This is a genomic window from Konateibacter massiliensis, from assembly GCF_900184995.1.
Lineage (GTDB): Bacteria > Bacillota > Clostridia > Lachnospirales > Lachnospiraceae > Lachnotalea > Lachnotalea massiliensis.
Genome location: NZ_LT860098.1, coordinates 466,371 through 524,041, shown reverse-complemented (window position 1 = coordinate 524,041; position 57,671 = coordinate 466,371). Strand labels below are relative to the sequence as shown.

Here is a 57,671-nt window from a genome sequence, read left to right as displayed (position 1 = left end):
AAATCGAATGATATGTATGTGCTGGAGAAATTAAAAGCACTGGATGAAGGCAATTCGCTGGTAAAAAAATATATAGCAGACTATGAGCTTTCCTTGTCCATATGGAGCGGACATGAGGAGAAGGATGACTTAAAGCGAGAGGAAGGCTTGGTAAACGAAGAAAACGTGACGCTAAATGTAGAAGACATTGTAACACTGGGATTTCAAATTGAGCGTAACAATATCCAGACAATGTATGAAAACGGACGTATCTCTTGGGAGACAGCGCAGAGGATGCGTGAAAATATATCACTGATGGAAATACAGTTGGCACGCAATAATTAAAAATAGCGGAACAACACTCTGAAAGGAATGAATATAACATGATAAAACACATTGTAATGTTTAAATTACAGGAAAATGAAAAGACAGAGAATCTGGAAACGGCAAAATCAATGCTTGCAAGCTTTGAGAAAGAGATACCGACACTCAAAAAGCTTGAGGTAGTATGCAATCATAAGGAAACACCGGAAACTAACTGCGATTTAGCGCTTATCTGTGATTTTGAAGATATAGCCGGCTTAAACGAATACCAGAAACACCCGACACACGTGGCATTCGGAAAGTTTATCACGCAGGTGAGAGAAAGCCGTGCCTGCATTGACTATGAGTACTAAGAGAAGTCGGTAAAAATCTAATCATTATAAAAAGGAGAAATATATGTCATACGAAGCAATTTGGTCAAACAGCGATAAGCTGAATGAGGTAGAACACATTAAGTTAAATAAGGACGGTTTGGATGTTATCCAGACCATTATTGATAAATATTCGAAGACAGGTTATTCCTCCATTACTCCGGAGGACATGAACTTGTTCAAATGGGCAGGCGTGTACGAGCAAAAGCCTAAGAACGGATATTTTATGATGAGAGTCCGCATTAATTCAGGAATGATGAATTCTGCGCAGGCAAAGATTTTGGCAGGAATTGCCAGAGATTTTGGACGCGGAGTTGCCAATGTTACGACAAGAGGGGCAATTCAGTTTCACTGGATACAGGTGGAAAATCTGCCCGATATTTTTGAAAGACTTTCTTCCTGTGGGTTAAGCAGCTTTGAAGCTTGCGGAGACTGCCCGCGTACGATTGTGGGCAATTCATTAGCGGGAGTTGATAAGGATGAACTTATGGATACGAGAGAGTTGGTTGAGGAAGTAAATAACTTCTTTGTCCTGAACAAGGATTTTTCTAATTTACCGAGAAAATTCAAAATCTCCATATCTTCCAGTATACACAACGCAGGACATGCGCAGATTAATGATATCTCCTTTACTCCCGCGGTAAAAGAGTTTGATGGAAAAGAAAAAATCGGCTTCCATGTATGGGTTGGCGGCGGACTGTCAGCAGTCCCTGTTCTGGCACAAAAGCTTGATATTTTTGTAAAGCCTGATGAGGTGCTTAAAGTGGCGGAAGCAGTATGTACGATTTTCAGAGATTACGGCTATCGTGAGAAAAGAGGCCGTGCCCGCCTTAAATTTTTAATACGTGACTGGGGAATAGAGAGGTTTCAGGAAAAATTGCTGGAATATGTTTCTGTCAGCACAGGTTGCGGCGAAGATAAGCTGGTTGACTGGAATGCGTCCTATTATTACGGTGCACACCCACAAAAGCAGGCAAATAAAAACTATATCGGAATTAATGTTCCGTTTGGTGAGGTAAATGCAGAGGAGCTTTTGGAGCTTGCCGATATTTCTGAAAAATATGGTGATAAGTCCATCAGGACGACGCTGACGCAGAACCTGCTTCTTACAGGAATTGATGATAAGGATGTAGAAGACGTACTATCCTTAGAGCTGCTGAAACGCTTATCTCCGAAACCAAGCACATTTCTTGGCTACACAGTTTCCTGTACCGGAAAAGAGTACTGTAATCTGGCAATTGTGGAGACAAAGGACAGAGCTAAGAAAATAGCAGAGTATTTAAATGAAAAAATTGAACTGGATACGCCGGTTCGAATTCATGTCACGGGTTGCCCGAACTCCTGCGGTCAGAAACAGATAGCAGACTTAAGCCTTCAGGGTGCCATTATAAAAACCGAAGATGGTCCGGTTGATGCATTTACACTGTGGATCGGTGGTGCATTGGAGGGTGAAGGGAAATTTTCCGAGAGTATGGACTGTCGCATAAAGTCGACAGAGGCACATTTGGTTTTGGAAAAGTTAATTCTCTTTTTCAAGGAGAACCAGATAGACGGTGAGACATTTTTTGCATTTACGAAGAGAGTGGGAATGGAAGAGCTGAAAAAAAGTATGAATTGATGTACAATTTTGACTTTTCAATCTTCTGTCTTATGTTATAGTAATCGCACTTGGTGAGGTCTTTCACGAGCTTAGTATTTATGGTACAATATAGTTAGAAGAAAGGAGGACGTTATTATGAGAATTTTAGAATCGAAATTTGTAAAAGGATTTATAAAGATGGCAGACGACGGCTACCAACTGGGCTGGCATGAGCGTAACGGCGGAAACTTAAGTTATCGCTTAAAGTCAGATGAGGTACAGTCGATTCAGCCACGTTTGAATGCACCAGGTGAATGGATGGAGATTGGAGCTGATGTTCCCGGACTTGCAGGAGAATATTTTCTTGTGACAGGAAGCGGAAAGTATTTTAGAAATATTATTGTTGACCCGGAGGCATGTATTGCGATTATTGAGCTTGATGAAACCGGGACAAAGTATCGAATTAGATGGGGCCTAGTGGAGGGAGGCACGCCGACAAGCGAGCTGCCGACCCACTTGATGAATCATGAGGTGAAAAAGCGAGTGACAAACGGCGAACACCGTGTTATCTATCATGCCCACACAACGAATATTATTGCGCTGACTTTTGTGTTGCCTCTAAATGATGAGGTATTTACAAGAGAGCTGTGGGAGATGGCAACGGAATGTCCGGTTGTATTCCCAGGCGGAGTCGGCGTAATCGGTTGGATGGTTCCGGGCGGAAGGGCAATCGCAATCAAAACGGCAGAATTGATGGAGAAATATGATGTCGCAATCTGGGCACATCACGGAATGTTCTGCTCGGGAATCGATTTTGACCTGACCTTCGGTCTGATGCATACGGTTGAGAAATCTGCTGAGATACTGGTAAAACAGCTATCCATGTCCCCTCACAAGCTGCAGACAATCCAGCCTCAAAACTTTAGAGACTTGGCGAAGGATTTTAAGGTGACATTGCCGGATCAGTTCTTGTATGACAAGGAATAGGCAGTAGCGTTTACCTTATAAAATGAATATAGAAATAACGAAAAAGTGCATGGGAACTTAACTGCCCATGTACTTTTTTAGAAGTATAAAGGAGCAAACGACTATGAATCTAAAAAAGATACACCATGTTGCAATTATTGTTTCCGATTATCAAAAATCAAGACATTTCTATGTAGACTTACTAGGTTTTAATGTAATCAGAGAAAATTATCGTAAAGAGAGAAACGACTATAAACTTGACTTGGAGCTTGATGGCTGTGAGCTCGAAATTTTCTCCGGAAATAACAATCCAAAGCGTCCAAGCTATCCCGAGGCATGCGGGCTTAGACATTTGGCTTTTTGTGTTGAGAATATGGAAGAGACGGTTAGGGAGTTAAATGCGCTTGGAATAGAGATAGAACCGATTAGGACAGATGAGATTACCAATAAGAAGATGACCTTTTTCTTTGACCCGGACGGATTACCGTTGGAATTGCATGAATAGTCAGTATATCGGTTGAAAATTAAGTTTTGTAGAATATATACCGATATATAAAATATGCAAAGTAATTTATGAAAATCAATCCATAATGGAGAAGAAGCATACACGTGGTGAGAATTGCTCAACTATAACTATTCACTTAGGGGAGGACAGTTATGAAAATTCAACAAATGAATCATCATCAAAACACATATTTAATTGGTTTGGCAGAAGATTTTGCATTAGGAAAAACCAACACAGTAAAATCACAATTGCTTTCTTATAAAAATCAGGCAGTTGATGTATCAATATCAGAGGAAGGACGAGCAGCATTAAGAGAAAACTTGAATAAGCTCGGATTGACGACTGAATATACAGATGTTAGAGATATAACAAGTGCAGTAACAAATGAAGTTACTTGGGAGCATTATACAGCCATGAGAGATATAAGTAGTTTGACTTTGAAAGATGGGAACTACGATGTTGAGGATTTAGCGAAATCTATTATGGAAGCATACGAAACCATCTATAATAAAATTACAAAGGAACATGAAGAAGGCACTCGTCAGGTCTCATACGACCTTACTGGTACGAGGTCTTTAACACTGGAAGAAGATCTGGCAGGACTTGATAAGGCTTTTCAAATGCGTTTGGCAAATCTGGAAGGATTTATTACATGCCATCAAACAAATAAAGCATTTGCTCATCCGAATGGTTTTGTAAATTTTCTTGAAGATCGTCCGCAAAATGAAAATGATATCTCCGATGACTATAATGTTTATGATGACGAATATCGAAAAACCACTATCTCAATGATGCAGCAAGCACGTGAGGAGTTTCTGGCTTTATTTAAAACTATGAATTATAAACAAGGTGCTGCGATAGGAATAATCTCTGGCATCATGAATAACAATGCAGATTTTGTATTTAAAACACAAAAATTATTTTCTAAGGAATAAAAAGACTTCCTTTTATGGACGTAGGTGGTATAATGAGGAAAATATAAATTTAACCAGATACCCATAAAGGAGAAAAACAATGATACAATCCATAGTACATATAGCGTTAGTGGTAAGAGATTACGATGAAGCGATCGAATTTTATACAAAAAAGCTTCATTTTACTTTAGTAGAAGACACTTATCAGGCAGAGCAGGATAAAAGATGGGTAGTGGTATCCCCACCCGGCTCCAACGGAACGACTATCTTGCTTGCAAAGGCATCAAAGCCCATACAGGAGGAATTTATCGGGAATCAGGCGGGAGGAAGGGTATTTCTGTTTTTAGGGACAGACGATTTCGAGAGAGATTTCAAGGAAATGAAGGAAATTGGTATCGAGTTTGTAAGAGAACCCAAGGTGCAGGATTACGGAAAGGTTGCCGTGTTTAAAGATTTGTATGGAAACCTGTGGGATTTAGTGCAGTTTAATGAAGACCATCCGATGTATCAGAGGGTAAAATAAATCTAAGATGAGGGGATGAAATGATGCGAATTGGTGAAGTTGGATTGCTGACCAATGATGTGATCAGATTGGCTGATTTTTATAAGAAGCTGTTGGAGCTTGACAACCAAAGCAATGACGAAGTACACCAGACTCTCATTGCAGAGGAAACGATGCTGACGATTTACAATGACGGAAGCAGAAAAAATAATGATAATCGGAATATGTGCCTTGCCTTTACGGTGGAAGATGTAGACAGGGAATATGAAAAGGTGTTAAAGCTTGGTGCTGAGGTAATAGAGAAACCTGAAACAAGACCTTGGGGAGCCAGAAATATGAGCTTTTACGACCCTGACGGTAATGTGATATATTTTCGCAGCATTCCGAAATGAAAAAAGATATACTGACAGTTGGAGGATACCATGGCAATTGAGAGAGTAAGAGAATATTTTAAGAAATACAACATGGAGGAGCGTATTCGGGAATTTGACGTATCGAGTGCGACAGTGGAGTTAGCGGCAGCGGCACTGCAATGTAAGCCGGAAAGAATAGCAAAAACGCTATCCTTTGTGGTGGATGAGCAGCCGATATTGCTTGTGACGGCAGGAGATGCCAAGATTGACAATGCGAAATATAAAGCCCAGTTTAGTGCTAAAGCAAAGATGCTTACTCCGGATGAAGTAGAGGAAAAAATCGGACATACGGTAGGTGGTGTATGCCCGTTTGGAGTCAACGAAGGAGTGACAATCTATTTGGACAAATCCCTGAAACGATTTGAAACAATCTTTCCGGCGTGTGGAAGCAGCAACAGTGCGATTGAGCTTACGATAGAGGAACTTGAAACCTACTCTGGCTATAAAGAATGGGTTGATGTGTGCAAAAACTGGACATGATACAGACGTATAAAACAAAATAATAAATATTAAGCTACACAAAAAGCTTGATGCCTGATAAGTGAAATATAGGGCGTCGGGTTTTTTTATTTCGGGAAACTTAGCACTAAAATCCGGCAACAAAGGAAAAGTTTGTTGTGAGCCGCATTAGACTTTGCTATAGTTAGAATATAGAAGAGGAAAGGGTGAGAATGTGAAAGTAATCATAAAGACTGAGGCTGATACAGCGGAGACAGAAGTAGCAATTACGTGTAATCATTTGACACCGGAAATAGAAAAAATTGTGGCAATGCTTCGCATGCTCGACATGCAGTTGACGGGAGTAAGGGACGGGGCCACACACATTTTAGATGTAGCAAATGTGCTTTATATTGATACGGTGGATAAAAAAGTATTTTTATATACAAGAGACAGTGTCTATGAGACAAATCTTCACCTGTATGAGCTTGAAGAACAGCTCACCAAGGCGGATTTTTTTCGCGCAAACAAGTCATGTATCATCAATTTTAAGCAGATTGTATCCCTGAAAGCAGATATGGACCGAAAGCTTCGTGCCACCATGAGCAACGGCGAGCAGTTAATGATATCAAGGCAGTATGCTGACTATGTGAAAGAACGATTGGGGGTTAAGTAAATGGAAAGAAAAAAAACAATTTTGGACTATATCGGTCATATTTTTATCATTTTTGGATTCACGATGGTTTGTATGATGTGCTTTACCTTCCTTTTTGGAGAGACTGCACAGGAATATTCAACCTTCTTCAGATTGGGAAAAGAAGGTGTTTCCAGTGAGGTAATGGCACAGTTTTTCCTTCTGTCCATACTTGTGACCTTATGGAATTGCCTATATGAAAGTGGAACGCTGCTAAAATTTTTGCCCGGAAGAATAAGAAGCGTCAGCATGATTCTTTCTGTTTTCTTAACTGTGGTTGTATTTGTTGTGGTATTTCAATGGTTTCCGGTTAATATGTGGCAGCCTTGGGCAATGTTTTTCTTGTGCTTTGCCTTATGTGTGGTCGGCAGCACAACCATTTTTATAGCGAAGACCAAAACGGAAAACCGTAAGCTGGAAGAGGGCTTGAACAAATTGAAGGAAAAGTGGGAGAAGGAGGAGAAAGATGAGTAGAATATGGGCGCAAGAGATTGAGATGAGCTTTCACGGCAACACAGTTTTAAATAAGATTAGTTTGGATATCCAGCCGGGTGAGATATTTGGATTGCTCGGACCTTCCGGAGCAGGAAAAACAACGTTGATTAAAATACTCACGGGACAGTTAAAGCAGACAGGCGGCAGTGCAAAAATATTTGAGAGCGACAATGAAAAAATAACAGGTGACGATTTTCGGAAGATTGGTATGGTACTTGATAATACAGGGCTTTATGAGCGCTTAAGCTGTTATGATAATCTGGCTTTGTTTGCCAGAATTTACGAAATGCCGCTTGCCGATATTCATACCGTGCTTTGCCGCGTAGGCTTAGAGGAGGCAGAAAAGAAGAGTGTCAGCAATCTTTCCAAAGGCATGAAGCAGCGACTGGTTTTGGCAAGGGCGATTATGCATAAGCCACAAATCCTTTTTCTGGATGAGCCAACAAGCGGTCTTGATCCTGTCAATGCGGTATCGATTCGCAAGCTGATACAGGAGGAAAAAGAAAGAGGCGCTACCATTTTTTTGACGACACATAATATGGAGGAAGCCACGAAGCTTTGTGACAACGTGGCACTGTTAAATCAGGGCAGGATCGTAGAGTATGGGGAGCCTCTTGATATATGCAGAAGATATAACCACCAGAACAAGCTGCTTGTTTTGACAAAAAGCGGCGAGCAAATAGAGCTTTTTAATAATGAGACCGCGATTGCTGTCCTGACGGGCTACCTAAAAGACAATGCAATTGAGAGTATCCACTCCACGGAGCCGAATTTGGAGACGGTTTTCATGGAGCTTACAGGAAGGGGGCTGGAAACAGATGAGTAGAAAGAGTATAGCTATTTTTCAAAAACAGGTAAAGGACACTTTTAAAAATAAGGGTGTATTGGTGCAATTTGTTATGTTTCCGGCACTTTCTGCTATTATGCAGAATGCGATTCAGATTGAGGGGATGCCCCCAAATTATTTTGTCTTTTTGTTTGCGACCATGTACATTGGTATGGCACCCCTAACTGCGATGTCCTCCATCCTCTCCGAGGAGAAGGAGTATAATACACTGCGCGTTCTTCTTATGTCAAACGTGAAGGCGGGAGAGTATCTCTTTGGAGTCGGGTCATACATTTTTCTAGTTTGCATGCTTGGAAGTGGCGTGTTTGCGGCAGTAGGAGAATTTACAGCACGAGAGCGGCTTTCCTTTCTTGGAATTATGGCGGTTGGTATTCTGATTTCCACTCTGATTGGAGCTGCAATCGGAACATGGAGCAAAAATCAGATGTCTGCCACCTCGGTTACGGTAGTTGTTATGATGATTTTTTCCTTTTTGCCGATGATATCTATGTTTAACGACACGATTTCCAAGGTGTCGAGGTTCACCTATTCTCAGCAGCTAAATGATTTGATGAATCAGATAGACAACATTTCACTTCCAATCGGAGATGGAAGTATTCTGGTTTTTAATGTGTTTGTGGCAGCGGGGCTTTTTGTGATTGCTTACCGGAGGTGCGGGCTGGCATAGCAAAATTGTTTTAATAGTAATGGTATATCCATTTTCATGCGAGGAGAGACAAAATGAACTCAAATTATAGGCTGATAAAAGGCTATAAAGATAACACCGATTTAAGAAAAAGCTTCAACGACTTAGCCAAGTCCGTATACGGCTTTGACTTCGAGGACTGGTATCAAAACGGATATTGGAACGATAACTATATCCCATACTCCATCTTGGATAAAGGAAAAGTCGTGGCAAATGTCTCGGTCAATCCGATGCAATTTTTCCACGGCAATAAATTGCACACCTATATTCAGCTTGGAACAGTTATGACAGACAAAGCTTATCGTAATAAGGGTTTAATCCGCAGACTGATAGAAGAAATCGAACAGGATTACAAGGAAAAAACAGAAGGCTATTTCCTATTTGCGAATGATAGTGTGTTGGAGTTTTATCCCAAATTTGGCTATAAAAAAGCCACGGAATATGAGTATTTAAAGTCGGTAAGCAACAACACGGAAATGACTGCAAAGAGGATATCCATGGAAGAAAAAGAAAATCGAAGCAGGTTGGAGCGGGCTATAAACACCAGCGCTGTACAGAGTGGCATGGCAATGAAGGAAAATGCAGCGTTAATCCTGTTTTATGCAACGAAATTCATGAAAGAGAATGTTTATGAGATAGAAAGCCAAAGCGCGCTTGTCATTGCCGAGCTTAATAAGGGTGTGCTGCATTTGCATAATATTTTTGCACCGAAAGAAGTGGAAATTGATACCATAACAGCCGCTTTTGGAAAAGAGGTAACGAGCGTAGTGCTCGGCTTTGCGCCCTTATCTGGTGAGGGATATGAGGTTAGGGAAAATCAGGAGGAAGATACCACCTTATTTATAAAAGGAACTCCGTTAGAGGAGATAGAAAGAGAGCGTTTAAGAATTCCTGCTTTATCACATACTTAATCATAAAAAATATTTTTTAAAAACCTATTGACATTCACGCAACGGAAAGGTTTACACTGTCAATGTAAGGAGGTGCAGCATGGAATATACAGTGCAAAAATTAGGAAAACTGGCTGGGGTCAGCACAAGAACACTCCGGTACTACGATGAAATTGATATCTTAAAGCCGGCGAGAATTAATTCATCGGGATATCGGATTTACGGCCAGAAGGAGGTTGATCGTTTGCAGCAGATTATGTTTTATCGGGAAATGGGGCTGGAGCTTTCTGCCATAAAGGAAATACTGCAATCAAAAGACTTCGATGAAATAAAGGCACTGGACAGCCATCTTGTCAAGCTTCTTGCACAACGCCAGCAGTTGGAGCTGCTGATTAAAAATGTACACAAAACAATTGACTATAAGAAAGGAATGATACAGATGCGTGACAGTGAAAAGTTTGAAGGCTTTAAGCAGAAATTAGTGGATGACAATGAGGAGAAATACGGAAAAGAAATCAGAGAAAAGTACAGTGACGAGGTTGTAGATGAAAGCAATCAGAAAATGCTCAACATGACCAAGGAGCAGTACGAGGAATTTGAAAAGCTTGGTCAGGAAATACTGGAGACTCTGGAGGAGGCGTTTGCAACAAAAGACCCTGCCGGAGAACTAGGACAAAAGGTGGCAGAGCTGCATCGGAAGTGGCTTAGTTACACTTGGAAGGAGTACACGAAGGAAGCCCATGCGGGATTAGCCCAGATGTATGTGGCAGATGAAAGATTTACTGCTTATTATGATAAGAATCAGCCCGGGCTTGCGGCATTTTTGCGGGATGCTATCCTTCATTATACCGGTATGGAGGCTTAGAGCGGTAATAGGGTAAAAGAAGATAGATATTTTGCTATGTTAAGAGTGTAATATAAAGTGCGTAAGTTTGTTACTGGTAACTTACGCACTTTATTACATTCTTAACTAGGAAACAGCTTTCTACTCTCCTGCTATTTGATTTCCAAAATGATTAGTTAATAAAGTTAATAGCTCTTCATTATTTCCTAAGTATAAAATAATTAAATTATTATATTTATAAAAATGTGGAGACTTACTCCAATCAATTGAACTAGACATCTCATCCTTTGTATATGAAAATCCATCAGAACTAATGCGCTGCGAATCTAAATCAGCATTTCTTATAGAATCATAAATAAATACTTGAAGGTCTTCGGCATCATTTAAAGTTATGTTTATTCTGTCTCCTTCTAAAATATTTTTATTTGCATTTTCAGAAGAAAAGGTATATCCGTTTGTTTCAAAAATATTTTTCAAATCATCTGATACCTTTTCGGTATTAGAAGTGTCTTCTGTTTTGCTGTTATTATTTGCTGAACTACAACCTATCAATGTTAATACTATCAAAAAAGTTGCAAGTAAATATTTTTTCATTAAAAAAATCTCCTTTCTATGTAAAACTAAATATTCTCCAAGTTGCTGAAACGCTATTAGTTATTTGAATTTTATTATTCAAAAAAATATGTTTAGTAAAATTACATCTGCTATTTTTCCCTATAAATATACTATATAATTAACATATTTTAAAAAAATTTAATAGTCAAAAAACATAAATAGACAATCTGAGAGCGTAAATGAATGAAAAGCTGCATTTTGTTCGAGCAGAGCTTTTGCAACCTTCAAAAATTTTCATCATATATATAAATAAGAAACCCTTAAAAATATTGACAAGCAATCAAGAATCAGTTACCATTATAACTAGTTAAACGCAATTTAATTAAATGCAATTTAAAATAAAAGGCCACCAAAAAGGAAAGAGGTTTTTATGGAAAAAGAGTTTAATCTGGAAGGATATATGACAAAGGGAGTTGAAAACATTGTGAAGGGTGCATTAAAAGCTTCTTTTTCAAACCCCAGAGAAAGTATTTTTATGGCTAAATATGCCGCTGCCAGTAAAAAGTCGGCGGAGTTGAGAAGAAAGGCAGAAAAACAGGGAGAGCATGTACCCGCGTTTTTGATTGCCAGTATTACCAGCCAATGTAATCTTCATTGTGCCGGCTGCTATGCAAGGGCAAATAACGCCTGTCATGATGAAAAAGCAGTGTCCCAGCTATCCGATAAAGAATGGCATACCATTTTTAAAGAAGCAAGCGATATAGGAGTCGGTTTTGTTCTTCTGGCAGGAGGAGAGCCGTTGATACGAAGAGATGTGTTGGAGGCGGCATCTGAAATTCCCAATATTTTGTTTCCTGTCTTCACTAACGGAACTTTAATCAAGGATTCTTACATAGAGCTGTTTGATAAGCATAGAAATTTACTCCCTGTGTTAAGTATTGAGGGAAAGGAAGAGATAACGGACCAAAGGCGTGGAGAGGGTGTATTCAACAGTCTTGAAAAGACCATGAAACTGTTAAAGAAAAACGGTATTTTATTCGGCGCTTCGGTAACGGTAACGACTGAGAATTTAACAGAGGTGACCTCTAAAGAATTTTTGAATTATCTATATGAGGCAGGCTGTAAGGCGGTTATTTATGTTGAATTTGTGCCTGTGACAAGCGAAGCAAAAGAATTGGCACCGGGAGATTTTGAAAGGGAATACTTAAAGGATAAGTTGGCTGGTATCAGGGAGGAATACGAGGATATGGTATTTGTTTCCTTCCCGGGAGACGAGAAGACGTCGGGAGGATGTCTTGCAGCCGGAAGAGGATTTTTCCATATCAATTCCAATGGCGGTGCGGAACCCTGTCCTTTTTCACCTTATTCCGATATTAATGTAAAGGAAACCTCTATAAGGGAAGCCTTGAATTCAAGATTGTTTAGACGCTTGCAGGAGGAAGATGTATTGCTTGAGGACCATGCAGGCGGCTGTGTGCTGTTTGAACGACGGGAAATGGTAGAAGAACTTTTGAGATAATAAGGATAATAGAACGCAACTCAGCATTGACAATCCCTCTTCATTTGTGGTAGTTTATATGGGTACTTTATTGTGGCAGAGTAATAACATATTACCATGTAAAACAGGAGGAGAAATTTATGAAAAAGCTTTTGGCAATTGTACTTTCATTGGGAATGGTGCTTTCTTTAGGAGCATGTACAGGTGGCAGCACAGAGACGAGCAAAAACAGCGATACCTTTACCGTGGGATTTGACCAGGACTTCCCGCCATATGGCTATGTGGGGGATGACGGTGAATTCACAGGTTTTGATATAGATTTAGCGACAGAATGCGCGAAGCGCATGGGTAAGGAAATTGTGCTTCAGCCGATTGCGTGGGACGCAAAGGACATGGAGCTGGAGGCAGGAACGATTGACTGTATCTGGAATGGTTTTACGATCAATGGGCGTGAAGATCTCTACACATGGTCCTCACCATATGTAAATAATTCACAGGTTGTCATTGTAAAGGCAGACTCAGGCATCAGCACACTTGCAGATTTGTCAGGAAAAGTAGTGGAGGTTCAAAAGGAATCCTCTGCACAGGCTGCGCTTGAGGACGCTTCTAAGAAGGACTTGCTTGAATCCTTTGGTGACTTTCTGACCGTAGACCAGTATAACACAGCATTTATGGACTTGGAGTCCGGAGCGGTTGATGCGATTGCGATTGATGTCGGTGTGGCAAGATTCCAGTTGTTAGGAAAAGAAGACAAATTCACGATATTAGACGAAGAGCTTGCAAGTGAGCAATACGGCATCGGTTTCTTAAAGGGAAACGAGGAATTAAGAGACAAAGTGGAAGCAACCTTGCTTGAAATGGTGGAAGACGGTACCTTTGCAGAGATTTCCACAAAATATTTTGGAGAAGATGTAGGTATTCTAGGAAAATAATCGGAAAAAATTTTTAAATTTAAATAGATGAGAAAGAGGGACATAATGATATGTCCTCTTAACTCGTTAGGAGGCAAAAATGAGCGTATCCGCTATGCTTGGACAACTGAGCGCCGGAATGGTCACAACGATAGTTATTTTTGTGATGACTTTGGTGTTTTCCCTTCCGCTGGGATTGCTGATATCATTTGGAAGGATGTCAAAGAATTTATTTATCCGCAATCTGGCAAAAATATATATATCGATTATGAGAGGAACACCGTTGATGCTGCAGCTTTTGGTTGTGTACTTCGGACCTTATTACATATTTGGAATTGCGATTTCCTCCTCTTATCGTGCTTATGCGGTAATCATTGCCTTTGCAATCAATTATGCTGCTTATTTTGCAGAGATTTACCGCGGCGGTATTGAATCCATGCCGCAGGGGCAGTATGAGGCGGCAAAGGTACTCGGCTATACAAAGGCACAGACCTTTGTAAAAATCATTATGCCGCAGGTTGTGAAGCGGATTTTACCTTCTGTTACGAATGAGGTAATCACGCTCGTAAAGGATACCTCACTTGCCTTTTCCATTGCATATGCAGAAATGTTCACCATCGCAAAAGCCATTGCAAACTCACAAAGAAGTATGCTTCCTTTTGTTGCGGCAGCGGTATTTTACTATGTATTCAACTTCATTGTTGCAGCGCTGATGGAGCTTTGGGAAAAGAAAATGAGCTACTATAAATAGGAGGAGCACAGATGAAAACGTTATTGGAAATGAATCATGTAAAAAAGAGCTTTGACGGAACTTTAGTGCTCAAGGATATCAGCCTGTCCGTGGAAGAGGGAGAGGTTGTGTCCATCATCGGTCCCTCCGGCTCAGGAAAATCAACGCTTCTTCGCTGCGCAACACTATTAGAGAGCATGGATTCGGGAAATCTAAGCTATCTTGGTGAAAGTGCGGCTTCCGATATAGACGGAAAAACCGTATATAAAAAGGGAAGTGAGCTAAAGCAGATACAGCAGTCCTTTGGGCTTGTGTTCCAGAACTTTAACCTCTTTCCGCATTACACGGTGTTGAAAAATATCATCGATGCGCCTCTTCATGTACAAAAGCGTGACAAGGCGAAGGTAATCAAGGAGGCAGAGATTCTCCTCGAAAAGATGGGGCTTTCTGACCGTGCCGATTACTATCCGTGTCAGTTATCCGGCGGACAGCAGCAGCGAGTTTCCATCGCAAGAGCGCTGGCGATGAACCCGAAAATCCTTTTCTTTGACGAGCCGACCTCCGCCCTCGACCCGGAATTGACCGGGGAAATATTGAAGGTAATCAAAGAGCTTGCGAAGGAAAAAATGACGATGGTTATTGTGACCCATGAGATGAATTTTGCGAAGGATGTTTCCAACCGTATGATTTTCATGGATCAGGGTGTCATTGTGGAGGAGACCACGCCTGAGGAGATGTTCCAGTCCACCAATCAAAGAACGAGAGAGTTCTTGGGACAATACCATAATCTGGGTTAATGCCTACACGAGCTTTAAATACTGCATAATTTTATATGACAGACCAAAGGACATAAACTCATCGCCAGTCTCAATTTTACAGTCCATGATGCTGCGGATTTTATCCATGCGGTACAGGAGTGTATTTTTGTGAATATGGAGGCGTTTTGCAATCTGTGTCGGCTGTCCGGGCGATTCCAGATACTCGTACAGAGTCGTCAAAAAATCAGTTCCGTGCGTCTCATCGTATTGGAGAAGCCTCATCATACCCGGGTGGATGAAAAAGCGGATTTCTTCCTCCTGCTCACACATTTCAAAAATATGATATAAATAATAATCAGAATAATAGTGAATCGGCCCTTGCCGGTTCATTTTTTTGCTCATATCAATAGACTTTACTGCCTGCTTGTAAAAGCGTCTGGCATCTCTCAAATCCCCGAAAAAATTACTCATTCCCGCTGTCAGTTCATTTGTTGTCAGAAACTGCGTCAGTTGGCTTTGCTCGTGTTCCGTGATGCCTTCCTTACGGTTTCGGCTGATTAAAAAGACGATGGAATTCTCATAAATGACATAAATACTGTGAGGCAGAATGTAGCGAAGCTGTTCCACAATGATGTCTAACTTTGTTGAGGTATCCCGATAACTCTGTGCAGGGATCACCAAAATGTATTGGTCCTCCTTTAAATCATAGCCGATTGTCTCAAGCCTTTCGGCAACTGTGGAATAGTTGCTGAGCGGATTGTCGAGAAGCTCTGCCAAAAAGTAGGAATACATAAAACCTTTATTTGCCCGGATAAAGCTGTCTTTTTGAAGCTCCATCGAGATGATTCGGCTGGTACGGTGAAGCAAAATACTGTCAAACTCTCCAAAAGGACGGTCCTGCTCATAGAGCATAACATGTCCCACTTCGATATTGTTAATCGTGATAGCGTCCACCATCATGCCCTTGTTGTGAAGTGGGTTTACAAAATAAATGGGCGCATTCTGTTCCCGGATTCTCTCGTCAATCCGGTTCTTTTTCAAATACGCAAGCCCCTCTGCGTTAATATATCCAATTCTATTTTCCTCTGAGGCAAAGGTCGTGTCGGCTATCGTTCCTGCGGACATGGCAAGATATTTATGCCTTGTATCCACAACAAAAAGCGGATTTCCGAATACCTCATGGGCAACGTCGGTCAGATATTGAAGACCCTGCTCCGTGAAAAAAGCATTGATTAAAAGGTGAAGTGCGGTATTGATCTTCTGAATATCCTGTAAACGATCAGAGATGTCGTTGAACATTTTGGCACAGTCAAACTCATTTTCCATATATAAAATACGAAGCTTCGAGCCTTGGTATACCGAAGGGTCAGGAGACTTTCCATAGCAAAGGATTGTGGAGTCAAGAGATAGATTGGCATCAGGCAGCAGCTCGGTAGGTCCCAGATACAGGATGTTTTTGTGAAATCTTGTCTGATCCTTGGTCAGAAGCTTAATCGTGCGGATATCTATCGTGGCATCCGAATTCCCGAAGGTTTGTATCTCGTCTGAGTTTAAATATTCTTTGATTGAAAATAACTCCATTTGTCTCCTCCTCTTTGTGCGTTTGCACAAATCAATCTGTTGATTTCTCGGCTACTTTGTGAACAAGCCCAATGAATTCAATAATTATATTATATATACTAATGGTACAAAGAACAAGAAGTATTTCAAAGCCGTAAGGCAGATAGGAGCGATTATGGAGTTAAGAGAAGAAGTAGTGGAACAAATCAAAGAGAGACTAACTGTTATTTTAGGAGAGGGTGACTACACAGAGAATACCTCTTTTGAAGCATTGAATATGAAATCTGTAAATTACTCTCAGCTTACAACAGCATTGGAGGACGAGTTTGACGTGGAAATTCCGTTTATGGACTTTAAGCGAAAGGCGACCGTTAAAGAGGCAGCAGACTATATCGTACAGCTTGTGGAAGGCTAAATTTCAGTACAAAACAGTTACCAAAATGGAGAAGGAGGAGCAGCATGGAACAACCGCAGTTATTTTCTAAAAAAGAAGTATTCAACGGTGAAGAGGTGGAAACACTTTATCGCCAGGCAAGAGTTCCGGTAGACCCGGAGGATGGCTTAGATTTATCCAAAATGGAGGGAATTGCAGCAACCGCACATGGTTTTTGTGCAAAATTCAATCAGCGCGCTTATGTAAACGAAGATGGTATTCTTTGCGAGCAGGACGTTCCTGTTGTTTTGAGGGACGGAACCAAGATATATGTGGACATTTATCGTCCTGAGGGTGAGACAAATATTCCCTGCATCGTATCATGGAGCTACTACGGAAAACGTCCGGGAGACGGAATGAGCGAGTGGCAGGTTATGGGAGTACCGCCTGGAACGATTTCCACCATGTCCAAATTTGAATCGCCTGACCCTGGCTATTGGTGCCGCCACGGATATGCCATCGCAAATGTGGACCCAAGAGGAACGGGACATTCCGAGGGTGATATCAATATGTTCGGAACACAGGATGCCAAGGATGGCTATGACTTCATTGAATGGGTAGCGAGCCAGCATTGGTGCAACGGAAGAGTCGGCATGGGAGGGAACTCCTGCGTGGCAATGACGCAGTTTCGTATCGCGGCACAGCAGCCTCCGCATCTGGCTTGTATCGCTCCTTGGGAGGCTACAACGGACATTTACCGAGAATCTATTTATGAGGGCGGAATTCCGGCATTAACCTTTAACGAATTTATCGTGGCTTCCTTGACCGGACCGAACAAAATCGACGATCAGGTAGCAATGGGACGAAAATATCCGCTGATGAATGCATATTGGGAAGATAAGATACCCGACTTTAAGAAAATTAAGGTACCGACCTATACTTGTGCTTCTTACAGCCATTTCCATTTAAGAGGCTCTTTCAATGCCTTCCGTAAAATCCGTTCCACAAGAAAGTGGATGAGAGCGCACAGAGAGCAGGAGTGGCCGGATATGTACAATCCAAACAACATAGAGGACTTAAAGAGATTTTTTGACCGCTATTTGAGAAACATCAACAATGGCTGGGAAATGACTCCTAGATATCGTATTGAGGTTATGGACGCATTTGACTGTGATTATCAGACAAACCGCCCGGAAAAAGAATTTCCACTGGCAAGAACCCAGTACAAGAAGCTTTATCTTGATGCAAAGAATATGACAATGCAGGATATGCCTGTTGAGACAGAAACAAAGGTAAGCTACGATGCGAATGAAGGCGTAGTAAACTTTGATATGGCATTTGAGGAAGATACGGAAATCACAGGCTATATGAAGCTCAGACTCTTTGTTGAGGCAGAGGGACATGACGATATGGATATCTTCATCAATATCCAGAAGGCAGACAAGGACGGCAACTGGCTTCCAACCTACATATTAGGCGAGCCGCATCCGGGTACATGGGGAAAAATGAGAGTTTCCCACCGTGCGCTCGATGAGAAGCTTTCCACTGATTATGAGCCGGTACAGTCACATTTAAAAGAAGAAAAGTTAAGTCCGGGTGAAATTGTTCCGGTTGATATCGCAATTGTTCCTTCCAGTAAAATCTGGCACAAGGGACAGAAAATTAGAATACAGGTTGCCGGCAGATATATCCGTGAAGGTTGGTTTGAGCCGCTTTCATGGGAAACGGACAACAAGGGGAATCATGTGGTGCACACAGGAGGAAAATATGAATCCTTCTTGCAGATACCGGTTATTCCTCCAAAATATCAGGCAGGAGACTATGTATACCGATAGGTAGGTGACAGTATGAATATAATGGACAGTATTTTTGAGAAGGCAAGAGCAAAACAGGTTGTAGTCGCCTTTTCTGAAATAGAAGAAGAAAAAATATTATTGGCAGCAAAGGAAGCCAAGGAAAAAGGAATCTGCAAACCTCTTTTCGTCGGAAAGAAAAGTGTATTGGAAGAGAGTGCAAAGCAGTATGGCATCAACGTATCCGAAATTGATTTGTGGGACTGCGAGGATGAGGAAAGATTAGAGAAGGTTATTATAAAATACGTTGAAGAAAATCCAATGTACAGCGAAAAATCAATGAAGCGAAAGGCAAAGGATTCCCTCTATGTGGCACTTATGCTGGAGGCACTTGGTGAGGTCGATGCGACCTTCGCCGGGCTGTCCCACACGACAGGAGATGTGATTATGGCAGGGCAGATGATAGTCGGGCTCTGCGATGGAGTAACGACGGTGTCCAGTGTTGGAATTGCCAATATACCGGGCTATGATGGACCGGAGGGAGAGCTTCTTGTCATCGGCGACAGCGCTGTTTGTGCAAATCCTTCTGCAGAAGATTTGGCAAGCATTGCGATTTCTGCCTGCGATACAACGAGTGCCTTGCTTGGCTGGGAGCCTCGCTGTGCGCTTGTATCCTTTTCAACGACCGGAAGCGCCGAGCATGAGCTTGTAGACAAGGTTAGAAGTGCCAAGGAAATAGCAAATAAACAAAGACCGGACTTAAAAATTGACGGTGAATTTCAGCTTGATGCAGCTATCTGCCCGCCGATTGCCGCCAAGAAGGTGACAAGAGAGAGTGAAGTGGCAGGAAAAGCAAACATCATTATATGGCCTGATTTAAACGTAGGAAACATCGGTGTCAAGCTGTTACAGCAGTTTGCTCATGCAGATGCTTATGGACCTGTTTTACAGGGCTTTAAAAAGGTTGTATGTGATTGTTCAAGAAGTGCACCTGTTTCCGAATTGGTGGGCAATATCGCGATATCCGCCGTGCGCGCACAGGGAGGAAAGTAGATGAAAGATTATAAAATTTTTGCCATTAACCCAGGCTCAACTTCAACAAAAATTGCATTGTTTGAAAATGATAAGGTAATTTATTCTGCCAATGTAAGCCATGATGCAGCAAAGCTTGGAGAGTTTGTGACTATCTCAGATCAAATGCCTTACCGCAAAGAGACAATACTTGCACTGCTGAAAGAAAATAACATAAGCCTTGATAAAGTAGATGCTTTCGTCGGACGCGGAGGAGGACTTCTTCCGCTGGAGGGAGGCACCTATGAGGCGGATGAGCTCTTGATTGAACACGCAAGGGTTGGGGCAAACGGAGTGCAGCACCCGGCACAGCTTGGAAGTCAGCTTGCCGAGGAATTTAAGCGAGAATACGGCGGACGCTGCTTTATTGTGAATCCGCCTGATGTGGATGAATACGAGGATATTGCTCGCATCACAGGAATAAAAGAAATTACAAGAACAAGCCACATCCACTCTTTGAACCAGAAGGAGACGGCTATCCGCCATGCTGAAACGATAGGGAAAAAGTATGAGGACTGTAATTTTGTCGTGTGCCATATCGGAGGCGGAATTTCCGTAACAGCACATAAAAAAGGAAAAATGGTAGACGGAACGGATATTGTGGAGGGAGAAGGACCGATGGCGCCGACTCGTGCGGGAGCAATTCCGGCAGCACCATTGATTCGTCTCTGCTATTCCGGAAAATATTCGGAAAAGGAAATGCTTGCAAAATGCACGAAAAGCGGAGGTCTTGTGGATCATCTTCAAACATCGGATGCGTTGGAAATCAGTCAGAGAGCAGAAGCGGGCGAGCCTTATGCAAAGCTTGTATGGGAGGCGATGATTTATCAAATTATCAAATCAATCGGCGCGATGGCATGTGCTTTGCAGGGAAAGGTTGACGGTATCTTGCTCGGCGGCGGCATGGTGTACAACAAGGGACTTGTAAGCATGATAACGGAAAGCTGTGATTTTATCGCCAAGGTGACGGCATATCCGGGAGAGTTTGAGATGGAGGCGATGGCAAGCGGGGCAATCCGCGTGCTGGAAGGAAAGGAAAAAGCTAAGAAATATACAGGTATCCCTGTTTTTAAAGGCTTTTGATAAAGAAAATATGTCCGAAAATAAAAAATTTACAAAAAGAAGATGGCTGATTTTGACAGCGAGCTGTCTGATTAACCTGTGTATTGGCTCGCTTTATGCGTGGAGCGTATTTGCAAACCCGCTGGCACAATATTTGAATGAGCGAAACGGCTGGGCACTCACGAGTGCCAGCCTCGCTATTGTATTTACAGTTGCAAACGGGGTAGGACCAATCACGATGATATCGGGGGGCTGGCTAAACGACAGACTTGGTACGAGAAGGGTTATATTCCTTGGCGGACTGATGTTTGGCGGAGGAATGATACTGTCCGGTTTTGCGAGCAGCGTTATGTTTCTTGTCGTGAGCTATGGCATACTGGAGGGGCTTGGAATGGGAATGGTATACGGCTGTACCATCAGCAATTCGGTTAAGTTTTTCCCGGATAAGAGAGGACTCATCGGAGGACTTACCACAGCAACGTACGGACTAAGCTCTGTCATCATACCGCCCATTGCAAATCACATCATCAAAAGCACAGGTGTCACAACCGCATTTTTTATACTGGGTGCAGCCTTCCTCGTTATTATATGTGTGGGTTCTGCCTTGATAGAGAAATGTCCGGACGGCTTTGAGCCGGATGGCTTCGTGGAAAAAAGAGAAGTGAAAAACGAGAGCAAAAGAGCGGATAAGAATTGGAAGGAAATGCTTCAAAGTCCTGTGTTCTACTGCATGATAGCAATGCTGATGTGCGGTGCCTTCGGCGGACTTATGTGTATTTCACAAGTATCGCCCATCGCCCAGAATATGATCGGAATGTCCGCGACAGCCGCAACTACGGCGATATCCGTGCTGGCGTTATTTAATGCTGCAGGACGTGTCGGAGCAGGATATTTGTCGGATAAGATTGGACGCATTCAGACACTGACGCTATCGTTTTGTATGTCCTTTGCAGGCTTTTTATGCCTTTACCGGGCAGAAGAGGGAAGTACTGTGCTGTTTTATGCGGCAATTGCAATGATCGGCATGTGCTTCGGTTCCTTTATGGGAGTATTTCCCGGCTTTACCGCGGACCAGTTTGGAGCAAGACATAACAGTGTAAACTATGGCTATATGTTTATCGGCTTTGCGCTGGCAGGTATCTTTGGTCCGATGCTTATGGGCCGTCTCTATTCCTCGAGCGGCAGCTATGATAAGGCATTTTTGGCGGCGGCAGCGTTGGCGGTAATAGGTCTGTCATTGACTATTGTTTATCGGAGGATGGTGAGGAGCAGGAGTTAATCCTCCCCCTCATCAAAATCCAACATCTCCCTCAATTCATCGAGAAACAGCTCAAGCTCCGCGTGCTCAAGCCCGGTTTTCCAGAGCACGTAGATATTCGAGTCATCGGGCTGTTTGTCGAGGTTGAAGGTCTTTATCTTAGGGTCTCTCACCTTATTGTCACAAATCGTAATTCCAATACCATTTTTTACACCGAGCAAAAGAGAATTTAAGTTGGATACATATTTTACGATATTTGCCTCAAAGCCATGTGCTTTGCAAATATTTTTTATTTTGCTCACGCCGACAACGGATTCCTTCGGGGAAATCGTAATAAGAGGCTGGTCTTTCAAATCCGTGACGGTCACATGGTCGCGTTTGCTCAGAGGGTGCGAGGAAGGAACAGCGATGCAAAGTTCTACTTTTTGAAACAGGAAGCTGTTAACGTCCTTATAACTTTCAAGTTCAAATTCCGGGACAAAAATCACGTCCAAATCCCGATTGTTAAACTGATCACGCAGGGTGCGAAAGCCAAAGCTTCCGAGGTCGATATCAATGTTTGGATAGTGGCTCTGGTAATTGTAAAGAACCTTAGACAGCATCTCATCGACAGAAAAGGTGTCCGTACAGCCGATGGAGAGCTTGCCGACCGTCTTTCGCTTTAGCAGCTTGGCATTGTAAATCGATGAGTTCATCATATTTTCAAGCATGGACCAGTCTCGATAAAGCGATTCGCCTTCCGGTGTCAGTTCTACATTTCTTTTATTTCTCTTTAACAAAGAAAAACCGAGCTCATTTTCCAGCACAAGCATCTGCTTGCTTAGAGCAGGTTGGGAAATATACAAGGATTTTGCTGCTTCCGTGAAATTGAGCGTCTTGGCGAGGGCTAAAAAATAGTGTATTTGCTGAAATGTAATTCGGTACATAAAATCTCCTTTCAGAAATGTTATCTTTTTTCTATTTTAATGAGTTTCCATATAATCCAACAGATAAAAAGAAAATTCGTAGGAAAAGAGAAGTCTTGTATTTTCCATATCAAAATCGGTCAAATCCTCAATTTTTCCCATGCGGTAAAAAAATGTACTCTTGTGTATATGAAGCTGTTTAGAAGCCTGTAGGGCATTTCGATTATTTTGAAAGTAGGCTCGGAGGGTTTCTATATATTCGGTATGATTATCGCGGTCATACTGGCTTAAAAACCGGATATCCGGATGTAACAGCGTTTCGGCGGCGACAACATTCTGGGCACTGTCCAAAAGGTGGCTCAGATAATTATCTTCGTAACTGAACATTCGCTCCTCAATCCTGCCGTGCGGGCTTCGAAGCAGAAAGGCTACCTGATGATAGTAGCGGTGGGTGTCCAGCAGATTTTCATACCGAAAGCTGATAGCGGCATACATCTGGTTAAATTGCAAAAAGTGAAAGAGTTTTTGCTTGTCCACCTTCTTATATGGATTTTGGTATTTGCTCGTCAGCAGCAAAATTAGGTTTCCCTTGTAAAAAAATACCATGCTGTGCTTAAAAATCCCCAGAAGCTGGTCAATGTAGTAGTTTGAATTCATCCGGTTGTTGGAGCTTCCTGTGAAGGTAAAGCCAAGCACCCAGAAATATTGGTAAACGTTATATCCAAGCTGGGCGAGCCTATTTGTTGCAAAATCAAGGCTTAAAAAGTTCTGTTCGACCAAATCCGTCAGAAAATATTCGTATTTTAACCCTGATTTCTCGTTAAAGAAGTCGTCCTTCTGCATTTCGATGGAAATCATTTTTGCAAGATCCATGACAAAGAAGGCATCCTCCTTTTGAAACGGACGAAGTGAGGAGTTCAGGCACAGATATCCTACCGCTGCATGGTTGATGTGCACGCTGCAAAAGAGGTATTCCACGCCTGGGGAATCTTCGAAGGTGGCAATGAGCGGTGAAGAGGAGGAAAAAATATGGTGAAGCACCTGTTTTTCCTTCATATTCTGGACAAAGCTTTTTCGCAAATATAACTTGTTGTTATAAGAGTCAAATTTATCGTCACTAAAACGCTTTGGGCTCACCGCCAGCACAGAAAAGCTTGTTGTACAGAGCGTAATCGGGTTTTCGAGATAGATTCTTGCCGTATCGAGAATACTCTGTATGCCGTAGCCGGCTTGAAGAACCTGAAACATTTCTTCTTTTTTTAGCTGAATTTTGTGGCTTTGAAACAGTTCCTCTTGGATACAGTTACAGACTAAAAATGGGTCAAGTGCCTGATAAATGTAGAGCCCGTTCTCATTTCCGCTGCTTATGCGGCAGTTGAGAAGGAGGATGCAGCCTTCTAAGCTGTACTGGTGGAAATCCTGATAGTTGCCGATGTATAAGGTCTCAGGCTGAAATGCGGGCAGCTCCTCATTTTTGGCGATGAGATACTGCACATTTTCAATCTGACGGTTATCCGATGTATTTCCATGCACATGCACCTGAAAGGTAGTTTCAATTCGCTGAATGATGTTTTCCAAGTATGCCATAATGTCCTCCCAGTCCTTGCGACAAATGTCGGAAAAATTAAGATGAAATCCACAAAAGATAGGATAGTTGATGGATGGTTTATGAAATAAAAAATGTTATTATTTTAACAAGGTCGGAGCAACATGCGAAATTTTCAGGGGTTTTACAATTTTTTTTCTAAAAAGAAGCATGGGAGTTCCCTTTCGATAATTGTACTAAACTTTACAGAAAAAGAAAAGGAGAAAATGTATGGCAGCAAAAATTTTGGGAGTAAGCGCAGGAAGAAAAAACAGTAACAGTGAAATTTTATTAAAGGAGGCATTGCTTTATTGTCAGGAGGCAGGCGGCGATGTCACGATGGTGAATTTAAGAGATTATGAGGTGTTTGACTGTACGGGGTGTACCTCCTGCACAATCGGAATGTCTCAGGGAAAAAATGTCGGCTGTGTGCTGGATGACAAGGACGATAAAAAGAAGCTGATGGAGGTTATGCTGGATGCAGATGCGGTTATTTTTTCATCACCTACATATGATTTGATGGCCTGTTCTACCTTTACTAAATTTGCTCAGAGAAGCTTAAGCTACGAGACGGCCTTTCTTGAGACGATAGGGGCGATTGAGCATAAGGATAGAGTAAGTGCTCTTATTGCAGTGGGAGGCTCCACCCGTTCTTGGCAGTCTATGGCGCTTGAGTCAATGCAGGCGGCTATGTTTACCACTGATATGAAGGTGGTTGATATGTATCTGGCGACGAGAGTACCCGCTCCTGCACAGTGTCTTCTACATGATGAGATGATAGAGCGCGCTAGAAAAGTCGGAGAAAATATTATGACAGCGGTAAACACACCGGTTGAAGAGCGAAAATGGCTTGGCGATGAGGATATGGGGTGGTGCCCAAACTGTCATTCCAATGCACTGATTCTCGGTGAGGTACAGTGGGATGGGCTTCATTTTCCGATTGAATGTCAGGTGTGTGGTGCGGGCGGAACACTCGAGCAGACAGCGGATAAAAAGTGGAAATTTGTGATTCAGGAGGACGGACTAAGCCGTGACAGAAATACGGTGGAGGGCAGAGCAAAGCATTTGGAGGAAATTGCACATACCCAAGGAGGTTTTTTCAGAAACCCTGAAAATCGTGTCGTTGTAAATGAGAAGCTTATCAAATATAAGGAATTACAATTTAAAACAATATAAGACAGAGTAATAACTTTTAGTTATAACTGATACTCCTAATAACTATTGGACGGGGTATCAGTTATAACGCTATAATAGTAGGTAGAAGGACGTTAATAATTTAACAAAATAAATAATGGAGGTATTTCAAATGAAGAGTATTACGACTGATGTTATTGTTGTAGCAGCCGGTTTGTCCGGTCTTGCAGCATGTATCGCAGCGGCAGAAAATGGGGCAAAAGTAACTGTATTTGAGAAATCCAACACGACAGGCGGAGCAGCGAATATGGGAATGGGACCACTGGGGGTGGGCTCACCAATTCAGAGAGAGCATATGGTTGCACTGACGCCGGGAGAGGCTTTCAGAAAGCATATGTATTATACGCATTACCGTGTGGATGCACGTATGGTGCGTGATTATTATTTCAAATCAGGTGATACCATTGAATGGCTTATGGATATGGGTGTGGAATTCGCAGGCGTGCAGAGAGCATTTAGTGCTCCGGAGGCAACGAGAGCATATTCCGATGGTGAATTTACATGGCATGTTGTAAAGCCTGAGGGCGGCGGAGCGCCGGGACCTCGCTGTGCAACTGCAATGACAAAGAAAATGACAGAAAAAGCAAGAGAGCTCGGTGTTGAATTTTTGATGGAGACACCGGTTAACAAAATTATTATGGAAGATGGAAAAGCAGTTGGTGTGCTTGCAAAAGACAAGGACGGCGAGGAAATCGAGGCAAGAGCAAAATCTGTTATTCTTGCAACAGGCGGCTTTGGCGATAATCCAAAAATGATTCAGGAGCAGACAGGTTATGAGTTCGGCAAAACTATCTTCAATTTCGCAATTCCGGGAATGAAGGGTGACGGTATCAACATGGCTTGGGAAGCAGGCGCAGGTCGTACCGAATGTACAATGGAGCTTATGTATCAGCTTCCGGACAACATGAACCACTTTATTTTGGACGGAGCGTTCCGCCAGCCTAGTCTTTGGGTCAACAGAAACGGTGACCGTTTTATGCCGGAGGATCAGATTGCAAATACCACATTTACGGGAAATGCAATTACAGCACAGCCAGGCAGTGTTGCCTATGCTATTTTTGACAGCAAGCTGTTGAAGAAATATAAGAAAAGAGGACCGGACATCGTATCCCATGTACATCCTCACGACCTGTTTGATCACTTTGACGAGCAGTGGGAAAAAGATTTGGCAGAGGGCTATGAGCCGATTTGTCAGGCAGACACAATTGAGGAGCTGGCAGAAAAAGCGGGTATTGATGTGGAAGGCTTAGTAAAACAGGTTGAGGAATACAACGATATGTGCGATGCAGGCTTTGATGAACTCTTTGAAAAAGACCGTGCTTATATGCAGAACATTGAAAAAGGACCGTTCTACTGCTGTCGTCAGAACGTAGGTGCCTATGGTTCCTTGGGCGGTGTATTGATTAACCACAAGACACAGGTTATGAATCAAGAGGCAAAGGTAATTCCGGGTCTTTACTGTGTCGGAACCGATGCGTGCAACATCTTCGGTGACAGCTATCCGTTCATTCTTTCCGGAAATACAATGGGCTTTTGCTTAAACAGCGGAAGAATTGCAGGAGAGAACGCAGCAGAGGAAGCAGTTGAATTTTAATTAAAGGATAGATAAAAAAGCAAGGACTGTAATAGACAGAAGAGGACGAAGGTCTTGGTTTATTACAGTCCTTCGCATACTACCGGACAGTGGTAGTCATATGGAGGTAAACATGAAGATTACAATAGACAAGAAAGAGATTGAGGCAAAAGAGGGAACGTCTGTCTTAGAGGCAGCGTTGGATGCCGGTATGTATATTCCTCACCTTTGCAAGCACCCTGAGCTTGAAGCGGTGGGCGGCTGCCGTCTTTGCTCAGTTGAGATAGAGGGAGTCGATGGAGCAGTTCCTTCCTGTAAAACACAGGTTGAGGAAGGAATGAACATCACAATAAATGGTCCGAAAGCGGAAAAGACAAGAAAAATGGCGATGGAGCTTATTCTTGCAACCCATCCGGCGGACTGTACGGGCTGCCCGAAATACGGAAAATGCGAGCTTCAGTCCATGTACCAGTATATGGGTGTCGGACCGGAGCGCTGGAAAAAGAAAACAAGGACGGTTGCAACAGACGAGAGCAATCCGCTCATTAAGCATCTATTTACCAGATGTATCCGTTGCGGACGCTGTGTGCGCGCCTGTCGTGAGCTTCGCGGTGTCAAGGTACTGGATTTTCAAAAGACTGAGGATGGAATGGTGCGAATCGGAACAGACGGAAATGTATCATTGAAAGAGGCTGGCTGTAAATTCTGCGGTGCCTGTATTGAAGTCTGTCCGACCGGCTCCATCATGGATGCCTTTGGACTTATAAAAGAAGAAATGTCTTATGCGGAGAGCATTGTTCCTTGTAAAACTGCGTGTCCGGCTCATACGGATATTCCGAGATACCTTCGTTACATAAAGGAAGGGGAATATGACAAGGCGACGGCGGTTATACGCGAGAAGCTTCCTTTCCCGGAGACACTTGGCTGTATTTGTAACCACATATGTGAGGATGCCTGTAAACGAAACGAGTTGGGCAAACCACTTTCCATCTGCAAGCTAAAACGAGCAGCAGCGGCAAGCCACCCGGATAACTGGAAGGAAAAGAGAAAGGTAGCTGCTTCTACAGGAAAGAAGGCTGCTGTAATCGGTGCGGGACCTGCAGGGCTCACTGCGGCTTACTATCTGGCGAAGAAGGGGCATGAGGTAACTGTTTTTGAGGCAAATGAAAAAGCAGGCGGACAATGCCGCTACGGAATTCCGTCTTATCGACTTCCTGACGAGGTGCTGGACCGTGAAATCAATGATATTTTAGAAGTTGGCATCAAGCTGAACTTAAACACCAAGGCAGAGCCGCCGAAGGTTCTTTTATCACAGGGCTATGATACTGTTTTAATTTCTACCGGAACGCATCAGGGCACGGTTCTTCCCCTGGAAGGAAACAATCTTGCGGGAGTTGTGGTAAATGCAGAATTTTTGAAAAAGGCCCGCATGAATGCAGCACAGACCTTGGGAGAGAAGGTTATGGTATTAGGAGGCGGAAATGTGGCATATGATTGTGCCAGAACAGCACTTCGCCTTGGCGCGAAAGAAGTCCATATCGCCTGCTTAGAGAATGAGAAGACGATGACAGCGACAGAGGACGAAATTGAAGAGGGCAGGGAAGAAGGAATCCTTCTGCATTCCGCTCACTCCTTCCTCCGCATCGTAGGAGAAGGAAAGGTGGAAGGCGTAGAGCTTCAAAAGGTAGACAAATTCTATTTTGATGAAAACCGCAAAGCAGTTATTGAACTGGTGGAAGGAACAAAGGAAATTGTGCCTGTCGACAATGTTATTTTTGCAGTAGGACAAAGACCGGAAGGAACGGAAAGCTTTGAGGTAGAACTGACCCACGGACCTTATATCAAGGTAGATGACAAACTTGCCGCAAGTATGGAAGGCGTGTTTGCCGCCGGCGATGTGGTGACAGGAACGAAATCCGTCATATCTGCCATTGCTGCAGGACGTCAGGCAGCCGAGGAGATGGACCGTTACCTTGGAGGAGACGGCAATATCTCAGAGGAGCTTTTGGAAAGAGAAGAAGCAAATCCTTTTATCGGCAGAACAGAAGGTTTTGGAGATTTGGAGCGCTCCTATCCGGTTCTCTTGGATGCTGCGGTGCGAAAAGAAAGCTTTGTTGCGGTGGAAAAGACATTTACGTGCGAGCAAGCTTCCTGCGAGGCAAGCCGTTGTTTACAATGCGATTTGCGATTGAACCTTACAAGACCAAAACTTTGGAATGAATATTAGGAGGAGAAGAGAATGAAAGAAATATTTGTTTGTAATGCTATGCCGATTTACGAAGAAGCTCCAATTTCTCCTAGTATGTTGAAGGAAAATTTAGAGCAAATCAGCAAAGAAATATTAAAAAATCCTGCCTCAAAACATTATCTTGTTGTGCCGAAAAATCAGGCGGCAGGAGTTGAGGTAAAAGGAATCACAGTGATAGAGGCAAAGAAGGGTGCAGGCTTCACCTACACAAACCATTCAGCACTTTTAAAAGTGCTGGAGGGCGAAAAGCCTATTCCTTCACGCTCCAATTCGGAGGAGTCAGACCAGACAGCAATTGTGTCGGTGGAAGAACTGCTGGGAGCGGAAAAGAAAAAAGTCTTTGTCGGCGGAAAAGCCAAGAAAACCGGGATACAGGAATTTAATAAGAAAACGACTCCGAGAGAGATTCTAAATGTCTGTGAAAGCAAGGGAAAGTTCAAAGGAATGTTCTTTGGCTACCCGATGGGACTTGTTATAAATCAAAGTAAGCTGGATGAAGAAATCATACTCATGACAGACTATATTCAAATTATCGATGAGACGGATTGTGTGCTGGATATTATTTTAAAAATTGCGGACCGTTTTGGAAAGGAAAGCTGTGGCAGATGCGTGTTCGGACATGAGGGCGTGACACAGATTCAGATGATACTGACCGATATTACCCTCAAAAAGGGAAAACAGTCAGATTTGGAGCTTCTGCTTGATTTATGTCAAGAGATGAAGATGCAGTCCCTCTGTGAGGTTGGCTCGGCAATCGCCGGCACAATCCAAAGCGCAATGGACAGCTTTGGCGAAGAGATTGAGGAACACATCACCAAGAAAAGCTGTAAGGCAGGTGTCTGTGCTAAATATGTCACCTATCATATTCTGGCAGATATGTGCACCGGCTGCAACGAGTGTGTGGACGAGTGCGAAGACGATGCGATACTTGGCAAAAAGAAGTTTATTCACGTCATTGATCAGGATGAATGTACACAGTGCGGTGCCTGTCTGGAAGCCTGCGACGAGGACGCAATCGTAAAAGCCGGTGCGGTTAAGCCGCGCTGCCCGAAGAAACCGATACCGTGTAAATAAGAGAGAGAGGCCAAGTCCTTCATGAGTAAGGGATGTGGACTTGTCCGCTTTGTTACACTTTAATTTCTTTCAGCAACCGCAAATGCGATGGCATAGTCTGTGTCATACGAAAGCGAAATGCAAATAGTAGTGATACCCATTTGGTCAGCCAGATGTTTTGCCCTTCCATGAAGGGTGACAGTTGGCTGGCCAATTTCATTTTCCAGAATTTCAATTTCGTTTAGAAGTACAGCGTTTCCGTCCACCCCCAAACATTTAAAGACAGCTTCCTTTCCGGCAAAGCGTGTCGCCAAGGTGTTAAGAGGAATTGGACGGGATGTGATAAGGGCAAGCTCTTTTTGTGTATAGGTTTTTTGAATAAAGGGATCATCTAATTTGTCCAAGAAGGGCTTGAGATGGTCTATTTTTATGATATCTGTTCCGTTTCCGTGAAGCATGTTGTTCTCCTTATTATTTCGCGTGTGTTTGATTTCCTTCTGATATGCTATAGTATAAACGTTTGTACGAGAAAGTGCAATTTATAATGTGCCCATCAATTAGTAATATACCTGTTCAAATTGTATATTTGGACACATTATGAATGACATGGCGGAACCGTTATCATTTTATAAAAAATTTAAAAAAGTCTATTGACAAATTCAAAAACAGTGTTATATTATATATATAACAAATAGAACAAACATAACATAGATATTTTATAAGGAGGTATGACCTATGTTACTGGCAAACAGAGTGAATAATTTATTTGATGAAATGTTTAAGGACCCGTTTTTTACATCACCGTCTTGGTTTGAGCGTTCTCAGATGATGAAGACAGATGTGCAGGAAAAGGAAGGCAATTATCTTATCGATATGGAATTGCCCGGTTATGCCAAAGAGAATATACAGGCTGAGCTGAAGGATGGCTATCTGACTATAACGGCTAATCGCAACGAAAACAAAGATGAGAAGGATGACGAAGGCAATTTTATCCGAAGAGAACGTTTTGTGGGAAGCTGCAAGAGAAGTTTCTATGTCGGAAACGGCGTAAAGCAGGAGGATATCAAAGCAGAGTTTAAGGACGGAATTCTTCGCCTTGCAATTCCAAAAGAGATACAGGGAATTGAGGAAAAGAAGAACTACATCGCCATTGAATAAAAACTCCATAGATGCAAAGCATAAATAAAAAAAGGTCGGCAGACTCAGGCAACTGGGTTTGCCGGCTTTTTGATATCATAGGAAAGTTCTTCGAATTTCCTATGATATCAAAAACTATAATGCGCACGAATGCAAGTGGAAGATGTCACTGCGTGACTGCATTCGGCGCAAAAAAGCAGCCAAGTCCCTCATGGATGAGAGATGCGAACTCGTCCGCTTTTTTATAAAAACGGTTGACTTATCAACTTAAAACGTATAATATATATCATGCAGCATTTTGGTAATGCTATAAGTAATGATTAATAAAAAGGTGGTGTATCATGCAAACGGAACCTACGAACTTTATTATGTTAAATGCAAAAATATATCGAAATACACAGGGCTATCTCGACAGGGCTTTGAAGAAGTTTGATTTAAGCAGCGGATCTTTTCGCTATTTATTTATTTTGGAAAAAAGTGAAGGCATATGCCAAAACAGGCTGAGTGAGAAGATTGGAAATGATAAGGCAATGTCAACGCGAACTATTGCAAAACTCATGGAGCTTGGCTATGTAGTGCGGCAGAGCGATGAAAGAGACAGCAGAGCCTATAAGTTATATTTGACAGATAAGGCAAGAAGCATTATTCCGGGTATAAGGAAAGAAATTGCCATTATGGTAGATTTGCTCACGGAGGATTTAACCGAGGAAGAGAGAAGAATTACAGAGAGAACCTTGAATAAAATTTTTAACAAGACACTTGATTTAAACACATAAGGAAGGTTTTAGAATGAAAGAGACAAAGAAAGTTAACAAATGGTCAGTATTAATTATCGTTATCATCGCAACATTTATGTCGACGCTGGACGGCAGCATTGTAAATGTGGCGCTGCCTAGTATGGCGACTGCGCTTGGGGTGACGACATCAAGTATACAATTCGTGGCAACAAGCTATTTGATTGTAATAGCGGGAACGGTTTTGATTTTTGGCAAGCTGGGTGATATGTTCGGAAAAATAAAAATGTTTATTCTTGGAGTGATTGTATTTACGGTTGGCTCCCTGCTGTGCGGTCTGTCCGGCAGTTACCCTGTGCTGATTGCGGCAAGAGTGATTCAGGCAATCGGTGCGGCTGGCACGATGGCAAACAATCAAGGAATTATTACCGAAGTGTTTCCTCCAAATGAAAGAGGAAAGGCACTTGGTTTTGTAGGAACCGCGGTAGCACTCGGAGGCCTTGTGGGACCGGGGCTTGGCGGACTTATAGTAGGGGCTGCCAACTGGGAGTTTATTTTTATTATTAATGTTCCAATCGGAATTGTAGCAGTAATCGGAGCACTTAAGCTGTTGCCGAAAAATCAAACAGTTTCCAAGGAAAAAATGGATATGGCAGGTGCATTACTCTTTATTCTTGCCATTGTGCCGTTGTTTGTGGCACTGAATGAAGGACTTGCGGTAGGATTTACAAACCCTGCTATTTTGGCAGCTTTTGCGGTTGCGGTTGTCTCCTTTATCGCTTTTATCCTGGTGGAGAAAAGACGTGCAAACCCGTTGGTGCAGCTTAAAATGTTTGAAAACAAGCTGTTTACACTCAGTATATTTTGTGGTTTTGTAAGCTTTGTGGCGATGTTCTGTAACAATATCATACTTCCGTTTTATTTGCAGGATGTGATGAATTACACTCCGCAGCATGCCGGTTTGATGCTTATGGTTTACCCTTTGATTTTAACTGTTGTGGCGCCACTTAGCGGACAATTATCGGATAAAATAGGCTCCGAAATATTAACCTTTTTCGGACTGCTCTTTACAAGCGTGGGACTATTTCTTATGTCAACCCTTCATGAAAGCTCCGGCGTGATCAGCATGATAGTATTCATCGGGGCGATGTCCGTAGGAATGGGACTGTTTCAGTCACCAAACAATTCACTCATTATGTCAACCGTTGAAAGAGATAAGCTTGGAATAGCCGGAAGTATCAATGCGCTTGTCAGAAATGTGGGAATGGTGTGCGGAATTGCATTGGCAACAACGCTTTTATATAGTATGATGAGCTATAAGGTCGGTTACCATGTGACGGACTATATACCGGGAAGAAACGATGCCTTCTTGTTTGGAATGAGGATTGTGTATATTGCGGCGGGGGCAATCAGTGTGCTCGGTGCGCTTTTAACATTTTTAAGAATGAATTCCAAGCGGCAGATAAAGATGGCAGAGGAATAGAAGTTTAGGGAGACAAGAGAAAAGTATGAAACGAAATGTCAGCTTAGAGGAAATATCGGATGGGAAGCTATATGGCGCGAATGACATGGTGAAAGCGGATTGCAACGGCTGTAAGGGCTGTTCTGTCTGCTGCCACGACATGGGAGGCTCCATTATTTTGGATACATTGGATGTTCACCGTCTTCGGACGTATTTGAAGAAAAGCTTTGAAGAGCTGCTGGCGGAGCATGTGGAACTGCAGGTGGTGGATGGAATTATTTTGCCGAATCTGAAGATGTCGGGGGAAGCACAAGCATGTACCTTTCTAGGCAGTGATGAAAGGTGTACGATACATCCAAGCCGCCCGGGTATATGCAGGCTTTTTCCGCTCGGAAGGTATTATGAAAACGGGAGCTTTCGTTACTTTTTACAGATAAATGAGTGTGCAAAGCAGAACAGGACAAAGATAAAGGTGAACAAGTGGCTGGATATACCGGATTTGAAACGCTATGAGGAGTTTGTCACGAAGTGGCACTATTTTTTGAATACGGCGGAGGACGAGATAAAACAGTCCCAGGATGAGACTAAGATTCGAAATATGAATATGCTTTTGCTGAATCTGTTTTATGTGAAGCCATATGCGGAAAACGAAGACTTTTATACACAGTTTTATGAAAGACTGGGGGAAGCAGAGCATTTGATCTTTAATTGATTTTAATATTAGGAAGTTTAAGCAATATAAGTCAGGAGAAATACAATGAAATCAGTTTTAATGATTGGACAGTCAAATATGGCTGGTCGTGGCTTTATAGATGAAGTACCAATGATTTGTAACGAGAGAATTCAAATGCTTCGTAATGGTAGGTGGCAAATGATGACAGAGCCGATTAACTATGATAGACCTGTCTCAGGTGTTGGACTTGCAGGTTCTTTTGCCGCAATGTGGTGTATGGAAAATGAAGAAGATAAGATTGGTTTGATTCCTTGTGCAGAAGGTGGAAGTTCACTGGATGATTGGGCTGTAGATAAAACATTTTTTAAACATGCAGTCAGTCAGGCAAAATTTGCGATGCAGGATAGCGAGCTTATCGGAATTTTATGGCATCAAGGGGAGAACGATAGCTATGGTGGAGGCTATCAGACATATTATGAAAAATTACATGTAATTGTGGAGACATTGCGAAAAGAACTGAATGTACCGGAAGTTCCATTCATTAGTGGTGGTTTGGGTGATTTCTTGGGAAAATCAGGTTTTGGATTGAACTGTATAGAATACAAATTGGTAAATCAGGAATTACAAAGATTTGCTTTGGAACAGCAAAATAGTTATTTCGTAACAGCAGAAGGGTTAACATCCAATCCGGACGGAATTCACATGAATGCGGTTTCACAAAGAAAATTTGGTATACGTTATTATGAGGCATTTTCAAAGAGACATAATGTGCTAAGCCCTGTAGAAAATGAGATGAAATTGCTGGATATTTGTATTAACAGACCATATACTAAAGGCGAAAAAATGTATTTGGAAATGATGGAATTTGCATTAGGTAAGATGACTTATGAGCAGTTTGTGGAAAAATTAGAAACGATGTAGAGTAATTGAAAAAAGAAATGTTAACTATTTATTTTTTTCATTCTACTAATGATTGATTGCCAGTACATTCGGTCTTTTAAAACTCTAATAATGGTAATGGTATTATCATCGACTACGAAAAAAATTAAGTATGTACTATGTGGTTTAAAATAGATGGGATATCCTTCAATTATAAAGCCGGTTTTCTCAAATCCTTCTGCAAGTGGATCTAACTCTTTGACAGCTTTTTTTATTTTTTAAGAAAAATTTTCAGCGTATTCTCTATATTGAAAAGTTTTAAAATATATTTTTTTATATCGCGAATATCTTGAAGAGCATCCTTTGAAAGAACAATTTTGTATTTTTTAGGTTTCTCCATATGCTAGTTTAAATCTTATCGATTTCCTCCCATGCTTCCTCAATTGTGTATACGTCACCATTTTTCATGCTTTGAATACCCTTTTCCAACTCATGATATAGCGCGTCAAAAGAAGCTTTTTCTGAAAAATTTTCATTTTTTTCTTTGGCGATAGTTGTTGTAGCTATAGATGACATAGTATCACTTCCTTTCATTTATATAAATATTATAAGTAAATATATCATATTTATCAAGTTGTTTTATATCATAGAGTTAAGACATATAAAAAAACCAAGTTCTCTATAAATGAGAGCTTGGTTTTTTTATATACTAGGAAATACCTGCTATTACACGGTAAATTTAGTAGTCAATTCGGCTAACTTCTGAGCAAGCTCAGAGGTGTGCTGCGATTCCTTGGATACTTCTTCTGTTCGCTCAGTTGTCTGAGTAACATTATTAAGAATTTCTCCTGAGCGGAAAGCAGACTGCTCTGTGGTGGAGGCTACTTCTGCGATTGCCTTATTTACCTCTTCCACGCTGTTTGTAATGATGTCCGCGGATGAGGTGATTTCTTGTGATATCTGGCTTAAGTATTCAGCATCAGCCTGATACTGGCTTCCGATATTCTTTAACATTTCGTAATCCGGCTGCACATTTTCTGCGATAAAGGCCATAACCTTGTTTGTATTCTGGATTAGATTCTGGATTGCAGCATGTGTGTTGGTGATGATAACTCTTATATCCTCAACGGCTGTGCCGGTTTCCTCAGCCAGCTTTCTTACCTCGTCAGCAACAACACTAAAGCCCTTGCCAGCTTCACCTGCTCTTGCTGCTTCGATGGAAGCATTCAGTGCAAGCAGATTAGTCTGGCTTGAAATCTGTCCGATGTTATCTGCGATTCTTGTAATTTCATCAACAATTCGAATTTCTTCCATTGAGTTTCTTATATTTACTTCATTTTCACTGTACAGCTTGTTTGCAATAGTGGTAGATTCTTCTGCCTTTCTTCTTACGTCGGCAGCTCTCTCCTTAATTTCAATGGAAGCTTTGTCAGATGCCAATGCTTTGTTATATAACGACTCTGAAAATTCTCCAATCTGTGCAACGGTGGCACTTACTTCCTCTGTTGAAGCGCTCAGCTCAGCTGTTCCGTCGGAAATTTCCTTTGTTGCCTGATTTACGACTGCCATGGTTGCTGAGATTTCTTCCATGATTGCGGTTAATTCCTCACTGGAAGCACTCATATCCTGACTGCCTAAGGTGATTTCATTGATCACCTCTTCCATGTTGTCGGAGGCTTCGTTTAAGGATACAATAACTTCACCCAACTCATCGTTGTTGGTATTTTTGATTCTCTGTGTCAAATCGCCATGTTTTAAGCTGACTGCAAATTCGACAACGCTCTGCATTCTTTTGCGAAGCCAGAGAACAAAAACAGTGTTAACTAAAATAATAATGATAAAGCTCGCCACGCAAATAGCAGTCATAAATATAAAAGAATTGGTGTAAATAGCGTTGCTCTCATCGTATACTTCTTTAGCGGACACCTCCCCCTGCTCAACAAGTGCGGCAAGCCCCTCGCGGATTGGGGTTCTGAGTGTCTGATAATTGTTCTTAAATTCTTCCGTGGCACCCGTATAATCTCCGCCTCTTACAAGCTCGACAATTTTATCAATGGAAGCCCTGTATTCAGGGAAAAGTGCTTTGAAATTTTCAAAATCAGCTTTTTCCTGCTCGCTGTCAAACGGAATTTGCTCATAAGCGGCAAATAATGTCTCTGCATTTTCTGCAATCGTTTGCAATTCTTCCGCCATATGTTCCATGTCTTCTTTAAAGGCAACGTTTAGAAGATGCTCTAAATCCAGCTTCTCTTTAAAGCTGTCACTTTGAAGCGTATATATGTACTCTAGTCTTAACAGACTATTTTCATAAATCTTCTTACTGTTATTATTGATCTTGTCCAAATGAGCTAAGCTCACACCGGCAACAAGAACGATAATTGCAGCACTTAACACGCTGATTGCGGTCAACTTCTGCGAAATTTTGATACTCTTAAAAAATTTTAACATAACTTACTCCTTCAAAATTTATCCATATTTATATTTCCATTTATTATGATATAGTTTAAGTCGAAGTATGTCAACAAAGAAAGTGTTAATTAAAATCGCATTAATTAGGAAAGTGTTAACTAAAATATAAAGTCAAAAATTGCTTTTTTGACATTTGCAGACACATTTTGTAAGCTATGAACAGACTTTTTTTAAAATAAATAAATTTATATTGACAACTAAAGTTGTCACTGTTATGATAAAGATATAGAGAATGACAAGAAAAGTTGTCAACAAAAAAGGAGGCGATTTTGTGCCGTTATATAACCGCCTAAAAGATTACCGGGCAAAGATAAATGTAAACCAATATGAAATGGGAAAAATGGTCGGCGTATCCAGACAGACCATCAGCCAGATAGAAAGAGGAGATTACTCGCCGTCGGTCACACTGGCATTAAAAATTGCAAAGGTGTTTGAGGTTTCGGTAGAAGACATATTTCATTATGAGGAGGAAGAAGTATGAAAAGTGAAAATGTAAAACAAATAAAAGCGGAAGATAAAAAAGTATTTCGAAAATTTGTTGTTATATTAATTTTGTCTATGTTAGCAGGAGGAGTGATAGGTGTTGCAATTAACCTTTTAGGGGAAGGCGCGGCGGATGCGATAGCAAATGCAATCATAGGATTTTTAGCGGTGATTTCGCCCGCAGCCAATTTTGTTCTTACTGTGGCAATTCTTATTCCGGTTGTTCTTTTATATAAAAAATGCCGGGAGCTATACAAGGGATGGGACGGCGAAAAAGAGGAGGATTTGAATCAGATTGAGGTGTATTTAAGCTATGCTTTATGGCTTTCCTCATTTTTAATTAGTATACCATTTTTCTTTTTAGCGGCAGGTGCTTATACAATTTCATTTAAAGAGATGTCCGGGATTGGCTTCTTAGCTGGTTTATCAGTTTTATTGTTGCCGAGGCAGTCGGTTCTATTGCACAGCAGAAAATTGTTAATTTTACAAAGGAGATAAATCCTGAAAAACGAGGAAGCGTCTTTGATATGAAGTTTGCAAAAAAATGGGAAGAAAGCTGTGATGAAGCAGAAAAAATTAATATATACAAATCAGCATATAAATCGTACCGAAGCGTACAAATGACATGTATGGTATTACTGCTTGTTTGTATCTTGGGAGATTTTGTGTGGCATTTTGGTTTGATGCCGGTTGCAATGGTGTCAATTATCTGGATTGTACAAACTACGAGCTACTCCCTTGAGTCAATTGGTCTGACGAAAGGGAATAAAGAGATTAGATTAGACAAAAAATAGAAGAAAGGTGGTACTCCTATTTGGGGTACCGCTTTTTCATATTGGTAAAAATTTCACAATAAATTCCCGTGAAACCCTTGAAATTACCTCAATTGTAAAATAACTTTCCCGTCTGAAAGGGAAAGTTAGGTACAAATATTTGAAAATAGAATAGAGAAATTCGTGTTACAAAAAGGCAGGGCGCAGTCCCTGCCTTTCGTGATATATTGAACTTAGCCGGTGGAGAAAGGAGACACTATGGCTAAGTTTTTATCTTATGAGGATCGTTTGGAGATTGAAAGTGGACTGAAGGAGGATATGACTTTTACCGAGATAGGCAAGAAGCTAGGGAGGGACAGAACTACTATTACAAAAGAAGTCCGCAACTATGGAGTAGAGCAATGTAGTGGATATTCAGTCTATCCCCATAATGTATGCAAGTATCGAAAAGGATGCAAAAGAAAAAAAGTGTGTGGAACAAATGAATGTAAGCATCCAATGATAACCACATGCAGACAGTGTGAGCGTCTGTGTAACAGGTATTGTGAACAGTTTGAGGAAGAAGTATGTACCAGCAGATTTAAAGCCCCCTATGTATGTAATGGATGCAGTGAAGTGAAGAAGTGTACGCTGACGAAGACAATCTACGACGCATTGGAAGCCCATCGTCAGGCATCTGAGAAGATTGCGGAATCAAGAAGTGGGATTCTTTCCACGGAAGGAGAAATTGCCAGACTGAATGAAATCCTGGTTCCGCTGATCAAACAAGGACAGTCTATACATCAGATTTATTTAAATAATAAGGATGAGCTGATGTGCAGCGAGAAGACTTTATACAATTACATAGATGGAAGTCTGTTTGATGTGAGGAACATTGATCTCCCACGGAAAGTAAAGTATCGTCCACGTTATAAAAAAGCAGAACTGAAGGTAGACAGAGGCTGTCGTGTGGGAAGAAACTATCACGATTATGAGGTGTATATGGAGCAGCATCCTGATACAGCAGTGACCCAGATGGATTCTGTGATAGGAAGCAAAGGTGGAAAGGTTCTGCTCACGGTATTCTTTGTAGAAACATCCTTGATGCTTGCATTCCTAAGAGAGGCCAATACCTCTAAGTCAGTAATCGATATTTATGATGAACTATATCATAGGCTGGGAGGACAGGACTTTCGAAAGTTGTTCCCAATCATTTTGACAGACAACGGAAGTGAATTTTCTAATCCAAAGAGTATAGAGTATGGGCCGGATGAAAAAGGATTTCAAAGAACCAGAATCTATTATTGCAATCCAAGTGCACCCTATCAGAAAGCGGAAATAGAGGTAGGGCATGAATTCATAAGAAGGGTATTGCCAAAGGGAAAAAGCTTTGATGAACTGATGCAGGAGGATATCAATCGGATGATGAATCATATCAATTCCTATAGAAGGAAAAAGCTGAATGGGAAAAGTCCGTATGAAGCATTCTGTTTTTATTATGGAAAAGACCTGGCTGATAAATTAGGATGCCAAGAGGTTGCTGCCAACAGCATCAATCTAACCCCAGGTCTTTTGAAAAAGTAGCAAGATAATCTGAACATGAAACCACCGGATGGAACGAAAAGACAGATACCAGCAGACGTGAATTTCGGAGTACAAAATTTGTAAGCCAAAAGTGACGTCCGGTTTTTGTGCGTCAAAATCATCCTGTTACCAGAGATTATACCATGAAAAGCAATAGAAAAACGGGAAAGTCATAACAATTGTGGAATTTCGGGTTCAAAATTTGAAGGTTACTTTCAAAATGTGAATCTCGTTTACAAAACGGGAAAGTGGAGTTACATTCAACCACCCTTGAAATTATAGGGATTTTCATACTACAATTTGTGAAAAAAAAACGACCGTTGGTGATATGAATGTAAAAAAAGCGTAAATAGGTGTTATAGTAGCATTGTTAAGAAAATAATATATTTCGGGAGGAAAAAACTATGTTACAAATTAACATGAGTGATGTAATTAATGTATTGAATTCCATCAAGCCTTATCTTATTGGTTTTGGTATTGTGCTTGCACTGGCAATCATTGTTACAGTTGCATGCATGAAATTAAAGAAGCCAATGAAGAAATTGGTTCGTGCGCAGGCATGGATCGCAGCATTACTTGCACTGGTCGTTACAGTGAATATGATCTGCTTTATTCCAATGTCGACCATGATTTCCTTGGCAACAGGAAACGGTTCAATTGCAGAGGAAACATCTGCAGAAGCGACAGAACTTGTTAATACAATCGCTGAAGAGGGTATTGTGTTATTAAAAAATGTTGATAACGTGCTTCCGCTTTCAGATACAACAAGCTTGAACTTGTTTGGATGGGCTTCAACAAATCCATGCTACGGCGGAACCGGATCAGGATCTTTATCCGATGCGTATCCGACAGTATCTATTATTCAGGGACTTGAAGATGCAGGATACTCCTTAAACACAGAGTTATCTGATTTTTACACAGCGTACCGTGCAGACAGACCGGAAGTTGGAATGTGGTCTCAGGATTGGACATTACCAGAACCAACAGCGGCGTCTTACACAACAGAGATGATGGATAATGCAAAAGCATTCTCTGATACAGCAGTTGTTGTTATTACCAGAGTTGGTGGAGAAGGTGCAGATCTTCCTACAGATGTAAGCCAGGTTACTTACACAGACAACTCTCAAGAATACAAAGATTTCGAGGCTGGTGAGCATTACTTACAGTTAAGCCAGACAGAAAAAGATATGATGGATCTTGTTTGCGATAATTTTGATAACGTTGTAGTTGTATACAACGGAGCAAACGCTATGGAACTTGGTTTTATTAACGATTACAGCCAGATTAAAGGCGCTGTATGGTGTCCGGGAACTGGTCAGTCTGGTTTTGAAGCACTTGGTGAAGTACTGAGTGGCACAATAAACCCATCTGCTAAGACAACAGACACTTTTGTAGCAGATTTAACCGCTGCACCAGAATATAACAATATCGGCAATTTTGTATATGATAACCTTACAGACTATTCTTATGTAGACTTTTTCACAGGTACTGAAAACACACCTACTTTTGTAAACTACACAGAAGGAATCTACGTGGGATATCGTTTCTATGAAACAGCAGCATTAGAAGGATTGATTGACTATGACCAGACAGTTGTATATCCATTTGGTTATGGACTTTCCTATACAAGCTTTACACAGGAAATGAGTGATATTACAGAGGCAGACGGAACAATTACATTTGACGTAACGGTAACAAATACCGGATCTGTAGCTGGTAAAGATGTAGTAGAAGTTTATTACAACCCTCCATATACAAATGGCGGAATTGAAAAAGCAGCAGCTAACTTAATTGCTTTTGATAAAACACAAGTTTTAGAGCCAGGTGCTTCTGAGACAGTTAAAATCACATTTAATGCAGAAGATATGGCAAGCTATGATGAGAATAACACACAGGCTTATGTATTAGAAGCTGGTGATTATGGAATTTCCATCAGAACAGATTCTCATAACATTATTGATGAAAAAGCTTATACCGTAGCAGAAAATATTGTGTATAATGAGTCTAACCCTCGTTCTACAGATGAAACAGTAGCAACAAACCAATTTGATTTTTCTGATCAGGGAGAGGTTACTTATCTTTCCAGAGCAGACGGTTTTGCAAACTATGCTAAAGCTTCAGATGCACCGGCTAGCTTAACAGCTTCTGACAAAACAGTTAGCCTGTTTATGAACAACAGCAACTACAATCCGGAAGATTACAATAATGACCAAGATGAAATGCCGACAACCGGAGCATCTAACGGAATGGAGCTTTCCGAATTACGTGGTGCAGATTACGACGATGAGCGTTGGGATACCTTGTTAGATCAGCTTACAATCACTGATATGGATACTATGATTGCTCTTGGCGGATATCAGACAATGGCAGCTTCCAGTGTTGGAAAATTATCTACAATTGATTGTGATGGACCGGCTTCTATCAATAACAACTTTACAGGAACAGGATCTGTAGGCTTCCCTTCCGCAGTTATGATTGCAAATACTTGGAACACAGACCTTGCACTTGCGTTTGGTGAAAGTATTGGTAAGATGGCAGATGAGATGGATGTTTCCGGTTGGTATGCACCGGCTATGAATACACATCGTAATGCATTTGCAGGACGTAACTTCGAGTACTACTCAGAGGATGGTGTATTAGCCGGACAGATGGCAGCAAATGCAATCATCGGTGCTGAAAAATATGGTGTATATGCTTACATTAAGCATTTCGCATTAAATGATCAGGAAACAAACAGAACAAACATGTTATTAACATGGTCCAACGAACAGGCAATCCGTGAAATCTACTTAAAACCTTTTGAAATTGCGGTAAAACAGGGTGGAGCAAAAGCAGTTATGTCCGCATTTAACTACATCGGAACAGAACCGGCTGGAGCTTCTGATGGATTACTGAATAAAGTACTTCGTGATGAATGGGGCTTTAAAGGTTTCGTTCTGACAGATTACTATGGAGTATATGGTTATCAGGATGCCGATCGTATGATTAGAAATGGTAACGACTGTATGTTAGTTGCATATGATACAGAGACGAACCATGTAACAGATACTACAAGCGCAACTTCCATTCAGGCAATGCGTACAGCATCTAAGAACATTATGTATACAGTTGTTAACAGCCGCGCTTACGAACCAGAAAACATGACAACAGGATTAATGGCTTGGCAGATTACAGCAATTATAATTGATATCATCTTTGCAGCACTGATTGTATTGTTAGAGGTTCTTGTATTGAAAAGATTCAAAGCAAATAAAATCAAATTTGCTGAAGAGATTGAAACTCAGATAAAAGGGTAATCTTTGCACTCGGATGCAGAACTCTTCATGTAATTAAGAAGAACGGCAGTGGACGCTATGATGTGCCACTGCCGTTTTTATTATAGGAAATCACAAGCGAACGCTTTGTTACAGATATATCAGTGAGATGAACCGTTTATGCCAGATTATTTACTGTTTATGCCACTTATATATTTTTTCACCCATTTTGATGTATGATTTAAGTAGGAAAAAAGATAGTTCAAATGTAAATCTTGAAAGGAAAATAAAATAGAATGAAACACACTGATTTAATTGAGAAAATGACCTTAGAAGAAAAAGCTGCATTCCTCAGTGGAAAAGGAGAATGGGAAACCAGAGAATTTAAGAGGCATAACCTGCCATCCATATTCTGCTCCGATGGACCTCACGGGCTTCGTAAACAGGCAGGAGCAGGAGATCATCTTGGATTAAATGAATCATTGCCGGCAACATGCTTTCCTACAGCAGCGACAGTTGCAAATAGCTGGGATGAGAGTCTTGGCCAGGAGATTGGTGATGCACTTGGAGAAGAAGCAGAAGCACTGGATGTAGATATTTTATTAGGACCGGGTCTGAATATAAAGAGAAGTCCGCTTTGCGGCAGAAATTTTGAATATTTTTCAGAGGATCCATATCTGGCAGGAAAAATGGCTGCATCATATGTAAAAGGAATTCAAAGTCACAATGTTTATGCATGCCCGAAGCATTTTGCTGTAAACAGCCAGGAATTACGTCGTATGGCAATGAATTCTGTTCTGGATGAGAGAACGTTAAGAGAGATTTATCTTACCGGTTTTGAAATTGCAGTAAAAGAAGGTGGCGCTAAGGCCATTATGTCCAGCTACAATGAAGTAAACGGTGAATATGCCAATGAGAATAAACATTTATTAACAGAGATACTCCGTGAAGAATGGGGCTTCGATGGTATGGTAGTGACAGACTGGGGCGGCTCCAACAATCATGTAAAGGGTGTGGCTGCGGGTTCTAACTTAGAAATGCCTGCACCGGGACTGGATTCTGCGAGAGAAATCGTAGCAGCAGTTAACGATGGAACACTATCTATGGAAGAGCTGGACTTTGTAGTAGATGGTCTGCTGGATGCTGTATTAACACTTGGAAAACGCGGAGAAAAGAAAGATTTTGATAAGGAAGCACATCATAAGCTGGCACGAAAAGCAGCGGCGGAAAGCGCAGTTCTTTTGAAAAATGAGAAGAGTATTCTTCCGTTAAAGTCAGGCGTAAAGGTTGCTTTAATCGGCGATTTTGCAGTGGAGCCAAGATATCAGGGGGCAGGATCTTCGGTAGTAAATCCAACGCAGGTAGAGACTTTAGAGAAAATTATTAATCATTATGACGTTCAAGTGGTCGGTACATCCCGTGGCTACCATAGAATGGGAGAAGCAAATGATGCAATGAAAAAAGAGGCGATGGATATCGCAGCATTAGCGGATGTTGTTCTTTTCTGCTTTGGATTAGATGAAATCAGCGAATCAGAAGGTTTAGATCGTAATCATATGAGAATTCCACAGAACCAGATTGATCTGCTTCAGAGCATGGCGCAGTTAAATACTCCGGTTGTGGGAATCATCAGTGCAGGATCTTCCATTGAGATGCCATGGCAGAATAGCTGTCAGGCAATTCTGCATGGTTATCTTACCGGTCAGGCAGGAGCCAGTGCTATGATGGATATTTTAATGGGAAAAGTAAACCCATCGGGACGTCTGAATGAGACATATCCAATCCGCTACGAAGATACACCGGCATTTCGCCATTTTCCAAGTACGGAAAGAAATGCAGAATTTAGAGAGAGTATCTATGTTGGATATCGTTATTATGACAGCAGTAAGGTTCGTGTTCAATATCCGTTTGGCTTCGGATTATCCTATACGGAATTTACCTATTCTGATTTATCTGTAGATGTGGAGGGAGCCTCCGTTACCATCGCAAATACAGGAAACTGTGATGGAGCTGAAGTAGTTCAGATGTATATTGGTCTTGACAATGCAATTGTATTTCGACCTGCAAAAGAATTAAAAGGATTTAAAAAAGTGTTTTTAAAAGCAGGAGAACAGCAGACGATTCGTATTCCGTTTGATGATAAGACCTTCCGTTACTGGAATGTAAAAACAAATAAATGGGAAATCGAAATGGGAACCTATCAAGTAATGATCGGTGCAAGTGTTAGTGATATTCGCTTAGAAGCCGATATTACAGTAGAGGGAACAACAAATGAATACCCATATAATCCTGCGCTTCTTCCATATTATTATACGGGAATCATTCAGCAGATTTCAGATAAAGAATTTGAAGAGCTGCTAGGTCATCCGATTCCATCCGGTAAATGGTCCGGAGAGCTTGGTGAAAATGACGCCATCTGTCAGATGTATTATGCAAAGAGCAAATTGGCACGATTTATATATAACCGATTAACGGCAATGAAGATAAAAAGTGAAGAAAAAGGTAAACCGGATCTTAATATTTTATTTATCTACAACATGCCTTTCAGAGCTTTAGCGAAGATGACAGCGGGAATGATCAGCATGGAAATGGTGGAAGGAATGCTAGTGGTAGTGAATGGTCATTTCTTCAAAGGACTAGGAAAGATAATTGGTGGCTTCTTCCGTAACAGAAGAAAGAATAAGGCATATGAGAAAAAATTAGCAGGAGGAAATAATTAATGAACGCTATCAAAAAATGGATCAAAGCACATCCGGATCTATGGGAATTTATTTTATTTAATATTTTATCTAACTGTGCGACAGTAACGAACTTTGTTGTAATGTGGCTATGTACAGGATTTATTTTTAAAAGCTTAAAAGAAATACCGTTTCACTTTTTTATCTTTGACTATACATCCGAAGGAAGCTTGATGCTTTGCGGATTTTTAAGCTTCTTAATTGCAACAGCAGCAGCACAGACCGTAAACTTTTTCGTACAGAAGAACTGGGTATTTAAATCTAATGCAGCATTTGCATCCGCAGTACCAAAATACATACTGCTTGCGGTTGTGCTTGTAATTGTATCGGCAGCATTACCGGCATACAGCCAGCAGTTGTTTATTCAGATGGGTATACCGACAGGACTTGCACCGACGCTTGCTAATGTACTAAATATTTTTGTACAGGTGGTATTAAGCTATCCTACCATGAAATTCTGGATTATGCCAAAACAGAAATAAAAGACAGACAATACCATTTGGATAAATGGTATTGTTTTTTGCATACTAGGATTAGGGTGTCAAAAGTTTGTATGAATGAAGGTGCGCACGTATTTTTTTAGGAATTATGTTTGAGTTATGAAAAGGTAAGGGAGGGTAAAAATGGTTCGAGTTGCAATTGTTGAAGATAATCAAAAGGCAGCGGATGTTTTAAAGAAATATTTTGAAAAATTGCAAGAAGAAATTATGGAAGAATATCAGATACAGGTGTTTCCGAATGCCGCAAGTTTTCTGGCACAGTATCATGGCAATCAGGAATTGATTATGATGGACATCGAAATGCCAGGAATTAATGGAATGGAAGCGGCAGCAAAACTGCGAAAAATAGATCGGGAAGTTATACTGGTATTTGTGACAAATATGGCGCAGTATGCGGTGAAAGGATACGAAGTCGATGCATTAGATTTTATAGTGAAACCGGTTCGTTATACAGACTTTTTATTTAAAATGAAAAGGGTTATGTATGCACTGCAAATGAAGAGACAACCCCAAATTACGATTGCGGTTCCCGGTGGAATGAGACGAGTGGATTCTGCAAGATTGCTTTATGTAGAGGTATCAGGACATAGTGTACATTATCATTTGATGGATGAAGTAATCACAGTTAGGGGAACATTGTCGAAAGTGGAAGAACAGCTTGCGGAGTGTCATTTTTTTAAGTGTAACAACTGTTATCTTGTAAATCCAAGACATATCGTAGAGGTTCAGGGATATGTTGTGAAAGTTGGAAATGAGGAATTACAAATTAGCCATCCCAGAAAGAAAGCATTTATGCAGGCTCTCAATGAGTGGATTGCAAGCGGAGGTCAATCCTAGATGAATGAGTATTGGATTTATTATTTTACATATGTAGGATATGTGTTGGAATTGTTTGCAGCAGAGCTATTATTTGCATGGAAATTCAAAAGAAAGAGTGGGTGCTCAAAAAGAATTGTCGGCGCATTCTTAGTTCTTAGTTGTATTACGGTTGCAATTTGTAATGTGCTAGTACAGATTTCTCCAAAAACGCTTGGCACACACATGTTAGAGGAGATTATTGTATATCTGTTACTTTTGTCTATGACAATGGGTGCACTTTATATTTGCTTTAATGCCAGTTGGCAACAAATACTTCTCTGTGCAGTAACCGGCTATGCCGTTCAACATTTGGAATCGCAGATTAGCCTGATACTATGGTATGCAGCAGATGAGCAACAACAGTGGGTATATTGGCTTGGCAGCAAACTTGTACTTGTGGGGAGTTATTGGATTATATATACTTTCATCGCAAAGAGAGCAAACGAAGTTGAGTCTTTAAGGATTGGTAATCGTAATGTTTTATTCTTGTCTGTAATTACAATTTTGATGGTGCTTGTACTTAGCTGTGGCAGAGACTATTTTCAAAATGAGAGTTTTGCATTATGTATGATTACTCGGTTGTTCTCCATTATGTGCTGCATATTTTTGTTGGTAATCAGGGGAGGCTTCCTTGAACAAAGCCAGTTGGAATATGAAGTAGAAACAATTCGACAATTGAATTATAAGCAACGCACACAATACGAACAGAATGAGCAGAATATCAAATTGATTAATATAAAATGTCATGATTTAAAAAAGCGACTGGAGCAATATGAGGATAGAATAATTGGCATAACACCGGAAGAGATAGAAGAGATGAAACAGGTGATTTCTATCTACGATACGTCGGTAAAAACAGGAAATGATATTCTAGATACTATTCTTACAGAACGAAGCCTAATCTGCGAGAAAAAAGGCATATGTTTCTCTTGCATTGCAGATGGTGGGAGCCTTGATTTCCTTTCTACAGGGGATCTTTATGCGCTGTTTGCGAATGCTGTAGACAATGCAATGGAGGCAGTGTCTCAATTAGAGGATGCAAATGATCGGATTATTAGTTTATCTGTAAGAAAGCGACTGGGACTTGTTGCCATATCCATAGATAATTATTACCGAAAGGGTAAACTGGAATTTGAGGATGGTTTGCCTAAGACCACAAAACACAATGAAATTTATCATGGATATGGAATGAAATCGATTCAAATGATTGTGCAGAAATATGAGGGAGAGATGACAATTCGTGCAGATGAAATGTTTCATTTGGCTATTCTACTTCCAATTCCACAAATGGGCAAAGGCTGAGAATAACAAAAAATGCAAAGAATAGGACAAAAAAATATAAGGTTAGGACACTTCTGTTGAGAAGGTGTCCTTTTTTTGTTATGCTGAGACACGAAAAGGCTGGGAGAGACCTAGAAGTATGCATTTTATGGATACAAAATAAAGGAGGAAAAGATGAAAAAGGAAAAGAAACAAAAATTGCGAATGAATGGAAGAAAGTATCGTTGTATTACAATTCCACTTATGGTGCTGGTATTATTGGTCAATGTACTGATCGGAGCGGGAACCAATATGATGAAATCGACGTTAAATACCTATCTGGGAGCAGGAGAAACAATTACGGTTAATCCCGATGGGACAGAAGAGTGGGATACCGATTACTATGAGCAGCTATATGCCAATAGTACAGATTCTACGGCAGCAGCCTATGAGGTGGCGGCATCGGTTATGGAAGAAGGCTCTGTTCTTCTGAAGAATAATGGGATACTTCCGCTTGAAAAAGGAAGTACAATTACGCCATTTGGACGTGGATATCTGGATCCAATCTATGGTCAGCTCACAAGCGGCGGATCTGCAAAATGGGTGGTGGATCCTATTACACCAGAAGAGGCATTGGCTACAGAATATAATATTAATAATGCTGCAGTGGAACTGATGAATGCAGCAAAAGATCCGGAACCACTTATGGAAGCAGAAGGAACTTCTGCGGCGGGTGTTGCAGGAAGCATGTTGGGAGGAAACAGCTATATTTATGAATACGCTCCTTCTGTTTATGAAGGGTTGGATGATGTATCTGGAACCACTGGCATTGTAATGATCAGCCGTACAGGACAGGAAGGCAGTGATAAGAAATATGATGCCTACGAAGATGGCACGCCTCATTATCTTGCTCTTACAGAAAATGAGAAGGCGGCTATTCGCACGGCAAAGGAAAGTTGCGGAAGTGTTATCGTTGTTTTAGTGTCTTCTGCAGTGTTGGAATTATCAGAACTCATGTCTGGGGATTTAGAAGCAGACGCAATCCTTTGGCTTGGTCATCCTGGTGAGCAAGGATTTGGTGTGCTGGCAGGCCTTTTAGATGGTGATATCAATCCATCTGGAAGAACAGTGGATATCTATCCAAGTGATCTGACTGCCGACCCAAGCTATCAGAATATTGGATCTTTCGAATATGATAATGTAACTCTGAACTCTTCAAGTCTCACAGATGGTGGAGAAATTCCAGGTTATTACACGGAATATCAGGAAGATATGTATATCGGATATCGTTATTATGAAACTGCCGATTTTATGGACGAGAATTTTATATATGGTGAGCTTGATGGCAATGGAGCGTTCTCTTCGGAAGGTGCAGTGTGTTATCCATTTGGTTATGGATTGAGCTATACCACATTTTCACAGGAAATTGTTTCTTATGAAGATTCTGATGAGAACATTGTCGTAGGGGTTCAGGTGACAAATACTGGAGATACTTATACTGGTAAATGCGTAGTTCAATTATATTACAACGCACCATACACTCAGTTTGACATCGACAATCAAATTGAGAAACCGGTGGCTAACCTGATTGCATTTGATAAAACAGATGAGCTGGCTCCTGGTGAAACGCAAACAATGACACTATCTTTTACAAAGGAGGATATGGCGTCCTACTGTTATACACACGATAATGGAAACGGCACATTGGGCTGCTACGTGTTGGAAGAAGGAGACTATGAAATCAGTCTGCGCAATAATAGCCACGATGTGATAGATACCAAGATTACAAATCTTCCTGAAACCTTCTGGTACGATGGAAGTGATGAGGCTCATATTCGCCAAACGGACAAGGATGCACAATCCGAATTAGACGAAGAAGGAAATCCAGTGGAAGTTACAGGGGAAGGAAGTTATGTGGCTGCTACAAATGAATTCCAGACATCAAGCAACTATATGAACTCAGAAACACAGATTTTGACTCGTGCAAATTGGACAGGAACGTTCCCGCAGACAATAGCAAATCGTACCAAAACATTGGGAGAAGATTATGTTGCACTTGTGGGTGATTATTTGAACTTTGATATAGAAACAGATAAAGCATTTGGAAATGTAGAAGGAAGTGCAGTGTATGCAGAAGAACAGCCTGTATCCGGACAAGAAAATGGATTGACACTTTCTTCCATGAGAGGTCGGGATTATGCTGACCCATTATGGGAGGATTATCTGGATCAAATTGACTGGAATGCAGATAAAGATCAGATTATCTTGAATTTTGCAGGTGCAGCATATACATTAGGTCAGATTGAATCATTAGGAATTAAGTCTACCATTCAGGAGGATGGAGCGAATGGTTTGAAGGTTCAGGGAAGTGACAACGGATACGATATGTCGAAGTCTTCTTCGTTCCCGTTTGCACCAGTGATTGCAGCGACATGGAATACAGAGTTGTTATATCAGGTTGGTGCTGCTTTTGGTCAGGAGGCGCTTACGAATGGAATTACAGGCTGGTATTGCCCGGCAATCAATTTACATCGGTCACAGTTCTCAGGACGTGTTTTCGAATATTATTCAGAAGATCCTATTCTTTCAGGAAAACTTGCAGCTGCATGTGTTTCTGGGGCCGGTGATCAGGGAATGGTATGCTACATCAAACATTTTGCTTTAAATGACACCGAAACAAATCGTTCTGCTTTATGTTCCACTTGGGCTACAGAGCAGGCTATGCGTGAGTTATACTTGAAAACTTTTGAAGTAGCGATTAAGGAAGCACGTATGACGATTAAATACACTGCTGACGAAGATGGAAACACAGCAACAAAAGTAATTCGTGCAGCAACCGGTGTTATGCCTGCCCAAAATGGAGTGGGAGAAACACTTGGAACAGTAAATGCAAATCTGATTCAAAATGTACTTCGTGGAGAATGGGGATTTGAAGGAATGCTCATCTCCGATTACTGGGTATGGGGAGATAACAGCTTAAGAGATCTGGCTGTAAGAACAGGATGTGATACATACCTTTGTATGTATATGCCAATGCTTTGGTCATTAAATGATTATGATAGTGCTACAGCAAGGACTGCAATGAGAACAGCAATTCATAATGTTTCTTATGCACTTGCCAATTCTAACGCAACACAGAATGCGGCGCCAGGAACTACTTACTATACAACAATGGCAACCTGGCAGAAGCTTGTTATTGCACTTCAGGTTGTAATCTATCTATTGACTGCTTTATATGTATGGAGATTGATTCGAAGAATCAAAGATGAAAAGAATTATCCGGAAAAATATAAACCAAGAAAACGAAATCACAAAGAGATAATAGGTTTAGAAGAATAATAGAAGCGGGAGGTGAGGAATGATTCGTATAGCCATTGTAGACGATGACCCTGCAAGTATTGAGCAGTTAAAAAGTTATATTATGCAGTATCAGCGGGAACGAGGCGAGGAAATGAGCATCACAGCTTTTTCTGATGGAGATGAGCTTGTAGAAAACTATAAGGCTGAATATGACATGATTCTCCTCGATGTAGAGATGAGATTTATGGATGGAATGACAGCCGCCTCCATTATACGTAAAAGTGACCCGGAGGTAGTTATTATTTTTATTACAAATATGGCGCAATATGCCATAAAGGGATATAAGGTAAATGCCACAGACTATGTACTGAAGCCGGTTTCCTATTTCTCCTTTTCCCAAAGCTTGGACAGAGCCATAGGCAGAATCAACAAGAGAGTCAAAAATTTTATAACGATAGGGATAAAAGGCGGAACGGTAAAACTTTATGTAGCGGATATCTGCTATATTGATAGTCAGGGACACAGGCTTATTTTTCATACACGCACCGGGGAATTTGTTACCTTGGCGACGGTGAAGGAAATTGAAGAAAAGCTTAAGGACTTCAATTTTTTCCGGTGTAACAAAGGAAGCCTTTTGAATTTGGCATTCGTGGACGGTATTCAGGACGGCTGCGTCATTGTAAACGGAGAGCGTCTGGTAATCAGTCGTGCCAGAAAGAGGGAGTTTATGGAGGAACTGACAAATTATTTGGGAGGAGCGATGTAATGGGGCAGATAACTCTTGCGGCCTCAATTAATTGGACTTGACTATGCTGACCCCATGTGGGATACTTTATTTAGAAGGGTTAAGTATTGAAGATATGTCAAAAAGTAAGGTATCAGTTAATTAAATATTTTATTTTATATAGCTGTCACATTAATGGTTGAGGAACCATAAATGTGACAGTGTTTTTAAAGTATAATAATTAATAAAGGAGAAGGGGACATGAGGAAGATATTTTTTGTATTGGTGCTTGCCATGACGGCAACGCTTGCGGGGTGCGGCGGAAAAAATAGCGAGACAGAAACAACCTATATTGTATCGAATGTAAAATATACTACTGTAACAGAAGGTTTTGACTGGGGGCCGGCCATCACAAAAGTAGTGCTTGATATGGGGGAGACGATGGATACCTCTGTATCGACGACCGATACGTTTTCGGTGTCTGCCGTGCGTGAATACTATGCTGCAAATATGGAGACGATGGCAACAGAGGAAGAACTGACAAAAGAGACAACAAAGCGTGTTGTAACGGCGGTGTATGCTTCAGATGCAGAGGGGAATGAAGCAAAAGACGGTACTTATCTCACGCTTGAGATGAAGGTCGGTCCTGATTTGCCAGAAAGTTCTCCTTTTTATTACAACATGCTGACGAGCCATAATGTGTATGTTGATACAAGCTATGTAATAGAGGTGGCAAAAACTGACGAACTAAAAACCAAGACAGGAAGACCGGTTGAGATGATGCCGACCGATAAGAGCGGTGCTGTAGGCAACAAGAATCTGATTGCGGAGGAATTTGACTTAACAGGCTCCTATACAAAAGATGATATCACGCTAAAATATGCGTCCTTTATACCGCAAACAGCCGTGAGTGAAGAGGGAAGTAATCCGCTGATTATTTGGCTTCATGGTGCGGGAGAAGGAGGCGAGAATCCGTTGATTTCCATTTACGGAAATAAGGTAGTAAATCTGGCGACAGAAAAAATCCAGTCTTGCTTTGGCGAAACAGGAGCCTATGTATTGGTACCCCAGTGTGCGACTATGTGGATGGACTATGATGGTACGGCAACCTATAATAATATGGTTGCAAACAGCGGAGGAAAATCCTATTATACAGAAGCTTTAATGGGATTGATTGAAGAATATGTGGCAGGACACCCTGAAATTGATAAAAACCGGATTTACATCGGAGGCTGCTCTAACGGCGGTTATATGACTGTAAACATGATTATCAATTATCCGGAGTATTTTGCAGCAGCATATCCGACCTGTGAGGCATACTCGGCAGAATGGCTCACAACGGAAAAGATTGAGGCAATCAAGGATATACCAATCTGGTTTACACATGCAAAGACCGACGGAACGGTTCCGATTTATGCAGGAGAGATGGATTATACAACAATGGCCTACACTCTTTCGCTGGATGGGCAAGGTGAGCCGATTGCGCTTGATAGCTTTACAAACGCAATATATAAACAGCTCACAGAAGCAGGGGCAGCAGATGTGCATTATACCTTATGGGATAATGTTGTGGATACATCAGGACAGTATTTTAAGACGGATTCTGCCTCAGAGCCATATGAATACATGGGACACTGGTCATGGATTTATACACTGAATAATGAGTGTACTGAAAATATTGACGGAAAAGAGCTTACTATTTTTGAATGGTTGGCAAACCAGAGTAAGTAGAAGTTGAAAATAGAATAAGGAAGGTGGAGCTGACACTGTTTTGCCAGCTCCTTTCTTGTGCCTTGCACATTCTTTGTTCTTTGAGGTAGGAAAAGTTTTGATTTTATTATATAATGTAACTTATCAAAGAAAACCAAGTCAAAGTTTTCAAGTGTTTTCAGAAGTATTTTTTGTTTCTGAAAAGGATGGTAGATGCAAGGAGGTAAAAAATGATTCGTATAGCCATTGTAGATGACGACCCTGTAAGCATTGAGCAGCTAAAAAATTATATTATGCAGTATCAGCGGGAACGGGGCGAGGAAATGAGCATCACAGCTTTTTCCGACGGAGATGAGCTTGTAGAAAATTATAAGGCGGAATATGACATGATTCTCCTCGATGTAGAGATGAGATTTATGGACGGAATGACGGCAGCCTCCATTATACGTGAAAGTGATCCGGAGGTAATTATTATTTTTATTACAAATATGGCGCAATATGCCATAAAGGGATATAAGGTAAATGCTACAGACTATGTACTGAAGCCGGTTTCCTATTTCTCCTTTTCCCAAAGCTTGGACAGAGCCATAGGCAGAATCAACAAGAGAGTCAAAAATTTTATAGCCGTAGGAATAAAAGGCGGAACGGTAAAGCTTTATATAGCTGATATCTGCTATATTGAAAGCCAGGGACACAGGCTTATTTTTCATACGCGCACCGAGGAATTTGTTACCTTTGCAACGATGAAGGAAATAGAGGAAAAGCTCAAGGATTTCAACTTTTTCCGGTGTAACAAAGGGAGCCTTTTGAATTTGGCATTTGTGGACGGCGTTCAGGACGGCTGTGTGATTGTAAACGGAGAGCGTCTGGTAATCAGCCGTGCCAGAAAGAAGGAGTTTATGGAGGAACTGACAAATTATTTGGGAGGAGCAATGTAATGGAGCAGATAACTCTTACGGAAATTCCGAGATTGTATACCGGAATCGCAGAATGGGCGGCATGTTCGATTTATATTTCCCTTCTGAGAAAAAAATATCAGGGTATTTCTCTGGGAATTATTATGGTGGCGGCACTGTTTATCCAATGCTCTATTCAAGAGTTTGTAGGAAGTTTTCCGAAATCCTTCTGGCTCTTTGGTATGTTTCTTGCGATTGGTATGATGCTTTTTTATTTTTATATTTGCTGTGAGCTGACATGGGTGAATGCGGGGTATTACTGTATCCGGGCATTTATTTTAGCAGAGTTTGCGGCATCCTTGGAATGGCAGCTTTATTATTACACGGTGCAAAGCTCTGGAACCACAGATGTTTGGCTTAACATACTTATGTTAGTCGGTGTTTATGCGCTCGTGTTTTCTGGTATTTATATGATAGAGCGAAAGCATATGCATCTTTTGAAGGAGTGGACTACGGCAAAAGAGCTGATTTTTGTTATCGCTGTAGGGGCGACAGTATTTTTTGTGAGCAATTTAAGTTTTGTCTATGCGAATACACCTTTTAGCAGCCAGATTACAAAGGAGATATTCAATATCAGAACCTTAGTAGATTTGAGTGGATTGACTATTTTATATGCCTATCACATTTTGCGAAAAGAGATGCAGGCAAAATATGATTTGGACGCTATGCGGAATATTCTGCAAAGCCAGTATACCCTGTATCGAAAGTCCAGTGAGAGCATCGATATCGTAAACCGCAAATACCACGACCTAAAGCATCAGATTGCGGTGCTCAGAGCCGAGGAGGATTCGGAAAAGCGAATGGCATTTCTGGATGAGATGGAGAGTGAAATTAAGGTTTATGAGGCACAGAATAAAACGGGTAACTCTGTTGTGGACACCATTTTAACAGGAAAGAGCATCACCTGCCAAAACCACAATATCGAACTGACCTGCGTTGTGGACGGCAAGCTTTTGAACTTTATGCATGTCATGGATATCTGTACCATACTTGGAAATGCGTTGGACAATGCGATTGAATGTGAAATACAGATTGAGGAGCAGGAAAAAAGACTGATTCACGTTGAAGTGCTTTCCAAAAAGGATTTCATTGTACTTCGCTTTGAGAATTATTTTGAGGGAAATCTGGAATTTGAGGATAGTCTGCCCACCACGACAAAGGCGAATAAACAGTATCATGGTTATGGAATAAAGAGCATTAAATACACAGCAAAAAAATATAATGGCTGGGTGACGATAAATAAGCGCGGAAACTGGTTTGAACTGAATGTTGTGATACCGGCGCCGGAGGAGTAAGCACTTGCATTTTTTCTCTTGCGGTCTCTCTTGTCGAGAAAGGCAAGCGACGCAATAATCCAATCTATAGTCAGTGCACATAAAAAATAATCTTCACCTAATTGATGTGTTATGCTACAATTTATATGTTGTCACTACCCAATCCGACAACGGAAGGGGGGTGCCAGTTTGGAATTACTAATCTCGTTTTTAGTTTCCGTCGTAGCAGGTGTGGCTTGCCACTGCATCTGCAAATGGCTAGACGGTAACAACAGTGACAATTAGCCTAAAGAACCCCCGCGAACTGCCATTCGCGGGGGTTCATTTTGTGCCAATCTGGCACTAATCTCG

The 57,671-nt window shown here is 41.3% G+C and carries 52 protein-coding genes and 1 pseudogene (1 of these 53 only partly in view); 46 read left to right on the top strand and 7 right to left on the bottom strand.

Annotated features, from left to right (window positions below; translation table 11 throughout):
- The 15 genes from CTY48_RS03695 to CTY48_RS03625 form a co-directional block, all read left to right on the top strand.
- Window positions 1-324, top strand: the 3' portion of a protein-coding gene (locus CTY48_RS03695) for a hypothetical protein (RefSeq protein ID WP_099467165.1). 108 nt of this gene lie to the left of the window's left edge; only the last 324 of its 432 coding nucleotides appear in the window; the start codon falls outside the window, past its left edge; the stop codon is at window positions 322-324.
- 38 nt (window positions 325-362) lie between these two features.
- On the top strand, window positions 363-656 hold the full coding sequence (locus CTY48_RS03690) for a Dabb family protein (RefSeq protein ID WP_099467164.1): 294 nt from the start codon (window positions 363-365) through the stop codon (window positions 654-656).
- Window positions 657-699: 43 nt separating this feature from the next.
- On the top strand, window positions 700-2,292 hold the full coding sequence (locus CTY48_RS03685) for a nitrite/sulfite reductase (RefSeq protein WP_099467163.1): 1,593 nt from the start codon (window positions 700-702) through the stop codon (window positions 2,290-2,292).
- Window positions 2,293-2,409: 117 nt separating this feature from the next.
- Window positions 2,410-3,240, top strand: coding sequence for a rhamnulose-1-phosphate aldolase (rhaD, locus tag CTY48_RS03680; protein WP_099467162.1), 831 nt, complete (start codon window positions 2,410-2,412; stop codon window positions 3,238-3,240).
- Between the two features lie 103 nt (window positions 3,241-3,343).
- Window positions 3,344-3,724 carry an SMU1112c/YaeR family gloxylase I-like metalloprotein gene (gene gloA2, locus CTY48_RS03675; RefSeq protein WP_099467161.1) on the top strand — a complete coding sequence of 127 codons (381 nt, stop codon included), beginning with the start codon at window positions 3,344-3,346 and terminating at the stop codon, window positions 3,722-3,724.
- Window positions 3,725-3,876: 152 nt separating this feature from the next.
- Window positions 3,877-4,659, top strand: coding sequence for a hypothetical protein (locus CTY48_RS03670; protein WP_099467160.1), 783 nt, complete (start codon window positions 3,877-3,879; stop codon window positions 4,657-4,659).
- Between the two features lie 79 nt (window positions 4,660-4,738).
- The gene (locus CTY48_RS03665; protein WP_099467159.1) at window positions 4,739-5,161 is read left to right on the top strand and encodes a VOC family protein; all 423 of its coding nucleotides are present in this window, start codon (window positions 4,739-4,741) and stop codon (window positions 5,159-5,161) included.
- Window positions 5,162-5,181: 20 nt separating this feature from the next.
- Window positions 5,182-5,532, top strand: coding sequence for a VOC family protein (locus CTY48_RS03660; RefSeq protein WP_328587788.1), 351 nt, complete (start codon window positions 5,182-5,184; stop codon window positions 5,530-5,532).
- Between the two features lie 30 nt (window positions 5,533-5,562).
- Window positions 5,563-6,033 carry a YbaK/EbsC family protein gene (locus tag CTY48_RS03655; protein ID WP_099467158.1) on the top strand — a complete coding sequence of 157 codons (471 nt, stop codon included), beginning with the start codon at window positions 5,563-5,565 and terminating at the stop codon, window positions 6,031-6,033.
- A gap of 193 nt (window positions 6,034-6,226) precedes the next feature.
- Window positions 6,227-6,667, top strand: a complete 441-nt coding sequence (locus CTY48_RS03650) for a LytTR family DNA-binding domain-containing protein (protein WP_099467157.1) — start codon at window positions 6,227-6,229, stop codon at window positions 6,665-6,667.
- Window positions 6,668-7,159 (top strand): hypothetical protein, encoded by a 492-nt coding sequence (locus CTY48_RS03645; protein WP_099467156.1) that lies wholly within the window; start codon window positions 6,668-6,670, stop codon window positions 7,157-7,159.
- Window positions 7,152-8,006, top strand: coding sequence for an ABC transporter ATP-binding protein (locus CTY48_RS03640; protein ID WP_099467155.1), 855 nt, complete (start codon window positions 7,152-7,154; stop codon window positions 8,004-8,006). Before CTY48_RS03645 ends, CTY48_RS03640 begins: the two co-directional genes overlap by 8 nt.
- Window positions 7,999-8,694, top strand: coding sequence for an ABC transporter permease (locus CTY48_RS03635; RefSeq protein WP_099467154.1), 696 nt, complete (start codon window positions 7,999-8,001; stop codon window positions 8,692-8,694). Before CTY48_RS03640 ends, CTY48_RS03635 begins: the two co-directional genes overlap by 8 nt.
- 53 nt (window positions 8,695-8,747) lie before the next feature.
- On the top strand, window positions 8,748-9,623 hold the full coding sequence (locus CTY48_RS03630) for a GNAT family N-acetyltransferase (RefSeq protein ID WP_099467153.1): 876 nt from the start codon (window positions 8,748-8,750) through the stop codon (window positions 9,621-9,623).
- A 79-nt stretch (window positions 9,624-9,702) separates the two neighbouring features.
- A complete protein-coding gene (locus CTY48_RS03625) occupies window positions 9,703-10,467 on the top strand; it encodes a MerR family transcriptional regulator (protein ID WP_099467152.1) in 765 nt (254 codons plus the stop codon).
- A 120-nt stretch (window positions 10,468-10,587) separates the two neighbouring features.
- Here the strand turns inward: CTY48_RS03625 and CTY48_RS03620 are convergent, their stop codons facing one another.
- The gene (locus tag CTY48_RS03620) at window positions 10,588-11,040 is read right to left on the bottom strand and encodes a hypothetical protein (protein ID WP_099467151.1); all 453 of its coding nucleotides are present in this window, start codon (window positions 11,038-11,040) and stop codon (window positions 10,588-10,590) included.
- Window positions 11,041-11,431: 391 nt separating this feature from the next.
- Here CTY48_RS03620 and CTY48_RS03615 point away from each other — a divergent pair, with 391 nt between their 5' ends.
- The 4 genes from CTY48_RS03615 (at window position 11,432) to CTY48_RS03600 (ending at window position 14,937) form a co-directional block, all read left to right on the top strand.
- Window positions 11,432-12,520 (top strand): radical SAM protein, encoded by a 1,089-nt coding sequence (locus tag CTY48_RS03615; protein WP_099467150.1) that lies wholly within the window; start codon window positions 11,432-11,434, stop codon window positions 12,518-12,520.
- A gap of 119 nt (window positions 12,521-12,639) precedes the next feature.
- A complete protein-coding gene (locus tag CTY48_RS03610) occupies window positions 12,640-13,431 on the top strand; it encodes an amino acid ABC transporter substrate-binding protein (protein ID WP_099467149.1) in 792 nt (263 codons plus the stop codon).
- 79 nt (window positions 13,432-13,510) lie between these two features.
- Entirely contained in the window at window positions 13,511-14,161 is a 651-nt protein-coding gene (locus CTY48_RS03605) for an amino acid ABC transporter permease (protein WP_099467148.1), read from the top strand.
- Between the two features lie 11 nt (window positions 14,162-14,172).
- Window positions 14,173-14,937, top strand: a complete 765-nt coding sequence (locus tag CTY48_RS03600; RefSeq protein ID WP_099467147.1) for an amino acid ABC transporter ATP-binding protein — start codon at window positions 14,173-14,175, stop codon at window positions 14,935-14,937.
- 3 nt (window positions 14,938-14,940) lie between these two features.
- Here the strand turns inward: CTY48_RS03600 and CTY48_RS03595 are convergent, their stop codons facing one another.
- Window positions 14,941-16,479 (bottom strand): PucR family transcriptional regulator, encoded by a 1,539-nt coding sequence (locus tag CTY48_RS03595; RefSeq protein WP_099467146.1) that lies wholly within the window; start codon window positions 16,477-16,479, stop codon window positions 14,941-14,943.
- Between the two features lie 154 nt (window positions 16,480-16,633).
- On the opposite strand from CTY48_RS03595, the gene CTY48_RS03590 reads away from it, so the two are divergent.
- From CTY48_RS03590 to CTY48_RS03570, 5 genes are read left to right on the top strand one after another with little or no spacing between them, the layout of a single operon-like run.
- Window positions 16,634-16,873: an acyl carrier protein gene (locus CTY48_RS03590; RefSeq protein ID WP_099467145.1), complete on the top strand. Its 240-nt coding sequence runs from the start codon at window positions 16,634-16,636 to the stop codon at window positions 16,871-16,873.
- Window positions 16,874-16,917: 44 nt separating this feature from the next.
- A complete protein-coding gene (locus CTY48_RS03585) occupies window positions 16,918-18,666 on the top strand; it encodes a CocE/NonD family hydrolase (protein ID WP_099467144.1) in 1,749 nt (582 codons plus the stop codon).
- Window positions 18,667-18,678: 12 nt separating this feature from the next.
- Window positions 18,679-19,677, top strand: coding sequence for a phosphate acyltransferase (locus CTY48_RS03580; protein ID WP_099467143.1), 999 nt, complete (start codon window positions 18,679-18,681; stop codon window positions 19,675-19,677).
- Window positions 19,678-20,778: a butyrate kinase gene (gene buk / locus CTY48_RS03575; protein WP_099467142.1), complete on the top strand. Its 1,101-nt coding sequence runs from the start codon at window positions 19,678-19,680 to the stop codon at window positions 20,776-20,778.
- A 10-nt stretch (window positions 20,779-20,788) separates the two neighbouring features.
- Entirely contained in the window at window positions 20,789-22,036 is a 1,248-nt protein-coding gene (locus CTY48_RS03570) for an L-lactate MFS transporter (RefSeq protein ID WP_099467141.1), read from the top strand.
- Here the strand turns inward: CTY48_RS03570 and CTY48_RS03565 are convergent.
- Window positions 22,033-22,941: a LysR family transcriptional regulator gene (locus tag CTY48_RS03565; protein WP_099467140.1), complete on the bottom strand. Its 909-nt coding sequence runs from the start codon at window positions 22,939-22,941 to the stop codon at window positions 22,033-22,035. The two genes, CTY48_RS03570 and CTY48_RS03565, sit on opposite strands and share 4 nt — an antisense overlap.
- A 36-nt stretch (window positions 22,942-22,977) precedes the next feature.
- Window positions 22,978-24,507: a PucR family transcriptional regulator gene (locus CTY48_RS03560; RefSeq protein ID WP_099467139.1), complete on the bottom strand. Its 1,530-nt coding sequence runs from the start codon at window positions 24,505-24,507 to the stop codon at window positions 22,978-22,980.
- Window positions 24,508-24,736: 229 nt separating this feature from the next.
- On the opposite strand from CTY48_RS03560, the gene CTY48_RS03555 reads away from it, so the two are divergent.
- The 4 genes from CTY48_RS03555 (at window position 24,737) to CTY48_RS19815 (ending at window position 30,594) form a co-directional block, all read left to right on the top strand.
- Window positions 24,737-25,681 (top strand): flavodoxin family protein, encoded by a 945-nt coding sequence (locus CTY48_RS03555; protein ID WP_099467138.1) that lies wholly within the window; start codon window positions 24,737-24,739, stop codon window positions 25,679-25,681.
- Between the two features lie 130 nt (window positions 25,682-25,811).
- Window positions 25,812-27,293 carry an FAD-dependent oxidoreductase gene (locus CTY48_RS03550; RefSeq protein WP_099467137.1) on the top strand — a complete coding sequence of 494 codons (1,482 nt, stop codon included), beginning with the start codon at window positions 25,812-25,814 and terminating at the stop codon, window positions 27,291-27,293.
- A 112-nt stretch (window positions 27,294-27,405) separates the two neighbouring features.
- Window positions 27,406-29,499 carry an FAD-dependent oxidoreductase gene (locus CTY48_RS03545; RefSeq protein ID WP_099467136.1) on the top strand — a complete coding sequence of 698 codons (2,094 nt, stop codon included), beginning with the start codon at window positions 27,406-27,408 and terminating at the stop codon, window positions 29,497-29,499.
- 12 nt (window positions 29,500-29,511) lie between these two features.
- Window positions 29,512-30,594, top strand: a complete 1,083-nt coding sequence (locus tag CTY48_RS19815; protein ID WP_099467135.1) for an NADH-ubiquinone oxidoreductase-F iron-sulfur binding region domain-containing protein — start codon at window positions 29,512-29,514, stop codon at window positions 30,592-30,594.
- 59 nt (window positions 30,595-30,653) lie between these two features.
- On the opposite strand, the gene acpS is transcribed toward CTY48_RS19815, so the two are convergent.
- Window positions 30,654-31,031, bottom strand: a complete 378-nt coding sequence (gene acpS, locus CTY48_RS03535) for a holo-ACP synthase (protein ID WP_099467134.1) — start codon at window positions 31,029-31,031, stop codon at window positions 30,654-30,656.
- 277 nt (window positions 31,032-31,308) lie between these two features.
- Here acpS and CTY48_RS03530 point away from each other — a divergent pair, with 277 nt between their 5' ends.
- From CTY48_RS03530 to CTY48_RS03510, 5 genes are all read left to right on the top strand, one after another.
- Window positions 31,309-31,731 (top strand): Hsp20/alpha crystallin family protein, encoded by a 423-nt coding sequence (locus CTY48_RS03530; protein WP_099467133.1) that lies wholly within the window; start codon window positions 31,309-31,311, stop codon window positions 31,729-31,731.
- Window positions 31,732-32,051: 320 nt separating this feature from the next.
- Window positions 32,052-32,486: a MarR family winged helix-turn-helix transcriptional regulator gene (locus CTY48_RS03525; protein ID WP_099467132.1), complete on the top strand. Its 435-nt coding sequence runs from the start codon at window positions 32,052-32,054 to the stop codon at window positions 32,484-32,486.
- 13 nt (window positions 32,487-32,499) lie between these two features.
- Window positions 32,500-33,927 carry an MFS transporter gene (locus tag CTY48_RS03520; protein WP_099467131.1) on the top strand — a complete coding sequence of 476 codons (1,428 nt, stop codon included), beginning with the start codon at window positions 32,500-32,502 and terminating at the stop codon, window positions 33,925-33,927.
- Between the two features lie 25 nt (window positions 33,928-33,952).
- Window positions 33,953-34,618, top strand: coding sequence for a YkgJ family cysteine cluster protein (locus CTY48_RS03515; RefSeq protein ID WP_099467130.1), 666 nt, complete (start codon window positions 33,953-33,955; stop codon window positions 34,616-34,618).
- 45 nt (window positions 34,619-34,663) lie between these two features.
- Entirely contained in the window at window positions 34,664-35,500 is an 837-nt protein-coding gene (locus tag CTY48_RS03510) for a sialate O-acetylesterase (RefSeq protein ID WP_099467129.1), read from the top strand.
- 366 nt (window positions 35,501-35,866) lie between these two features.
- Here CTY48_RS03510 and CTY48_RS19550 read toward each other — a convergent pair whose 3' ends face one another.
- The gene (locus CTY48_RS19550; RefSeq protein WP_180272626.1) at window positions 35,867-36,034 is read right to left on the bottom strand and encodes a hypothetical protein; all 168 of its coding nucleotides are present in this window, start codon (window positions 36,032-36,034) and stop codon (window positions 35,867-35,869) included.
- A 150-nt stretch (window positions 36,035-36,184) separates the two neighbouring features.
- On the bottom strand, window positions 36,185-37,906 hold the full coding sequence (locus CTY48_RS03500) for a methyl-accepting chemotaxis protein (protein WP_099467128.1): 1,722 nt from the start codon (window positions 37,904-37,906) through the stop codon (window positions 36,185-36,187).
- Between the two features lie 292 nt (window positions 37,907-38,198).
- On the opposite strand from CTY48_RS03500, the gene CTY48_RS03495 reads away from it, so the two are divergent.
- The 13 genes and pseudogenes from CTY48_RS03495 to CTY48_RS03430 all read left to right on the top strand — a co-directional run bounded on the left by CTY48_RS03495 (window position 38,199) and on the right by CTY48_RS03430 (window position 57,341).
- Entirely contained in the window at window positions 38,199-38,408 is a 210-nt protein-coding gene (locus tag CTY48_RS03495) for a helix-turn-helix transcriptional regulator (RefSeq protein ID WP_099467127.1), read from the top strand.
- Window positions 38,405-39,204, top strand: a pseudogene (locus tag CTY48_RS20075) (DUF3169 family protein). Before CTY48_RS03495 ends, CTY48_RS20075 begins: the two are co-directional and overlap by 4 nt.
- Before the next feature lie 237 nt (window positions 39,205-39,441).
- Window positions 39,442-40,746, top strand: a complete 1,305-nt coding sequence (locus CTY48_RS03480) for an IS30 family transposase (protein WP_099466476.1) — start codon at window positions 39,442-39,444, stop codon at window positions 40,744-40,746.
- A 404-nt stretch (window positions 40,747-41,150) separates the two neighbouring features.
- Window positions 41,151-44,042 carry a glycoside hydrolase family 3 N-terminal domain-containing protein gene (locus CTY48_RS03475; RefSeq protein ID WP_099467124.1) on the top strand — a complete coding sequence of 964 codons (2,892 nt, stop codon included), beginning with the start codon at window positions 41,151-41,153 and terminating at the stop codon, window positions 44,040-44,042.
- A 254-nt stretch (window positions 44,043-44,296) separates the two neighbouring features.
- A complete protein-coding gene (locus tag CTY48_RS03470) occupies window positions 44,297-46,720 on the top strand; it encodes a glycoside hydrolase family 3 C-terminal domain-containing protein (RefSeq protein ID WP_099467123.1) in 2,424 nt (807 codons plus the stop codon).
- Window positions 46,720-47,220, top strand: a complete 501-nt coding sequence (locus tag CTY48_RS03465; RefSeq protein ID WP_099467122.1) for a GtrA domain-containing protein — start codon at window positions 46,720-46,722, stop codon at window positions 47,218-47,220. The genes CTY48_RS03470 and CTY48_RS03465 overlap by 1 nt, the downstream gene beginning before the upstream one ends.
- 141 nt (window positions 47,221-47,361) lie before the next feature.
- The gene (locus CTY48_RS03460) at window positions 47,362-48,075 is read left to right on the top strand and encodes a LytR/AlgR family response regulator transcription factor (protein WP_099467121.1); all 714 of its coding nucleotides are present in this window, start codon (window positions 47,362-47,364) and stop codon (window positions 48,073-48,075) included.
- Complete coding sequence (locus CTY48_RS03455; protein ID WP_099467120.1) at window positions 48,076-49,398, top strand: ATP-binding protein; 1,323 nt, start codon at window positions 48,076-48,078, stop codon at window positions 49,396-49,398.
- Window positions 49,399-49,551: 153 nt separating this feature from the next.
- Entirely contained in the window at window positions 49,552-52,695 is a 3,144-nt protein-coding gene (locus tag CTY48_RS03450) for a glycoside hydrolase family 3 N-terminal domain-containing protein (RefSeq protein ID WP_099467119.1), read from the top strand.
- Between the two features lie 19 nt (window positions 52,696-52,714).
- Window positions 52,715-53,422, top strand: a complete 708-nt coding sequence (locus CTY48_RS03445; protein ID WP_099467118.1) for a LytR/AlgR family response regulator transcription factor — start codon at window positions 52,715-52,717, stop codon at window positions 53,420-53,422.
- A 219-nt stretch (window positions 53,423-53,641) separates the two neighbouring features.
- Window positions 53,642-55,111, top strand: coding sequence for a prolyl oligopeptidase family serine peptidase (locus CTY48_RS03440; RefSeq protein WP_099467117.1), 1,470 nt, complete (start codon window positions 53,642-53,644; stop codon window positions 55,109-55,111).
- Between the two features lie 209 nt (window positions 55,112-55,320).
- Window positions 55,321-56,028: a LytR/AlgR family response regulator transcription factor gene (locus tag CTY48_RS03435; protein WP_099467116.1), complete on the top strand. Its 708-nt coding sequence runs from the start codon at window positions 55,321-55,323 to the stop codon at window positions 56,026-56,028.
- Window positions 56,028-57,341 (top strand): ATP-binding protein, encoded by a 1,314-nt coding sequence (locus CTY48_RS03430; RefSeq protein ID WP_099467115.1) that lies wholly within the window; start codon window positions 56,028-56,030, stop codon window positions 57,339-57,341. The genes CTY48_RS03435 and CTY48_RS03430 overlap by 1 nt, the downstream gene beginning before the upstream one ends.
- Window positions 57,342-57,671 lie beyond the last annotated feature (330 nt).

Bases quoted from the DNA above. Each gene is read 5' to 3' on its own strand.
- CTY48_RS03690 (WP_099467164.1), top strand. From the start codon at position 363: ATGATAAAACACATTGTAATGTTTAAATTACAGGAAAATGAAAAGACA.
- CTY48_RS03685 (WP_099467163.1), top strand. From the start codon at position 700: ATGTCATACGAAGCAATTTGGTCAAACAGCGATAAGCTGAATGAGGTA.
- rhaD (WP_099467162.1), top strand. From the start codon at position 2,410: ATGAGAATTTTAGAATCGAAATTTGTAAAAGGATTTATAAAGATGGCA.
- gloA2 (WP_099467161.1), top strand. From the start codon at position 3,344: ATGAATCTAAAAAAGATACACCATGTTGCAATTATTGTTTCCGATTAT.
- CTY48_RS03670 (WP_099467160.1), top strand. From the start codon at position 3,877: ATGAAAATTCAACAAATGAATCATCATCAAAACACATATTTAATTGGT.
- CTY48_RS03665 (WP_099467159.1), top strand. From the start codon at position 4,739: ATGATACAATCCATAGTACATATAGCGTTAGTGGTAAGAGATTACGAT.
- CTY48_RS03660 (WP_328587788.1), top strand. From the start codon at position 5,182: ATGATGCGAATTGGTGAAGTTGGATTGCTGACCAATGATGTGATCAGA.
- CTY48_RS03655 (WP_099467158.1), top strand. From the start codon at position 5,563: ATGGCAATTGAGAGAGTAAGAGAATATTTTAAGAAATACAACATGGAG.
- CTY48_RS03645 (WP_099467156.1), top strand. From the start codon at position 6,668: ATGGAAAGAAAAAAAACAATTTTGGACTATATCGGTCATATTTTTATC.
- CTY48_RS03640 (WP_099467155.1), top strand. From the start codon at position 7,152: ATGAGTAGAATATGGGCGCAAGAGATTGAGATGAGCTTTCACGGCAAC.
- CTY48_RS03635 (WP_099467154.1), top strand. From the start codon at position 7,999: ATGAGTAGAAAGAGTATAGCTATTTTTCAAAAACAGGTAAAGGACACT.
- CTY48_RS03630 (WP_099467153.1), top strand. From the start codon at position 8,748: ATGAACTCAAATTATAGGCTGATAAAAGGCTATAAAGATAACACCGAT.
- CTY48_RS03625 (WP_099467152.1), top strand. From the start codon at position 9,703: ATGGAATATACAGTGCAAAAATTAGGAAAACTGGCTGGGGTCAGCACA.
- CTY48_RS03620 (WP_099467151.1), bottom strand. From the start codon at position 11,040: ATGAAAAAATATTTACTTGCAACTTTTTTGATAGTATTAACATTGATA.
- CTY48_RS03615 (WP_099467150.1), top strand. From the start codon at position 11,432: ATGGAAAAAGAGTTTAATCTGGAAGGATATATGACAAAGGGAGTTGAA.
- CTY48_RS03610 (WP_099467149.1), top strand. From the start codon at position 12,640: ATGAAAAAGCTTTTGGCAATTGTACTTTCATTGGGAATGGTGCTTTCT.
- CTY48_RS03605 (WP_099467148.1), top strand. From the start codon at position 13,511: ATGAGCGTATCCGCTATGCTTGGACAACTGAGCGCCGGAATGGTCACA.
- CTY48_RS03600 (WP_099467147.1), top strand. From the start codon at position 14,173: ATGAAAACGTTATTGGAAATGAATCATGTAAAAAAGAGCTTTGACGGA.
- CTY48_RS03595 (WP_099467146.1), bottom strand. From the start codon at position 16,479: ATGGAGTTATTTTCAATCAAAGAATATTTAAACTCAGACGAGATACAA.
- CTY48_RS03590 (WP_099467145.1), top strand. From the start codon at position 16,634: ATGGAGTTAAGAGAAGAAGTAGTGGAACAAATCAAAGAGAGACTAACT.
- CTY48_RS03585 (WP_099467144.1), top strand. From the start codon at position 16,918: ATGGAACAACCGCAGTTATTTTCTAAAAAAGAAGTATTCAACGGTGAA.
- CTY48_RS03580 (WP_099467143.1), top strand. From the start codon at position 18,679: ATGAATATAATGGACAGTATTTTTGAGAAGGCAAGAGCAAAACAGGTT.
- buk (WP_099467142.1), top strand. From the start codon at position 19,678: ATGAAAGATTATAAAATTTTTGCCATTAACCCAGGCTCAACTTCAACA.
- CTY48_RS03570 (WP_099467141.1), top strand. From the start codon at position 20,789: ATGTCCGAAAATAAAAAATTTACAAAAAGAAGATGGCTGATTTTGACA.
- CTY48_RS03565 (WP_099467140.1), bottom strand. From the start codon at position 22,941: ATGTACCGAATTACATTTCAGCAAATACACTATTTTTTAGCCCTCGCC.
- CTY48_RS03560 (WP_099467139.1), bottom strand. From the start codon at position 24,507: ATGGCATACTTGGAAAACATCATTCAGCGAATTGAAACTACCTTTCAG.
- CTY48_RS03555 (WP_099467138.1), top strand. From the start codon at position 24,737: ATGGCAGCAAAAATTTTGGGAGTAAGCGCAGGAAGAAAAAACAGTAAC.
- CTY48_RS03550 (WP_099467137.1), top strand. From the start codon at position 25,812: ATGAAGAGTATTACGACTGATGTTATTGTTGTAGCAGCCGGTTTGTCC.
- CTY48_RS03545 (WP_099467136.1), top strand. From the start codon at position 27,406: ATGAAGATTACAATAGACAAGAAAGAGATTGAGGCAAAAGAGGGAACG.
- CTY48_RS19815 (WP_099467135.1), top strand. From the start codon at position 29,512: ATGAAAGAAATATTTGTTTGTAATGCTATGCCGATTTACGAAGAAGCT.
- acpS (WP_099467134.1), bottom strand. From the start codon at position 31,031: ATGCTTCACGGAAACGGAACAGATATCATAAAAATAGACCATCTCAAG.
- CTY48_RS03530 (WP_099467133.1), top strand. From the start codon at position 31,309: ATGTTACTGGCAAACAGAGTGAATAATTTATTTGATGAAATGTTTAAG.
- CTY48_RS03525 (WP_099467132.1), top strand. From the start codon at position 32,052: ATGCAAACGGAACCTACGAACTTTATTATGTTAAATGCAAAAATATAT.
- CTY48_RS03520 (WP_099467131.1), top strand. From the start codon at position 32,500: ATGAAAGAGACAAAGAAAGTTAACAAATGGTCAGTATTAATTATCGTT.
- CTY48_RS03515 (WP_099467130.1), top strand. From the start codon at position 33,953: ATGAAACGAAATGTCAGCTTAGAGGAAATATCGGATGGGAAGCTATAT.
- CTY48_RS03510 (WP_099467129.1), top strand. From the start codon at position 34,664: ATGAAATCAGTTTTAATGATTGGACAGTCAAATATGGCTGGTCGTGGC.
- CTY48_RS19550 (WP_180272626.1), bottom strand. From the start codon at position 36,034: ATGTCATCTATAGCTACAACAACTATCGCCAAAGAAAAAAATGAAAAT.
- CTY48_RS03500 (WP_099467128.1), bottom strand. From the start codon at position 37,906: ATGTTAAAATTTTTTAAGAGTATCAAAATTTCGCAGAAGTTGACCGCA.
- CTY48_RS03480 (WP_099466476.1), top strand. From the start codon at position 39,442: ATGGCTAAGTTTTTATCTTATGAGGATCGTTTGGAGATTGAAAGTGGA.
- CTY48_RS03475 (WP_099467124.1), top strand. From the start codon at position 41,151: ATGTTACAAATTAACATGAGTGATGTAATTAATGTATTGAATTCCATC.
- CTY48_RS03470 (WP_099467123.1), top strand. From the start codon at position 44,297: ATGAAACACACTGATTTAATTGAGAAAATGACCTTAGAAGAAAAAGCT.
- CTY48_RS03465 (WP_099467122.1), top strand. From the start codon at position 46,720: ATGAACGCTATCAAAAAATGGATCAAAGCACATCCGGATCTATGGGAA.
- CTY48_RS03460 (WP_099467121.1), top strand. From the start codon at position 47,362: ATGGTTCGAGTTGCAATTGTTGAAGATAATCAAAAGGCAGCGGATGTT.
- CTY48_RS03455 (WP_099467120.1), top strand. From the start codon at position 48,076: ATGAATGAGTATTGGATTTATTATTTTACATATGTAGGATATGTGTTG.
- CTY48_RS03450 (WP_099467119.1), top strand. From the start codon at position 49,552: ATGAAAAAGGAAAAGAAACAAAAATTGCGAATGAATGGAAGAAAGTAT.
- CTY48_RS03445 (WP_099467118.1), top strand. From the start codon at position 52,715: ATGATTCGTATAGCCATTGTAGACGATGACCCTGCAAGTATTGAGCAG.
- CTY48_RS03440 (WP_099467117.1), top strand. From the start codon at position 53,642: ATGAGGAAGATATTTTTTGTATTGGTGCTTGCCATGACGGCAACGCTT.
- CTY48_RS03435 (WP_099467116.1), top strand. From the start codon at position 55,321: ATGATTCGTATAGCCATTGTAGATGACGACCCTGTAAGCATTGAGCAG.
- CTY48_RS03430 (WP_099467115.1), top strand. From the start codon at position 56,028: ATGGAGCAGATAACTCTTACGGAAATTCCGAGATTGTATACCGGAATC.